Origin of the sequence: Halorubrum alkaliphilum, from assembly GCF_017873815.1 — an archaeon.
GTDB classification, from domain to species: domain Archaea; phylum Halobacteriota; class Halobacteria; order Halobacteriales; family Haloferacaceae; genus Halorubrum; species Halorubrum alkaliphilum.
This window is the reverse complement of sequence record NZ_JAGGKQ010000006.1, coordinates 1-55,886: the sequence shown is the minus strand read 5'-3', so window position 1 is coordinate 55,886 and position 55,886 is coordinate 1. Positions and strand designations below refer to the sequence as shown.

Genomic DNA, 55,886 nt, shown 5'->3' with positions numbered 1-55,886 from the left:
ACGACGTGTGGCGCGACCTCTCGGAACGATAGCGACTCGGCGGTCGGAGGTCGACGGTCGGAGGTCGACGGTCGACGCCATCCGATCGGTCTCCCGGCCGTCGGACGGGTTAAAACGACGGCTCGTCGGACTGACTCATCATCGAGAACCCGCCCGCGCGCTCGTGGACCGTGATCCCTCCCTCGCCGATGTCCATCGGGAAGATGTCGGTGTCGATGTCCTGTTTCCGCATCTTCGCCACCCATACGTAGCGGTTGACCCCCGAATCGGTCGGCGTCTGGATGAAGTAGATGTTCCCGTCGGTGAGGAAGTTCTCCAAGCCGACCTCCGTGTCCGGGAACACCGCACCCTGCTCGTTGATGAGCAGCGAGGTGAGCCCGTTCGATTTGAGGATGTCAGAGAACTTCAGCAGGTAGGTCCGCTCCTCCTGTTCGTCGCTGAAGAACAGCTGGAACATCGACAGCGAGTCGAGCACGAGTCGGTCGAACGACTCGCCTTCGAGCGTGTCGAGGAGCTTGTCGACCGCGGTGGAGAAGTCGGTCTCCCGGAGCATCTCCCGTTTGTCGAGGATCACGACCTCGCCGTCGTCGACGAGTTCGCCGAACTGGTTGAGGCCGACCGACTCCGCTGCCGCACGGATGTCCGCCTCGTCCTCCTCGAAGGAGACGTAGATTCCCCGTTCGCCGTGCTCGGTCGCGCCGTGATGGAGGTACTGGATCCCGAAGATGCTCTTTCCCGTTCCGGGGTTTCCGGAGACGAGGACCGTCGATCGCTCCGTGATGCCGCCGGTGAGGATCGAGTCGAGTCCCTCGACCCCGGTAGAGACGAGTTCTGACATTCGTCCCGTGCTTGGCGACGAACATATATAAAAGACGATCCGTTCGGTTGACGGCGGGACGCCGACAGGTTTATCTCTCGACACGCCGCCCGTTCGTGTATGCGCGGCGAATCGTCTCCCGAGATCCGCGGCGGTGGTCGCCAGTGAGCGACGCGTCAGTGCTCATCGTCGAGGACGAGCCGGACATCGCGGCGTTGTACGCTGGCTTCCTCGAGGAGCGATACGACGTCACCGTCGCCGAGACAGCCGCCGAGGCCATCGACCTCGTCGACGAGAGCGTCGACGCCGTTCTCCTCGATCGACGGCTCCCGGACGGCAGCGGCGACGAGGTGCTCGAACACATCCGTTCCGGCGGGCTCGACTGTCGCGTCGCGATGGTGACCGCGGTCGAACCCGACTTCGACATCATCGACATGGGGTTCGATCTGTATCTCACGAAGCCGGTCAGCCGGTCGAACCTCCTCACCGCCCTCGAGACGCTGTTGACTCGGACCGAGTACGACGACCTCCTCCAGGAGGCCGCGTCGTTGGCGAGTAAACGGGCCGTTCTGGAGGCGCAAAAACCGATCGCCCAGCTCGACAGGAACGAGCCGTACGGGGAACTCGTCGAGCGGCTGGAGGAGATCGACGCGGACATCGACGACATCGGCGAGTCCCTGTCGACCGACGACTACCGGGCGATGTTCCGCGACATCGGCGAAGCCTGACTCGGCGTTGAGCGCCGTTATGAGGACAGCTGTTCGCCCACCAGCGCGTCCGCCGCGTCGAGGAACGCGTCCCGTCCGTCCGCCGGGATCGTTGCCCCGGCGGCGACGTCGTGGCCGCCGCCGTCGCCGTCGACCGACCGGCTCGCCTCCCGCATCACGACCGAGAGGTCGAGCCCCTGGCGGACCAACCGTCCGGTCCCCCGCGAGGACACCTTCAGCTCCGTCGCGTTCTTCTCCGCGAAGGCGATCACGGGTTTCGAGCGGTCGACCGCCGGCGACCCGGCCGCCATGCCGGCGACGATACCGACGATCGTCTCCCGAATCCGCGAGCCCGCGTCGAACCACTGGAGGTGCTCCTCGTCGGTCACGCCCTCGTTTTTTACCCACTGAAGCCCCTTGGAGAGGTTGCGTCGGTGGGTCCGGAGCAGGGAGCGCGCCTCCGCGAGCGCCGCGTCGCGGTCGCCGAGACACACCGCCAGCCCGACGTCCGCACGCTCGTAGCGGGCGGTCGCGTTGAGCAGCGTCGAGAACTCGCTGACGTCGCGGAGCTCGGTGCCGGGCTCCTCCTCGACGAGCGTGTAGGAGGTGCCGACGAGCGTCTCGATCCGGTCGGACGGGACGCCGGAGGCGACCGCGCGCCGCATCAGCCCCGACGCGAGCGTCCGGCGCTCGTCGCCGTCGAGGTCGACCCAGCGCCGCCACTCCCCGTCGGATTTCACGTCGATGTCGAGCTCCCGGAGGAACGATATCGCTCCCGCCTCGTCGTTCGAGATGCCCGGGATCCGGACGTCCGAGGCGTACTCCAGTAGCTTCGGGAGCGGTCGCGTCTGTCGGCCGTACAGGTCGAGGTCGGTTCGCGTTTCGAGGACCCCGGCGTCGACGCCGTCCGCGACGATCCCCTCGTTCGCGCCGACGAGCTCGCCGCTTCCGTTCTGCATGTCGCCGACCGCGCCGACGACGGCGAGGGCGGCGAGGTCGCGGTTGTCGCCGTCGGGGCCCTCCAGCGCGCGGGCGAGGACGTAGCTCGCGCCCGCGCCGGAGAGCTCGCTCGCGCCGTCGATCCCCTCTAGCAAGGGATTGAGGTGGAACTCAGTGTCCGACTCGGCGGGCTGGTGGTGGTCCGCGATCACGGGGACGAAGTCGCCGCGGGCCTCGTGGTCGGCGATGATGTCGAGCTGGCCCGAGCCGAAGTCCGTAAAGAGTACCACGTCGAACTCGCGGGCGGCGATCCCCGCGACCGACTCAGCGTCGAGCTGTTTCTCGAAGACGACCTCGTGGTCGATGTCGGCCCGTTCGAGCGCCGTGGAGGCGATGGCCGCGCTGGTGAGTCCGTCGGCGTCGATGTGTGACGCGAGCAGGACCCGGTCGGCCGCGCGGAGGCGATCGGCGCAGTCGCGAGCGCGTCCCCCGAGGTCGGGAACGGGGTGGTCGGCTGCTGCCATTGTTCCCCGTTCGGTCGGCATCGGGGATAAACTCACGCTCCGGTCCGCGGACGGATCGGCGTCGATCCACTCGTGAGCCGGCGTGTCGCACGGAGCGGCAGCGCTTGCCGTAACTGGCAGTTATAGAAGTCTGGGGAGATATGCGTGTTATACATGACACGTGGGTTCAACACCCGGAGTCTCCACGCCGGCGCGGAGCCCGATCCGGAGACCGGATCGCGCGCGACCCCGATCCATCAGACGACCTCGTTCGTCTTCGACGACGCGGACACGGCGGCGGAGCTGTACGCGCTCCGGGCTGAGGGTCACATCTACTCCCGGCTCTCGAACCCGACCGTGACCGTTCTGGAGGACCGGATCGCCGACCTCTCCGGCGGCTCCGACGCGGTCGCGACCGGCTCCGGGATGGCCGCGTTCGACGCGATCACGACCGTGCTCGCGAGTGCGGGCGACAACGTCGTCGCCAGCTCGGAGATGTACGGCGGGACGGCCGCGTACCTCACGAGCATCGCGAACCGTCGCGGGATCGAGTCGCGGCTCGTCGACACCCTCGATTACGACGCGTACGCGGACGCCATCGACGAGGACACCGCGTTCGTCCACGTCGAAACGATCGCCAACCCCTCGCTCGTCACGCCCGACTTCGAGCGTCTCGCCGAGATCGCCCACGACAACGCGGTCCCGCTCGTCGTTGACAACACCTTTGCGACCCCGTATCTCTGCCGACCGTTCGAACACGGCGCGGACATCACGTGGGAGTCGACGACGAAGTGGATCACGGGCAACGGGACGACCGTCGGCGGCGTGGTCGTCGACGGCGGCCAGTTCCCGTGGGACCACCCGGACGCCGACTACGACGAGCTCGACGGCCAGTCGCCCGCCTACCCGATCGACTTCGTCGAGCGGTTCGGCGACGCCGCCTTCGCCAACGTCGCCCGCCAGCGCGGCGTCCGCCCGACCGGGGGCCAGCAGTCGCCCTTCGACGCGTGGCAGACGATCCAAGGGGTCAACACGCTCCCGCTGCGAATGGACCGCCACTGCGAGAACGCCCGTGCGGTCGCCGAGTTCCTCCGCGACGACGACCGCGTCGACTGGGTGACCTACCCCGGCTTCGAGGACCACCCGAGCCACGAGAACGCCGCCGAGTACCTCGACGGCTACGGCGGCATGGTCACCTTCGGCGTCGACGGCGGGTTCGAGGCCGCGAAGACGCTGTGTGAGTCCGTCGATCTGACGAGTTTCCTCGCGAATATCGGCGACGCGAAGACCCTCGTCATCCACCCCGCCTCCACGACGCACGCACAGATGGATCCCGAACAGCAGCGGCTCGCCGGCGTCTTCCCGGACATGCTCCGGCTCTCGGTGGGCATCGAGGACGTCTCGGACGTGATCGGCGACCTCGACGAGGGGCTGGCTGCGGGCGAACGCGCGGTCTCGGAGGCGGAGGGGGAATGAGTTCCGTTCCCTCCGACCGCGGCGTCGCCGGGCTCGGCGAGTTCGAGTTCGAGTGTGGACAGTCGGTTCCGAACTTGGAGGTCGCCTACGAGACGCACGGCGAGTTCGACGGCGACAACGTCGTGTTGATCTGTCACGCGCTCACCGGCAGCCAGAACGTCGCGCGCTCGCCGTCGCCGGGTCGGGAGGGAGGAAGCGGCGGTGCCGGACAGTCCGGGCAGGCTCGCGCGTGGTGGGACGACATCGTCGGCCCCGGAAAGGCGATCGACACGACGGAGTACTACGTCGTCTGCGCGAACGTCCCCGGCTCCTGTTACGGCACCACGGGACCGGCGAGCGAGCGCCCGGCGGGCGTCGACCTCCCCGACGGGGCTCCCCCGGACCACGACCGGTGGGGAACCGCGTTCCCGCCGGTTCAGGTCGAGGACTGGACGCGCGCACAGCGGCTCCTGCTCGACCGCCTCGGCGTCGGTCGGCTGCGGGCGGTCGTCGGCGGGAGCGTCGGCGGCATGAACGTCCTCGAATGGGCGAAGCGATACCCGGACGACGTCGACCGGATCGCCGCCATCGCGACCGCGGGGCGGCTGGACGCCCAGTGTCTCGCGCTCGACGCGGTCGCCCGGCGGGCGATCCGCGCCGACCCGGACTGGAACGGCGGTCACTACTACGGTGAGGATCGGCCCTCTCCGGACGAGGGGCTCGCGCTGGCCAGACAGATCGGCCACGTCATGTACCTCTCGAAGGCGTCGATGGAGCGGAAGTTCGGCCGGCGATCCGCGGGTCGTGACTCGCTGACTCGCGAGGACGGCGATCTCGGCCTGCCGCCGGAGCCGACGGCGGCCTTCTTCCCGTATCGCGAGGTGGAGTCGTATCTCGACTACCAGGCGGAGGGGTTCAGCGAGCGGTTCGACGCGAACAGCTATCTCTACCTTACGCGCGCGATGGACGAGTACGACCTCGCCGCGGGCCACGGCACCGACGCCGACGCGATCGCGGCCTTCGAGGGGGAGACGCTACTGATGAGTTTCACTGCCGACTGGCACTTCACGGTCGAGCAGTCGGCGTCGCTGGCGACCGCCTTCCGCGACCGCGACGTCCCCGTCGCGCACCACGTGATCGACTCCGACCACGGCCACGACGCGTTCCTCGTCGGGCCCGAACACGTCGGGCCGCCCCTGCGGGACTTCCTCGCCGACGGCGTCGCCGGACGCGCGGTCGACGACGACGCCCCCGAGTCCCCGCGCGAGGACACCGACCACGAGCCCGACCACGCGCCCGTCCACTCAAGCCTTTTTAGAGGGTGAGCGGGACGGGCGGGGCGACGTGACCGAGTATAAAAGGGACGATCGGTTCACCGGCGGCCGTTTATATCCGTCTTAGGCGCGCTCGCCGACGATCCACTTGTGCGAATAGCTCTCGCCGCAGGTACAGTGGGCGTACGCGTGGACCACGTCGCCCTCGGCATAGAGGCCGCCGACCTCCTCGTTTTGCCCCTCCGCGAACGCGAAGACGAACCGGACGCGATGCTCCGCGTCGGCGTCGTCCCCGTCCGCGAACGGGCACACCCCGTCGTCGAGCGACCGGGTTATCTCTCCCTCGGCTCCCATCGCCTCCTTCGCGAACTCCATCGCACCCATGCCCGTGCCGGCCTGAAACGCCGAGCGGCCGGTCTCACCGTCGAGGACGAGTCGGACCCCGTTGTCGGTTTCCGTTCCGACCTCTCGGAGTCGGGAGTCGTCGTCGAGGTAGTCGTCGCTCACGTAGAACACGGCGTCGTCGAGCCGGTCGCCGGCGAGGAACTCGTCGAGCTTGCTCATGCCGGCGACACGCGCGTGAACCCTAAAAGGGACGCGTGTCGGAGCCGCGGCCGACGCATGAACCCGGGATCTCCGCGACCGACCGACGCACGGACCGCCGACTGACGCACGGACCGCCGACTGACGCCCGACGGGAATCGGAGTAAAGACTATTAGGGATCCCGGAGATCGACCGTGTGATGAACGCACATACACCGTCCGGGGACCGACTCGTGGAGTGGGCCGAGTTGGTTGACGAGGACGTGCCGGACGATCTCGACGAGGACGGCCGCCGCCGACGGTAACCCCGCGGCGTTATCACGGTTCGTGATCGGTAGGGCCCGCCCGCGGTCGACGGTTGCGGTAGGGATGCCGCCCGCGGTCGTCGACGCCGAGTATCACTTTCACCCCGCATCGCGAAGCCTTTAGGCCGATGGCGGCGAATCCCCGTCGATGGCGACAGAGGCCACCGGGATCGACCACCCGTTGCTCGTCGACGACTTCCTCGAGTCCCGTCGCTACCAGCTACGGCTCGCGGACGCTGCGGTCGACGACCACACGCTCGTCTGTCTCCCGACCGGCCTCGGCAAGACGACGGTGAGCCTGCTCGTCACCGCGAGACGGCTCCACGAGGCGGGCGGCACGGCGCTGTTTTTAGCCCCGACCAAGCCGCTCGTCCAACAGCACGCCGACTTCTACCGGGAGGCGCTGACGATCCCCGACGACGAGATCGTCGTGTTCACCGGCGACGTGAAACCCGACGACCGCGCCGCGGTCTTCGAGGACGCTCGGATCGTGATCGCGACGCCGCAGGTCGTCGAGAACGATCTGGTCGGCAATCGGATCTCCCTGCGCGACGTGACACACCTCACCTTCGACGAGTGTCACCGCGCGACGGGCGACTACGCGTACGTCTACATCGCGGAGCGCTACCACGCCGACGCCGCCGACCCGCTCGTCACCGGGATGTCGGCCTCGCCCGGCGGCGACACCGAGGAGATCGAGACCGTGTGTGAGAACCTCGGGATCCGTAACGTGGAAGTGATGACCGAGGATGACGCCGACGTCGACGAGTACACCCACGACACGGACGTCCGCTGGGAGCAGGTCACCCTCCCCGACGAGGTGATCGCGATCCGCGACGCCCTCAACGAGGTGATCACCGACCGGCTGGAGAAGCTGAAGCAGTTGGGAGTCACGAACAAGACGAGCCCCGACCTCTCCCAGCGCGACCTCAACGAGATGCGCGGGAAGCTGAAGAAGATGATGGACAACGACCAGTCGGACGGATACAAAGGGATGAGCACCCACGCGGAGGTGATGAAGCTCCGCCGCGCGACCGAACTGGTCGAGACGCAGTCGGTCGAGTCGGTCCGTCGGTACTTCGAGCGCCAGCGCGAGGCGGCTCGGTCGTCGGGAGCGTCGAAAGCGAGCCAACGGATGATCGCGGATCCGAAGGTACGGGAAGCGATGCGGAAGGCGGAGGCGTTCGACGGGCTTCACCCGAAGTTCTCGCAGGCCCGGATCCTGCTCGCGGAGACGCTCGGTATCAACGAGGGCGAACGCGCGATCCTCTTCACGGAGTCGAGAGACACCGCCGAGGCGCTCGTCGAATTCCTCGAAGCCAGCTTCGACGTCCGGAAGTTCGTCGGGCAGGGCGACAAGGAGGGCTCCGACGGGATGACCCAGAAACAGCAACAGGAGACGCTCCAGCAGTTCAAGGACGGCGAGTTCGAGGTGCTCGTCTCGACGAGCGTCGCGGAGGAGGGACTCGACGTGCCCGAGGTCGACCTCGTCTGTTTTTATGAACCCGTCCCCACCGCGATCCGCTCGATCCAGCGCAAGGGCCGGACCGGCCGGCAGGCGAAGGGACAGGTGGTCGTGCTCATGGCCGAGGACACCCGCGACGAGGCGTTCTTCTGGATCTCGCGGCGGCGCGAAAAGAAGATGGCCAACCAGCTCGCAGAGCTGAAGGCGGCCACCGACGACATCGAGGAGACCGTCGGCGACGACGGACAGGCGGGTCTCGACGCGTTTAGCGGGGGGTCCGGAGAGGAAGACGCAGACGCCGGATCAGCAGTCACCGAGAACGGGAACAGCGCCGAGGTCGGAGACGCCAACAGCGCCGAGGTCGGAGACACCGACAGCAACGCTGACACCACGGGCGACGCCGGCCTCACCGACTTCGCCGAGGAGGCCCGAGACGGAGACGACATCGACGACGACGCCGACGGGAGCGACGACGCCGTCGTCGCCACTGCCGGCGTCGAGGACGGGGTCGAGGTCGTGATCGACCAGCGCGAGCTCGACTCCTCCATCGCCAAGTCGCTCTCGACTCATGACGAACTAGTCACTCGGCTCGAAACGCTGGCGGTCGGCGACTACGTGCTCTCCGACCGGGTCGCCGTCGAGCGGAAGTCGGCGGCCGACTTCGTCGACTCCATGCTCGACGCGGACCGGTCGATGTTCGAGCAGGTCGGCGAGCTCTCGCGGGCGTACGCCCGCCCCGTGCTGATCGTCGAGGGGACGAACCTGTACGGCCAGCGCGACATCGACCCGAACGCGATCCGGGGCGCGCTCGCGTCGCTCGCGGTCGATTTCGGCATCAGCGTCCTCCGCACGGAGAGCGAGACGGACACGACCGAGTTGCTGGCGACGATCGCCCGCCGCGAACAGGAGACCCGCGACCGCGAGGTGAGCGTCCACGGCGAGAAGACGACGAAGACCCGCGCGGAACAGCAGGAATACGTCGTCTCCTCCATCGCGGACATCGGTCCGATAACGGCTCGCGGGCTGTTGGAACACTTCGGGACCGTGGAGGCGGTGATGACCGCCCGAGAGGAGGACCTCCTGGAGGTCGACGGGGTCGGGCCGGTGACCGCCGAGCGGATCCGCGAGGTCGTCGGCAGCGAGTACGAGTGATGGCATCACCCAATTACAGTTCGTACACTTCTCCATCGACCGCCAGCGGCTCCGCGAACGCCTCCTCCGGCGGGTAAAAGTGTGCGAGGTGGACGAGTCGCGTCCGGTCGGCGTCGAGCTCGTCGGCGAGCGCCAGCGCGCCCTCCCGAGTCATGTGTTTCGACCCGAACGTGCGGGGGACCCCATTCGAGTCCTCGTGTCGTCCGCCGATCGGGTGATGCTCACACAGCGACGCGGGAACGATGGCGTCCGCTAACAGGAGGTCCGGATCAGCGAGCGCCTCGCGGGAGCGCTCCGGAACGTCGTAGCTCGTGTCGCCCGTTAGCGAAAGCTTCGCGCCCGTTTCGGGGTCCTCGACGACGAGCCCGAAACAGAGGAGCGGCGGGTGATCGACGGGGACGAACCGGACCTCGAACCCGCACGTCTCGAAGGGTTCGAACGGCTCGCGGGCGTGGACGCCGATCCGGTCTTCGAGGTAATCGTACTTGTCGCGGATCGTCTCCGCGACGCTCTCGTCGGTGGCCGGGTCGGTCTGATTTGGCGCGTGGACGGGGAGCCCGTCGACCAGCCGGTAGACGTTGCCAAGGCCGTCGAGATGGTCGAAGTGGATGTGTGTCACCACGCCGGCGTCCGGAAGCGGGACGTCGTTCGCGAGGAACTGGCTCCGAAAGTCGGGACTGAAATCGACGAGCAGGGAGTCGCCCGTCCGATCGTTGGTGACGTGGACGGAGAACCGCGAGCGCGACACGCCGCGATCGCGGGCCGCCTCGCAGGTGTCACAGCCGCACCCGACGGTTGGCGTCCCCGTCGTGTCGCCGGTTCCCAGCAGAGTGACCCGCATTCTCGTGTGGTCGTCGATCGCGCACCGACTTAGCGTCCGTGGTCGCCCCGGTCGAATTCGTCCGCTACCGTGCCGCCGTCGTCTCCGAACGGATACTCGCGTTCAACCCGTTCGGACTCGGCCTCGACGTATATCCGGTCCGCCTCGGAAACGGTCTCGCGGACGGCGCTCTCGACGGCGTCGATAGCGTCCTCCACGCCGGCCGTATCGAGGCCCGGATCGAAGGCGATCTCGGACGCAACGAGCACCGAGTCCGGGCCGAGATGCATCGTCCGGAGATCGAGTACCCGCTCTACGCCCGCAACGTCACCGATCGCCTCCAACAGCGCCTGCCGCTCGGTTCGAGTAACGCCTTCACCAACCATGAGCCCCCGATTCTCCCAGGCGAGCGCCAGCGCGAACCCCATGAGCAGAAGCCCGATAACAGCGCTCGCGGCCGCGTCGTAGACGGTGTTCCCCGTCACGTCGGTGAGAAACACGCCGAGGATCGCCGCGACGACGCCGACAATTGCGACGAGGTTCTCCGTCGCTGCCGTGATCAGCGGCCCGTCCTTCGTTCGGCGAAACGTGCCGTAGAGATCCTCGAACCCCTCTTCATCGGCTTCTTCCTGAACCGCCTGATAGGATTTATAGAAGGCGTACAGCTCGAAGACGAGCGCAACGCCGAGCACGACGTAGTTGATACGAACGTCGACCGCGCGGAAGGGCGTCCCGAGCGCGGCATACCCCTCGCGGACGGAGGCGTACCCCGCGACACCGAAGAGGAGAACGGTAACGACGAACGCGAAGACGTACTGCTCCTTGCCGCGGCCGAAGGGGTATCGGCGGCTAGGGCCGGCTTCGCTCAACCGGAACCCAACAAGCAGGAGGAGCTGATTGCCCACGTCGGACAGCGAGTAGTACGTCTGGCTCAGCATGCTCGCGTTGCCGGTCGCGAGGTACGCGAGGAACTTCGCGACCGCGATGGCCGCGCTGGCAACGAGCGAGACGTACACGACGAGACGCGTCGACGTCGACATCTGTCGGGAATCGACGGGGACACGGGTTGTAGGTTGTGGTCGCGGAGGCGTCCGGGGGCCTGACCCCTATTTATAACCCCCATCGGAACCGACACGGCGATATGTACGACAGCCACGAACTCGTCCTCGCGCGGCTTCCCTCGGGAGTCCCGATCCGAACGACCGTCCACGTCTATGGCGAAGGAAGGCTCGTCGAGGACGGATCCGGCCCTCGGCTGGAGACCCCGGACGACGGCGGCCCCGTGGTGTACGCGCAGGCCGCCCAACACGGCCGAGAGGTGAACGGTGCGGCGGTCCTCCGCCGGCTCCACGATCGACTCGTCGGTGACGGTGAGTCAGGAGACAGTGCTGGCGAGCTCGCCGGCACGCTGGTGGCGGTTCCGGTCGCCGATCCGCTCACCTTCGATCACGTCTCGTACACGACGCCGGAGGCGCTCGACTCGGTTCACTCGAACATGAATCGGTGTTGGCCCGGCGATCCCGAGGGGACGCTCCACGAGCGGATGGCCGCGAAGCTCTGGTCGTTCGCGAGCGCAGCCGACGCCGTCGTCGACTTACATACCGGGTCGCCGTCGATGCTCACGCACACGGTCTACATGCGCGGGGACACGGAGTGTCGGACGCTTGCGGAGGCGTTCGGGACGGACCTGCTGCTCGCCGAGTCCGCGGGCGATGACGCCGACACGGAGTGGTCCGAACGCGGGTTCGCCGGGAAACTCCGGGTCGCTGCCACCCGAGAGGGAATCGCGACGATCACGCCGGAGCTCGCACACAGTCGAGAGATCGTCGAGACGGCGGTCGAGACCGGTGTTGATGGGATGGTCGGGGTTCTACGTTCGGTGGGGCTCCTACCGGGCGATCCGCCGTCGTGGGACGGAACCGTTGCGCGCAACCACCTCGGGCGAGTGACGGCGGTGGAGTCGGGACTGTTCCGGCCCGACCCGGACCTCGAGATCGGCGACGACGTACGCGACGGCGACCGCCTCGGCGAGCTGTACGACCCGACGACGTTCGAGACGCTTCAGACCGCCAAGGCGGACCGCGACGGGATCGTCTACTCCGTCGCGCGCGAGTCGACGGTGACGGCGGGGTCGACGCTCGTCGGCGTCGCCGAACGCATCGACGACTGAGGCGGCGACCGATACCGTCGAGACGACACGAAACGTATTTGTTTCGAGTCCGACGAGCTGTGGGTGCGTGTTTTGGCCGGCCTAAATCGGAATCCTTATTACTTTTAGGTCGGCCTAAAACAAATATGGCAGACGACAACCGCCGTCCGCTCGCCTCGCTCGCTGACCGTCGATCGTTCCTTGGAACGGTCGGAGCTGCCGGAACGTTCGCACTCGCCGGCTGTGCCGGGTTCGGTGGTGGGGATGAAGACCCGTTCGACGACTACGGGCCGCAGGGCGCGGCGCTTGAACCCTCCGCCGTCTCGTGGGACGACCTCGGTGACCTCGAAGGTGAGCTTACGGTGTACTCCGGACGCACCCGCGACCAGATCGACCCGCTTTTTGACACTATCGAGCAGCGATACGACGACTTTACTATCGACAGCGACTTCGACGACAACTCCACACAGCTCAACAAGATCAATGAGGAGACGGCCGACACCCGCCCCGACTTGTTTTATACCCAGTCGTCAGGTGCGCTCGCCTCCCTCAAGCAGGACGACCTCGTCCGGACGCTCCCGGAGGACGTGATCGACGCGGTCGACGACAACTACAGTGACCCCGACGGAGAGTGGACCGGGGCCTCGGGGCGCGTGCGAGCGATCCAGTACAACACGAATCTGTGGGAGGGGGGTGCCGACGCGCTCCCGAACAATATCTTCGAGTACGCCGAGGACGAGCGGTTCCAAGGAATCATCTCTACGCGCCCGAACTCCGGCACATTCCGGTCGTTCATCGTCGCGATGATCGAAATGGAGGGCGAACAGGCCACTCGTGAGTGGGTCCGTGGAATGGTCGACGATCAGAACGCGGAACTGTATTCGAGCGGCTCCCAGCAGGCCGAGGAGGTGAACGCCGGCAACCAGACCGTCGGGCTCGGAAACCAGTACTACGCCGGCCGGATACTGGAGAACGATCCCGACGCACCCATCGACGTGGCGTTCACGGAGAACGATCCGGGCTGTCTGTTCAACGTCTCCGGTGTCGGGATCCTCGCCGACGCCGACAAGCCGAACCTCGCCGCGGAGTTCACCCGCCACGTTCTCGCCGCCGAAGGACAGGAGTTCTTCGTCGAGACGAACGGCGAGTACCCCGTTCTCGACGGTGTCGACTACGTCGGCGACCTCCCGACGCTCTCCGAGATCAACCCGCCCGAGTTCGATCTGAACGCCCTCGCGAACGTCGAGCAGGCCGTCGACCTGCTCCGCGAGGAGGGGATGACCGTTTAAAAGAGGGTCCTCCGATATAGTCGAGGACTGCCCCGGTTTCACTCGTCTCCGTAACGCACCCGCTTTCAGAAGCCGTATATCGCCGGAGACGAACCCCGATACGAGAAGTCGTGTTCGAGACACTTCACAACGGATCCACGAACGGGGGTGACGAGGATGACTACTCCTCGCTCGGCCTCCTCCTTTTGAGCGGCGCGATCGCCGCGCTCGTGACCTCGCCGTTGTTGTGGTTGCTTCTCCGCGCGTCGGAGGTCGCATCACCGGAGCGCGCCATCTCACTCGTGCTCTCGGCGCGAACCGCGGAAATCCTGTTCAACAGCGTCGGGCTAATGACGGCCGTCACCGCCCTCTCGGTCGTCATCGGTGTCCCGCTAGCGGTCGTCACAACGGGGACCGACCTCCCGTACGGCCGGTTCTGGACGATCGTCGCCGCGCTCCCCCTCGTGATACCGAGCTACATCGGCGCGTTCGCGTTCGTCCGAACGTTCGGTCGGGGCGGGGAAGTGAGCAGCGCGCTCGGGGTCCCGCTCCCCACCATCGACGGGTTCTGGGGGGCGGTGCTCGTCATCACGTTATACACCTATCCGTACGTGTTCCTCTCGACGCGTGCCGCCCTGCTCTCGCTGGACATGGCACTCGTTGAGGCGGCACGCAGCCTCAACGTCTCCCCCATCGCGGCGTATCGGCGCGTCGTCTTCCCACAGATCCGTCCCGCGATCGCCGCCGGGGCGCTGCTCGTCGCGCTGTACGCGATCTCCGATTTCGGCACCCCGGCGTTCATGCGCGTGAGCGTGTTCACCTACGAGATCTACGTCGAATCCGGCGCGTTCAACGTCGAGTACGCCGCGCTGCTCTCCTTACAGCTGTTGGCCGTCACCGCGGTCATCCTCCTGATCGAGGCCCGCGTGGGTCGCGACGAGGGGTCCTCGGGTGGCGGACGGACCGCCCGGATCCGACTCGGCCGCTGGAAGTGGCCCGCGATGGGGGTGATCGGGACGATCGGGGTCGTTACGCTGGTCGTTCCCGTCGCGATCTTCGGCGTCTGGGCGCTTCGCGGTCCGGCGGGCGGTGTCCCCTCCCTCTCCTTCGAGTTCGGGTTCGCGCTCAACTCCGTCTTCCTTGCGACGATGGCAGCAGCGGCCGCCTGCCTGCTCGCGATCCCCGTCGCGTACCACTCCGCCCGGTCCGACTCCCGGCTCTCCCGACTGTTCGAGCGCGCGACGTACGTCGGGTTCGCCGTCCCCGGCGTCGTCATCGGGCTCGCGTTGGTCTTCTTCGGCTCGAACTACGCGCCGTGGGCCTACCGGACGATCCCCCTCCTCGTGTTCGCGTACGTCGTCCGATTCCTCCCGCAGGTCGTCGGAACCACCCGTTCGGCGGTGTTACAGGTCGACGACCGTCTCGTCGAGGCGGCGCGCACGCTGAACGCGGGCCGGTTCGAGACGTTCCGGAAGGTGACGCTCCCGCTGATCCTCCCTGGCGTCGTCGCCGGCGGGGTCCTCGTCTTTCTGACGACGATGAAGGAACTGCCGGCGACGCTCATGCTACAGCCCAGCGGGATCGACACGCTCGTGACGATCGTCTGGGCCGCTCACGAGACGCTGTACTACCAGTACGCGGCGGTGCCGGCGCTCATCCTCGTGGTGGTTTCCGCGCTCTCGATGGTCGTACTTCTCAGACAGGAGTCCGGGCTGGGATGAGATGCTCGAACCGGTGAGAACGCGTCGAGGGACCCCGGTCAGGGTTGTCGAACCCGAATCGTCCCGTCCGCCGCAACCGTGACGAACAGCCGTTTCCGTACCTCCCGACCGTGGACCGCGTCGGCCGCGCGGTCGCCAATCGTCTTCATCAGGTCCGGAGCCGTCTGGTTCACCTTCACGCCCGCCTCGTCGCAGGCGTCGTACACCCGTTTCGGGGCGTCGTACAGGTCAGTTCCCTCGGGGATCTCCACACGAACTGGCGAGGAGAGCGCCTCGGCGAACGCGACGGTCTCCTTCGCGCGCTCAACGTTGTCGCGCGCGCTCGCCTCGACGCTGGAGACGTTCGCGCGGGAGGTGCCGAGTCGGTCCGCGATGTCGGCCTGTCGGAGCCCCCGCTCGCGCAGGGCGAGGACCTCCGCCTGTCTGTCGGTGAGCACGCTCGCGTCGGCGTCGAACCCGGCACGCTCCAGTAGCTCCGCGGCGTCGACGTCGTCCCCGGCGGCGCCGTCCGCGGTGACTCCCTCCGACCCGTCGTCGTTCACGACCATACGACACCGACGGGACGGCCGGTGAAAAAACGGCGGTTTCGTGGGGTCGTGTGTGGGGACGAAGTCCGGAGTCGGTCGATTTCGAAACGACGACCGATCGAACCCGATCCGGCGATTGATGGACAGATTGATTACTTTCTCTCCAGTCATATCCTGTATGACCGAAGACGGGGTCACGCCCAAAGCGGTCGGCCTGTTCGTCGGCTGTGGCGGGCTCGACGCCGGGTTCGCGGCCGCCGGATTCGACGTCGTGCTCGCGTGTGACCACTGGGACCCCGCCGCCGAGACCTACCGAGCGAACTTCCCGGAGACGAGGTTCATGAACCGGGACGTTCGGGAGCTGTCGGAGGCGGACGTGATCGACGAGCTCGCGGAGACGGGCCACACCCCTGACGACATCGACGTGGTCATCGGCGGCCCTCCGTGTCAAGGGTTCAGTCGGCTCAACAACGAGCAGATCGAGCTCGACGAGATGGAGAAGGACGGGCGGAACACGCTGTTCGAGGAGTTCCTGCGCGTCGTGGACTACCTCCAGCCCGACCTCGTGCTCATGGAGAACGTGCGTGACCTGATCAACCGGGAGACCAGCGACGGCCGGCTGGTCAAGGACCTGATCGTCGAGGAGTTCAACGAGCACGGCTACGCCTGCGAGTACGCGGTGTTGGAGGCACAGAACTACGGCGTGCCACAGAAGCGAAAGCGCATCTTCTTTTTGGGGACGAACAGGAACGTGCCGATCCGGTTTCCGACCCAGAGCCACGACGAGCCGAACTGGGCCACGGCCGGGGAGGCGCTGGACGGCGTGACCGACGACCTTCCTAACATGCGGTATCCGAACACGAGAGAGAAGACGCTCGAAAAGATACGCCACGTCCCGCCGGGCGGCTACTACCGGGATCTGCCGGACCGGCTGAAGACGAAGAAGTACACGTGCGAGTGTGAGGACACCGACGAGTGTCCACACGAACCGGAGATCGTCAAACGCTACGGGACGTATCTTCGGCGACTCGACCCCGATGAGCCGTCGCTGACCGTCAGCAACAACCCGTTCATCCACCCCGAGGAGGACCGGTACATCACGCCGAGAGAGAAGGCCCGTCTCCAGACGTTCCCGGACGAGTTCGAGTTCATGGGCACCAAAACGGACGTCGAACAGCAGATCGGAAACGCGGTCCCGGTGGAGTTAGCCCGAACGATCGCCGAACGACTGCTGGAGTACTACCCGGACATATCGGACGCCGACGAGCGGGAGGTCGAGACGTGGACGCAGTCCACGATCACTGAACTGAGCTGATCGAACCGAACCGATCACCCGAAGGTGACTCGATAGACGGTTTTAATACGCGGTTTTCGCGTGCTCCCGGCGTACTGCCCGTACATGTCGATACGGAAGGCGCTCTCACCGTCCACGTCGAAAAATATCGAGGTGTTGTTCGACTCCTTGGTGTATATTTCCAAGCTCCCCTCCCCGTCCTTGAACTTTCGAAGCGGGGCCCGGTCCATGGACGCGAACCCGTAGAAGTTCCCGGCCGCGGTGACTTTACACGCGACAGTGTTCGACTCGAGTCGAACGTCACGCAGCAGGTTCGCTCGGAGCGTCGCCTCGTCGCGGTCGCGGAACTCGGTGAACTTTTTCGCGAAGATGGGAATGATCTGACTCGCCATCTCAGAACTCGATATCGCTTCGTCGACGAACTGGGCGGTAACGGACCCATACGTGGCGTACTCTTCCTCGTCGAAGAGCTCGTCGAGGGGGCGTTCGAAGATGTCCTCGGCCATCTTCGAGGCGAGCGTGTTTCGAACGTTGATCGCCGTGTCGGAGGTGAGTTTCAGCGAGTACCCCTTCGACTCGCCGTTTGCGCCTTCGACCACGACGTCGACGTCGTCGTCGGGGTCCGGCTTCTTCGCGTCTCCTTCCTCAAACGCGGCGACGATCTCGAACGGGGTGTGCTCCCGGATGAACGAGACGGCCTTCTCGCTGCCGATCCGAACCCGCTCCCGCGAGTCGGCATCGAGATACTCCAGCTGTTCTCGCGTGTCCGGCTGCGCGTCGCGTCCGTTCAGGAGGTCACGAGTGAGTTTCTCGTGTGACTTGCCCAACCGCTCGGGATTCGATGGCACACCAGTACCCGAACGGCTTCGAGTATATGACTGTTGTCATACGAATAGTCTGGGAGGGCGTCGGGACGACCGTCCACGCGCGTCGACTATCGGATCGCCGATCGGCCCCTACTTGCCCCAGAAGTTCTCTCGACTGCCCAACCGCTCGCGGTCCGTCCGGCTCGGCCCGTCCGACTCCGCCTCGCGGTCGTCGTCGGAGTCGCCATCGGCCTCGCCGTCGGCGTCAGCGTCGGCGGATCCCTCGCCGTCGCCGTCCTCCTCGGAGTCCTCCGGGAGTCGTTCGACGACGTCTTGGGCGGTGGCATGGCTGGATTTCACGCGGTGGATTCGGACCTCGGCGCGGGCGGGCGGGAGCAACCCGTCGACGAGCACGATGAACCCGTCGTCGGTGCGGCCCACGCCGGCCCCGCTCTCGTGGATGTCGTCGACTTCAACGACCACCTCCTCGCCGGGCTGGACCGGCTGCTGTTTGAGTTCGTATATCGGCATGTCGTAGTGGTTACACCACTCGGCACCCCCCTTGTTGCCGTAGTGTTGACACCCCATCCCCTCGATCCGTTCGTCGAAACTGGGGCAATCGTCGGCGAGTGGACAGTCCGCCATACCGTAGGGAAACCGGCCGGCGTTGTAAACGTTTCCGACTCACCACGGCGAACCGGACGAAACGCCCGTTTCAGACGGGTGAACGACCGTAGTATCGGAACCGCATCGGTCTCGACGCGGGCGTCCGGCGGCCTCGCCCCCGCCTAGAGGAACTCGCGGACCTCCGAGTACCACATGTCGTGGTGATCGATCGCGCCGACCGCGTCGGCGACGTCGACCGCGATGGCGTGCCAGCACCGGTCGCTCGGGTCGTCGTCGTCGAGGTTGTACGTCGCGTCCGCGCAGTCACAGCCGCCGTCCTCGACGACGTACTCCTCGGCGTGGCCGACGACGACGGTGAAATCGCGGTAGCGCTTGACCCGACCCTCGCCCACGGCCTCGATCGCACGCTTCCCGCGGTCGCCGTGCTCGTCGACGATCCCGGCGGCGATCGGCCCGGTCAGCTCCCCCGTCTCGGAGAGTGCCCTACGCCAGTCGTCGACCGACTCCATAGCGCTCCGTTCTCGGGCAGCCGGTTAAACACCGTCGGTCGGCAGGGTCGGCCTGGCACAGCCGGGTCAGCGTCCCCCGTTGTCCCACTCGGATTCGAGCACGCCGTACCAGTGGACGTCCCAGTACTGCCCGTCGACGAACGCCGCCTCGCGGTTCGTCCCCTCGTGAACGTAGCCGAGCGACTCGAGCAGCGTCCGCGAGGCGTCATTGAACGCGAACACGCGGGCGGCAATCCGGTGGAGACCACGCTGCCGAAAGCCGTAGGTCGTCAGGAGTCCAGCGGCCTCCCGGCCGTGGCCCTGCTGCCGAAATTCTTCGGCTATCCAGTAGCCGAGCTCCATAGCGTCCGCCTCGTCCGGGTTCGGTGAGAGCCCGACCGTCCCTGCCGGGGCACCATCGACGGTGACAAGGAGATGGACGCCGTCGCCGTCACAGACGACATCCTCGAAGAACTCCTGCTCTTGTTGCTTGTTGACCGGGTCCGACGACCCGATGGCCCGCCAGACGGAAGGGTCGTTGATCTGCTCCTGGAGGAACTCGAGGTCCTCCTCCTCGATCGTTGTGAGCGCGATCTCGTCGCCGTCGAGGAACACTGGTCCGGGCATTGGCCGTGATCGGGTGGCAGTATATAAATAGATTCAGTCGGTGTGTAATGAATACACATACAGACCTGATAGCGTCTATCGAGAACACAATCGGCTGTAGACACCGCCGGACACAATTATAAGGCTCTGTTGAAATCCTATCTGTCAGACATATTCACGTCTGAAACAACTGGTCACTGAAAGCTGCCTGTTGAGTGATAGCGGGAATGGGTATGGCAGTACGGATGATCGGTTGTTTATAAGTTGGATTGGAGTGTTGCTGGCGGCTGTTTATAAATCGCAGATGACCCTGCGGTGAGGACTTCCAAAGCCCCAGCCGGGAGGGCGGCGCACGCTCGCTGCGCTCCTCACTCGGTCGCGACTGCTCCCTCGTTGCGGTGCTTACGTCGCCTGCGCCGCCCTCCCGGCTGCCCCTTTGAATCCCACCCGCACAGCAACCGCACCTCACGCCTCCCCAACCTCGCGGTTCGCGCTTCCAGCGCTCACCGCGTCCCTCGCGGACTCCTCACGGCCTCGCTGCGCTCGGCCGCTCGGAGGCACGCCACCGCATGAGTCCTTTATAAACGATCGTCGCCGCCGCTCACCCCGCTTTTAAATACGATCTCGTCGCCAGCGATCTGCTATACTCACTCCCGATATCGATCACTGGGCAATCTGTACTGACCGCACCGGGAGGATACATATCACTTTTTGAGGATTTCAACAGAGCCAGTTATAAATATTGCGGCAACCGTCGTGGCTCTGTATATAAACGGCGCGGCAACCGCCGCGTTTCAATTTGTAAAAAACGTCTAGTCGTGATCGACCGCGCTCACTCCAGGACGACGAGCACGTCACCCATGTCGACACTGTCGCTCTCGCCGACGTGGCCGACGACGACCGGACTGATCCGGTCTAACAGTTCCATCGCGTGGTTTCAAGCGTCTCGCTCGCGTGAATCAGGGCATGACCGACCAGTGTCCACATCTCGAGTATCGCGAGACCGGCGACGGCCACACGTTCGACGTTGCCCGCGCGTTCTGTACCGTGACCGGGTCGTTCGTCCAACCGATGCGTGCCGATGTCTGTAACGCCCGGTACGATCTCGACCCGGAGACGGACTGCGAGTTCTACGTCGATCCCGGGGCGAACGAATGACGTACGACGAGTATCTCGATGGAAAGCCGACGATCATCACCGCCGCGCTCACGGGCGGCGTCCACGGGAAGGAGGCCCATCCCGACTTGCCGGAGACGCCGTCGGAGATCGCGGACGCTGCGGCCGCCTGCGAGGCGGCGGGCGCGAGCGTGGTCCACCTCCACGCGCGCCGCGAGAACGGCGAACGAGCGTTCTCGACCGAGCGGTTTCAGGCGGTGACCGACGCCGTCCGCGCGGCCACCGACGGCGTCATCATCCAGCATTCGACCGGTGGAACCGCTGCCCCTGACGACCTGCGTCACGAACCGCTGCGGACCGATCCGGCTCCGGAGATGGCGTCGCTCGACATGGGACCGGTGAACCGCTACGATAGGCTCACGTCCGAGAACACCCGCGATCTGGTTTCCTCCCTCCACGCGGAGATGCGGGAGCGGTCGATCAAACCCGAACTGGAACTGTTTAACGACGGGCACCTCAACGAGGCGCTCGCCGTGATCGACGAGTTCGACGAGCCGCCGTACGTGAACCTCCTGTTCGGCGGCGGGACGACGTCGCCTCCGCATCCGCGAAACCTGATCAATCGAGTCGAGGGGCTCCCCGACGGCGTCGAGTTCAACGTGATCGGGTTCGGCCCGCACCAACTGCCGATGACGACGCAGTCGCTGCTGTTGGGCGGGCACGTTCGCGTCGGCCTGGAGGACAACCGGTATTACGAGCGGGGCGAACTGGCGACGAACGAGCAGTTAGTGGCGCGAGCGGCGCGACTCTCGAAGGAGTTGGGTCGGCCGGTCGCGACGCCCGCGGAGACGCGGGAGACGTTGGGGTTGCGTGGCCGATAACGGGCCTTGGCGGAGTTCACCGTCGGCCTGATACCGACTGTTTATAAACGAGCGGCTGGGTTTTTGGAGGTCGTCACTGACGATCCGTCGCCAACCACGTATAAACGAATCAACCGGGATCTGGACGCATTCCGTACCCGATCGATTACTTATAAACCGCCGCCAGTAACCTCGCTCGTCCACTTATAAAATCACTCCACCGTGTTGCGAGACCTACTCCCGCTATCGATCACGGCTCACTCGAGGACGACGAGCGCGTCGCCCATGTCGACGCTGTCGCCCTCGGCGACGTGGACGCTCGCCACGGTGCCGCCGCGCTCGGCGACCACGTCGTTCTCCATCTTCATCGCTTCGAGGACACAGACCACGTCGCCGGCAGCGACCTCGTCGCCCTCGCTCACGTCGACCGAGAGGATCGTCCCCTGCATCTCCGCTTCGATGGCTTCCCCGCCCTCGGCGACGTCGACGCCCGCGGACCCGCCGTCGTCTCCACTTTCCGTGGCCTGCGGCGGTCGCTGCTGGCGGCCGCCGGAACCGCCCTCGGGGGTCGGAACCGCGGGTGCGCCGCGCTCCTCCAAGTCGACCTCGAACCGCTTGCCGTTCACCTCGACGGTGAACTCGCGTTCGGTGACTTCCTCGTCGGCGTCCGCCGCCGTGGACGACTCGGTTCCCCAGCGCTCCTGCGCGTCGGCGATCCGGTCGGGGTCGACCTCTTCGTCGAGGTATTTGGTCGTATGCGTCCCGTCGACGAACCGCTCGTCGTCGAGCATGAGCCGGTGGAAGGGAACGATGGTGACGACGCCCTCCAGGTCGTACTCCGCGAGCGCGCGTTTCGAGCGCGCGAGACACTCCTCGCGATCCGACCCCCACACGATCAGCTTCGCGATCATCGAGTCGTAGTCGGTGACGAGCGTGTCGCCCTGTCGGAGCGCGTCGTCGACGCGGACGCCGATCCCGCCCGGCGGGTCGTACGTCTCCAGACTCCCCTCGTTGGCGGGCTGGAACTCCTCGGCGGCGTTCTCGGCGTTGATCCGGAACTCGATCGCGTGACCCTCCAGCTTGATGTCCGACTGGTCGATCGAGAGTCCCTCGCCGCTCGCGACCCGGAGCTGTTCCTTGACGATGTCGATGCCGGTCAGCTCCTCCGTGACGGTGTGTTCGACTTGGATCCGCGTGTTGACTTCGAGGAAGTAGAAGGGCGTGTCGGGGCCGAGCGGCTCCGACGGATCGCGGTCGGGGTCCTCCTCGACGAGGAACTCGACGGTCCCCGCGTTGGTGTAGTCGGCGGCGGCGACGCCCCGGCGGGCCGCCTCACCGATCCGCTCCCGTAGCTCGTCGGAGAGCGCCGGCGACGGCCCCTCCTCGATCACTTTCTGGTGGCGGCGCTGGAGCGAGCAGTCGCGCTCGCCGAGGTGGATCACGTCGCTCTCGCCGTCCGGGCCAACGCCCTCCTCGCCCTCGTCGGCGACGATCTGGATCTCGACGTGACGCGGGGTTTCGAGGTACCGTTCGAGATAGACCGAGTCGTTCGAGAAGTACGCCTCTCCCTCGCGTTTAGCGGATTCGAGTTGGGCCGCCGCCTCCTCGGCCGACTCGACGATCTTCATCCCGCGGCCGCCGCCGCCGCCCTCGGCTTTGATCGCGACGGGGTAGCCGTGCTCCTCGCCGAACTCGTGGACGGCCTCGACGTCGGCAACCGGCTCCGTCGTTCCCGGAACGATGGGGACGTCGGCGGCGTCCATCGCGCGGCGAGCGTGGGTCTTCTCACCGAGTCGTTCCATCGCGTCGCTCGTCGGGCCGATCCACGTGATCCCGTCGGCGGACTCGACCCGGGCGGCGAACGCCGCGTTCTCCGCGAGGAAGCCGTATCCCGGATGGATCGCGTCGGCGTCGGCCGCGCGCGCGGCGTCGACGACCGCCTCGCCGTCGAGGTACGAGTCGGCCGCGCGGGCCGGGCCGACGTTGTACGCCTCGTCTGCGTATCGAACGTGACCGCCGTGTTTGTCCGCATCGCTGTAGACGGCGACCGTGTCGATCCCCAGTTCCTCGCAGGCGCGCATCACCCGCACCGCGATCTCGCCCCGGTTGGCGACTAGGACCTTGTCGAACATTCCTGTACGTTCCTTCTAACAAAGGCTACCTGATTCTGTCGGTCCGGGACGGCGTCGACCGGTACGTCCCGGGACGATTAAGTCGATTCCGAGCACCACGAACGCGTATGCTCTACGCAGGGAACCCGTACGTGTTGCCGTCGACGATCGCCGGGGCGATCGCCTACCTCGGCGCAACGATACTGACGGAGGCCTCGCTGCTCGTCCGCCTCGGCGTCCTCGTCGGTATCGTCGGTGTCGTCCCGATCGTGTTGAACCGGGTTCGTGGCGTCCTCGTCGAGTCGACCGCGTCCGACGGCGCGGAGGCGGTGGAGGAGGCGGAAACGGATGCGGAGGCAATGGAGAGGGCGGAAACGGGTGAGACGGAGACAATGGAGAGGGCGGAAACGGGTGAGACGGAGACAATGGAGAGGTCGGAAACGGGTGAGACAGAGACAATGGAGAGGTCGGAAACGGGTGAGACGGAGACAATGGAGGACGTGGACGCGAAACCGGACCGTTCGGGCTCGTAGTGGGTACTGCGAGTCCGAACCGCCACAACGGGTAGCAACCCTCAAAAGGCCTCCCGACTATCCACGGCCGTGAAACGGATACAGCTCGGAAACACCGTCTTCGAGGGCGAGAACGACGTCTATCTGATCGAGACCGACGCCACCGTGCTCGTCGACACTGGGGTCGCCATTCCCGAGACGCGCGAGGAACTCCGGGAGGGACTCGCGGCCCACGGCGTCGCGTTTGCCGACGTCGACGCGATCTTTCTCACTCACTGGCACCCCGATCACGCCGGACTCGCCGGCGAGATACAGGCCGCGGGCGACGCGGACGTGTTCGTCCACGAGGCTGACGCGTCGCTGGTCGACGGGAGCGAGCCGCACTTCGCCGAGGACCCGGACGCACAGCGGCGGGTCTTCGACCGATGGGGAATGCCCGAGCCGGCTCGCGACCGCCTCCGGGAGTTCTACGGGACGGTCGGGACCGGGCTCCGCGGGCGGGACGCGACGGTCACGACGTTCGGAGACGGCGAGACGTTCGAGGCCGGCGGACTGTCGCTGGAGGCGGTTCACCTCCCCGGGCACACCGCCGGGCTCTCCGCGTTCGCGTTCGACCCCGGGACGCTTCCGGGCCACGACCCGGTCGACCGAAGGGAACGGGGCGAAAGCGCGGAACCGACCGCGAGTCCGGGCCGGGGGACGAACCCGGAGGCGTTCACCGGAGACGCCCTGCTACCGCGCTACACCCCGAACGTGGGCGGGGCGGACGTGCGTGTCGAGGACCCGCTCGGGAAGTACGCCGACAGCCTCGCGCGGATCGTCGAACGCGACTGGGGCGCGGCCCATCCGGGCCACCGCGAGCGGATCGACGAGCCGAGCCGGCGCGCGGCGGAGATCCTCGCCCACCACCGCCACCGAACCCGTCGCGTGCTCGACGTGCTCGCGGACGGGCCGGCCACCGCATGGGAGGTCTCGGCGGCGCTGTTCGGGGATCTGGAGGCGATCCACGTCCTCCACGGGCCGGGCGAGGCTTCAGCACACCTCGACCATCTGGTGGCGGCCGGCGTCGTCGAACGCGACGGAACCGCCTATCGACTCGTCGAACCGCTCGACGACGCGGCGGTCGGGGTCGACGCGCTGTTCCCGACGACTCCCTTGGACGACGAGGTCGCCGCTTCCGCGGAGGACTGACCACCCGGCCGGGAGCCAGAGGACCGGGGTGCGTGCCGGTCCGCTCGCCGAAAAGTATACCCACCGGAGCCCGTATCTACCGGCGTGAAACGGGAGACCCTCGTCGCAGTCCTCCTCGCCCTCCTCGCGGTCGTCGCCCTCGGCGTCGCGGCGGCGACGCTCGACACCGCGGTCACCGTCGACGGCGGCGGGTTCGGCGGCGGCGAGGCCGGGAGCGCGGGACCGGGCGAGACCGCCGACACCCCGTCACCCACGGCGAGTCCCGGCGGTGAGACCGAACTCGACATTCCGGAGCTGTGTTACGAGTTCTTGTGGGAGCCGCCCGCCCTGTTGGTCTTCGGACTCGCTCTCCTCGGAGTCGGCTCGCTGGCGTATCGTGACACCGGATCCCTCGTCGCTGGGACGGCCGTCGCCGCCCTCGTCGGCTTCCCGATCGGGCTCCTCATGTATCTGTTGTCGCTGTGTGAGCCGCTAGAGCTCGGTGAACGGACCGATGTCGGGCTCGGCGGCGAGGGGAACGGCACCCTTCCCGGGAGCGGGGGTGGAGACGGCGGGCTCGGCTCCGGCTCCGGCACCGTCTCGACGCCGGAGGCACTGTTCGTCGCGATCGTTGTCGTCGCGATACTCGCCAGCCTCCTCGTGTTGCTTGCGGCGTCCGGCGACGACGAGACCACGGTGGGGGACGATGAGAGCACCCCCGACGAGCCGGAGTCCGCGGAGCCCGATCTCGCCGCGGTCGCGCGGACGGCTGGGGAGGCGGCCGACCGGATCGAGTCGGAGAGCGCCGAAAACGAGGTGTATCGGGCGTGGCGGGAGATGACGGAGGTACTCGACGTCGACCGTCCGGCGTCGTCGACGCCGGCGGAGTTTGCGGCGGCCGCCGTCGACGCCGGCGTCGACGAGGAGTCGGTCACGCAGCTCACGGCCGTCTTCGAACGGGTGCGGTACGGCGGCGAGGACCCGACCGACGACCGGGAGCGGCGCGCGGTCGAGGCGCTCCGCCGGATCGAGGAGGCACATGGGGGTGACCGGTAGTGCGGCCGCTCGCCGGTATCGGCGTCGTCGCCGTCGTCGCGGGGTTCCTCGTCGCCGTCGAGACGACCCTCGCGAGCACGCTGAGTCTCTCCGCGTTCGTCATCACGCTCGTCGGGGTGTTGGGCGTTCTGCAGGGCCTCCGATACGCGAACGAGAGACGGGGCCGCGACCGAAAGACGATGAACACGGGCGAGCCTGAGCGGCGCGAACCGGCGACGGTCCCCGGCGTGGAACTCGACGACGACATCGTGCGTGCCGCGAACCGCCAGTACCGCAGCCGCGGACGGGCCGGGAGGAACACGCAGGAACGGGTCCGGGAACGCGTACAGGAGGTAGTCGTCCGCGCGGTCGCTCGGGAGCGGAACGGATCGGTCGACCGGGCGGCGGAACTCGTCGAGCGTGGCGAGTGGACCGACGATCCGGCCGCCGCGGCGTTCCTCTCGCCGACGACCGCCTATCCGCTCGCCGATCGACTTCGTGGGGGAACGTTCGGACGACCCACCTACCTCACGGGCGTGAGAGCTGCCGTCGAGGAGGCTACTGCGCTCGACGAGTCGAACGGCACCGCTACCGAGGGAACGACGACCGTCGACGGCGCGGATGGAACCCCGATCACGGAGGGGATCGACCGGTGACCACGGCCGTCGGATCCGGAGGGGGGGACACGGTCGACGGCGACGGTGACGACACGGCCGAGGGCGGCGCTGGCGACACGGCCGAGGGCGGCGCTGACGACGCGGGGACCGAACGGGATCCGCTGCGTGCGTTCGACACGGGTCGCTGGGTGGGCGTCACCGGGCTCGCAATCGCGCTCGTCGGGATCGGCGTCGTCCTCAGACAGCCCGGGACGGTGCTCGTCGGTGCGGCGGGCGTCGGGTACAGCGTGTACGCTCGCATCGGCGAGGCCGAGGAGGCGACGCTCGCCGTCTCGCGGGCGGTGAGCGACCGGACGCCGGAGCCGGGCGACGAACTGACCGTCACGGTGCGCGCACGGAACACCGGGGACGAGCCGTGTCTCGACCTCCGGCTGGTCGACGGCGTGCCGCCGGGTCTCGAGGTGATCGACGGACCCGCCCGCGTCGCGACCGCGCTCCGGCCGGGCACGGACGTGCGTCTGGAGTACACGGTTCGGGCGAGTCGCGGCGAGCACGAGTGGGAGACGATGACCGCGATAACCCGGAACCCGTCCGGCTCGCGGGAGCGGACGACCGATATAACGACGCCGACGCGGATCGCGTGTACGCCGGAGCTCTCTGCCGGCAGCGACCTCCCGCTTCGGGACTTGACGACGATGTCGAACGGCCGCGTGGCGACGGACGTTGGGGGATCCGGCGTCGAGTTCTACGCCACCCGCGAGTATCGACGCGGCGATCCGCTCAAACGAGTGGACTGGAACCGGCGGGCTCGGACGGGGGAGTTGGCGACGCTCGACCTCCGCGAGGAGCGCGCGGCAACGGTGATCCTGTTGATCGACGCCCGAACGGAGGCGTACGTCGCGCCCACGCGGGACGCCGACACGGCGGTCGAGGCGAGCGTCGAGGCGGCCGGGCAGGCGTTCACCGCGCTGCTCGCCGCCGGCGACCGCGTGGGGATCGCGGTCGTCGGCCCGCGTGACTGCTGGTTACCGCCCGGAACCGGGACCGAACACACGGTTCGCGGACGGGAGACGCTGGCGACGGACCCCGCGCTCGCGCCGACGCCACCGGAGGACAGCTTCTACCGGTCGCTGTGGTTTCGACGGTTCCAGCGTCGGATACCGGGTAACGCGCAGGTGTTGCTGTTCAGCCCGCTGGCGGATGAGTATCCCGCAGCGCTCGCGCGACGACTGGACGCGTACGGCCACCTCGTCACGGTGCTCTCTCCGGACGCCACCGTCGCGACCGGGGGGCGCGGAGCCGGTTCGGGATCGGGGACGAGCGGACCCGGATCGGAGACGACCGAGCCGAGCGCGGAGACGACCGAACCGGGCCGACTGCTCGTCGCGCTCGAACGGCGGGAGCGGCTGCGTGACCTCCGAAAGGCGGGGATACGCGTGATGGAGTGGGACGACAGATCGTTCCCGGTCGCCGTCGCGAACGCGAACACACGGTGGTCACGATGAGCACGGTCGGCGATCAGGGGGCGGACGCGGGCGGGTCCGAACGAGACACGCGACCGCCGGTGTCCGCGGTCGTGACGAGCCTCGGGGCCGCAGCCCTCGCAGCGTTGGCGGGGACCCTCGCCGCGCCGATCGGCGGGGGCGTCGTCGCGCTCTCGCTCGTCGCCTTCGCTGCGGGGTCGCTGACCGGCTCCGCCCGCGTCCTCTCGTGGGGCGCGGGCATCGGCGTCGTCGGCATCGCGGTCGCCGCGGGACTTGGTGGGGCCGTGGAACCACTCCTCGTCGCGGCCATCGCGCTGGCGGTCGCGTGGGACGTCGGAGACCACGGTCTCTCCGTCGGCGAGCACGTCGGACGCGAGGCCCGGACCCGGCAAAACGTCGCTGTCCACGCCGGCTCCTCCCTCCTCGTCGGCACGCTCTCTGCCGCCGTCGTGTACGGATCGTACCTCGCTGCGGCCGGCGGCCAGCCGGTCACCGCGGTCGCGCTGCTCCTGTTTGGAGCCGTCGTGTTGGCGTCGGCGTTCCGGTGATCACCTCGGACGCGTCACCGAAGTTGCCCTCGTCCGTCCGTCACTCGGTTCTATCGTTCCCGCCCTCGTCGGTCGCCTCCGCATCGGCCCTCCCGCTCCTCTCGGCACGTTTCGCGTAGAGCGCGGTCCCGACCGCGGTGAGAAACCAGATGGGTGCGCCGACGCGGATCGCGAAGGCCGCGCGCGCCCCCCACGTGTCGAGCGTGACGAACGTCGAGAGCACTGCAACGACGGGGGCTCCGACGAGGATGGTGACGACGAACGTCGTCTGCATTACCCAGCCGTAGTCGACACCCTCGATCTCGGCCGACTCGACGGGTTGCACGCCCGACTCTCCGTGACGAACGAACAAATCGGTGGCGGTCCGTGGTCGAACCCCGTGTCGGGAGTCGATTCCACCGGCCTCCGGAGCGGTTCGGCGTCGGATCCCGCTTCCGGGTCCCGGCGATTTTAACCGGTCGGGCGACCAGTTCGGATCGATGACCACGACGCGGGGACTCCGGGACCGCGAGGAACCGATCACGATGCTCACCGCTTACGACGCGCCCACCGCCGAGGTCGTCGACGAGGCCGGGATCGACGTCGTCCTCGTCGGCGACAGCATGGGCAACGCCGCGCTCGGCTACGACTCGACGCTCCCGGTGACGATGGCGGATGTCCGCTCCCGGACCGCAGCCGTCGCCCGCGGCGTCGACGACGCCCTCGTCGTCGCCGACATGCCGTTCCTCTCGTTCGGGGTCGAGGAGGCGGAGTCCGTCCGGAACGCCGGCGAGTTCTTAAAAGAGGCCGACGCCGACGCCGTCAAGATCGAGAGCGGTCCGCACACAATAGAAACCACCCGCCGGATGACGGACGTCGGCATCCCGGTGATGGCCCACCTCGGACTCACGCCACAACACGTCAACCGCCTCGGCGGCTACTCCCGTCAGGGGACCGATCAGGACGCCGCCGAGGAGATCCTCGAATTGGCCCGAGACCACGAGGAGGCGGGCGCGTTCTCGCTCGTGTTAGAGCACGTCCCGGCGAACCTCGCGGCGGCGGTCACCGACGCCCTCTCGATCCCCACCATCGGGATCGGTGCGGGCCCCGACACCGACGGACAGGTGCTCGTGATCAACGACGTTGTGGGACTGGGAGAGTGGTCGCCACCGTTCTCGAAGCGATTCGGGGACGTCCGCGGTGAGATGCAGCGTGCGGTTGGGGAGTATAAAGAAGCCGTCGAGGACGGGACGTTCCCCGCCGAGGAGCATTCTCACGTCGAAGACGATCTGGAAGAGCTCTACTGAGTACGCGTTCCCCGCCTTCGTCGCAAGCCCCGCGCGTCTTGCTCACCCGCCGAGATGGGTGATGTCCCGTCTGAGCGAGTAGCCCTTCGGGACGCCGACCGCGCCCAGACAGTCCTCACACAACACCCGTTCGTAATCCCGGTTCGTCTCCTTTTCGAGCAGTGATACCGACTCCAGCGGGAACACCGATTCACACCGGGCACACTCAGCCTTGTCGCCGTCGACGATCTTCATCTATCGATCGACGCTTCCGCGGTGACGTATAAAAACTCGCGGACGGAGTTATCACTGACCGAGAAACGGCGGTCATAAAAACACGGACCGTGTGGGGCGGTTCGCCCCGTCGCCGTCCCGGTTCCGGGACGTCGTGTGAGTCGGACGGGAGCCAGCGGGCGTCTCAGCCGAAGAGTTCGCCGAGACCCTCGCCGCCGTCGTCGTCGTCTTCCTCCTCTTCGGCCGCCTCGGCCTCGTCCGCCTCGTCATCGTCGTCGCCGTCGTCGGCGTCAGCGTCGCTGCCGCCGTCGTCGGCGCTACCGGCGGCCGCGCCCGCGCCCGCAGCGGGCGCAGCAGCGGCCGTATCGATGGCTTCCTCGATGTCGACGTCCTCCAGCGCGGCGACGAGCGCCTTGACGCGGGATTCCTCGACGTCGACGCCGGCGGCTTCCAGCACGCCGGTGATGTTCTCTTCGTTGATCTCTTCGCCAGTCTCGTTCAGGATGAGCGCAGCGTAAACGTATTCCATTGGTGTGTCCTCGTAGTGTTATCCGAACATCGCGCCGAGACCGTCGCCGCCGTCGTCGCCGTCGTCATCGTCGGCGTCGTCGTCGGCCGCCCCAGCGTCGTCCGTGTCCGCAGTATCTTCGTCGGTCTGTTCGTCCTCGTCGGCGTCGTCCGTCTCCGGAGCCGGAGCGGCTTCGACGCCCTGTAGCTCCTCGGGAAGCGCCTCCTCGTCGTCGATCTGTGCCGCGAGCGAGCGGAGCTGGGCGTCGGCCTTCCCGATGAGGTCGGGCACGACGTCCGGGCTCTCGATCTCGGCGAACAGCCCGACCGACTTCGCCTCGCCGGACGCCTTCGCGAGAAGGGTGCCGGCGGTGGCGGCCGTCGGGTAGGCGGCGTTGACCGAGAGGTTGCGCGCGGCGGCCGCGGCGGACTGGACGTCCGCGCGGTACTCGTCGACGTCGATCGCGAGCTCGTCCGGCTCGAACAGGACGCCGTCGGAGTAGACGCCCTTCAGGTCGAGCCCGACTTCCTTCGGCTCGATGCCGAGCTCGGCCAGGACGTTCGCGAGGTCCTCGTCGACGACCTCGCCCTCGTCGAGGACGGCCGAGTCCTCGGTGACTTTGATCGAGCCGTCCATGATGCGCGCGGCCGCGCCGACCGTCTGGAGCTCGCCGACGAACGGACCCGGGTCGACGCCGGTGTCACCCTCGGGGATGACGACGTCGTTCGGGGCCACCTCGCCCGCGTTGATCGGGGCGGGGGTTTTCGAGGCTTCCAGCTGCTTGAAGAGGCCGAAGGGGTTGTCGTTGGTGCCGATGAGCGCCACCTGCCCCTCGACGTACTGGGTCAGCTCTTCGACGCCCTCGTTCACCGCTTCGAGCGCGCGGACGGTGAGCGTGTTGCGGCTCATCCGGACGTCCGCGGAGCCGTGTAGCTCGCGGCGCATGGCCTGGAGCTGTCGGCTCGGAATGCCCGCGACGCCGACGATCCCGACGGAGTTGAACGACTCGACGAACTCCACGAGTTCGTCGACTTCGTCCTGCTTCCACTGCGGGATCGTCTCGGTCTTTCGAACGGAGCTCATACGGGCACCTCCTTCGCGGGACCCATCGTGGTCTTCACGTAGATCCCGTCGATGTTGAGCGGGCCCTTCTCGAGGTCGGCCTCGAGACGGCGGATGATGACGTCGATGTTGTCCGAGATGTCGTCGGCACCCATGTCCTCCGCGCCGACGCGCGTGTGGAAGGTACGCCGATCACGAGATCGGAGCTGCACCGTGTTCTTCATCCGATTAACTGTCTCGACGATGTCATCGTCCGGCTGTAGTGGGGTCGGCATCTTCCCGCGCGGACCGAGGACGGTACCGAGGTACCGACCGATGTCCTGCATCAGATTGGCTTCGGCGACGAAGAAGTCGGTGTCGTCGGCCAAATCCTTTGCGCGGTCGTCGTCGTCTCCGAGGTCCTCGAGGTCGTCGCTGTCGAGAACGTCGTCCGCCACTTCGGCGGCGCGGACGGCGGTTTCGCCCTCCGCGAAGACGACGATGCGTGTCTCCTGTCCGGTTCCAGCCGGCAGCACGATAGACTCGTCGACTCGATTCGACGGATCGTTGAGGTCGAGGTCTCGCAGGTTGATCGCGATGTCCACCGTCTCGCGGAAGTTCCGCTCGGGGGCGTCATCGAGTGCGAGGGTTACGGCCTCTTGTATTGTGTCTGCCATTTTCACCTCCGTAGTACGCAGGTCGCTCCTACGGGTCAGTGAAACAGGCGAAGCCTGTCTCATCGGAGAGTGGTCCATCAGCCGTTTAAAAGCGTCGAACCCACCTTGTCCGTGTCAACCGGGGACAGGGGCTCTACGGGTAACGGACGGGGATCGAGTGTGACGGAGCGCGGCACGCAGCGGTACCGGCGGAGTTCGACGATCGTCGAATCCAGTAACGTCGTATAGGGGAACCCTTTTGACCGCGCTTTCCGATCCACCGAACAATGATTCAGGGTGGTCCGGCGTGACGATGGAGGACCGCATCGAGGACCTTCGGGAACGCCGCGAACGGGCCGCGAAGGGCGGTGGCGAGGACCGGATCGAGTCCCAACACGAGAAGGGGAAGATGACCGCGCGCGAGCGCATCGATTACTTCCTCGACGACGGGACGTTCCACGAGTTCGACCGGTTCCGCACCCATCGGAACCACACGTTCGGGATGGAGGAACAGCAGATCCCGGGCGACGGCGTCGTCACCGGCTACGGCGAGGTGAACGGCCGCAAGACGTTCGTCTTCGCCCACGACTTCACCGTTTTCGGCGGCTCGCTGGGCGAGGTGTTCGCCGAGAAGGTGTGTAAGGTGATGGATAAGGCGATGGACGTGGGCGCGCCCGTCGTCGGCCTCAACGACTCCGCCGGCGCACGCATTCAGGAGGGCGTCGGGGCCCTCGGCGGCTTCGCGGAGATCTTCCGGCGCAACACGGAGGCCTCCGGCGTGATCCCACAGATCTCGGCGATCATGGGCCCCTGTGCTGGCGGCGCGGTGTACTCCCCGGCGATCACGGACTTCACGTTCATGGTCAAGGACACCTCGCACATGTTCATCACCGGGCCGGACGTCATCGAGACGGTCACCGGCGAGGAGGTGAGCTTCGAGGAACTCGGCGGTGCGGTTACCCACACGTCGACCTCCGGCGTCGCGCACTTCGCCGAGGAGAGCGAGGAGGCGGCGCTGGATAACATCGCCCGCTTACTCTCGTATCTCCCCGCGAACAACGTGGAGGATCCCCCGCGCGTCGAACCGTGGGACGACCCCGACCGGGAGGACGACGATCTCGCCGACATCGTCCCGAACGCGCCCCGCAAGCCGTACGACATGCACGCGGTGATCGAGGGCGTCGTCGACGAGGGGTCCTTCTTCGAGGTGCAAGAGAACTTCGCGAAGAACGTCGTCGTCGGCTTCGGACGGCTCGACGGCCACTCGATCGGTGTCGTCGCCAACAACCCCCGGGTGAACGCGGGCACGCTCGACATCGAGTCGAGCCAGAAGGGCGCGCGGTTCGTCCGCTTCTGTGACGCCTTTAATATCCCCATTCTCACCTTCGAGGACGTGCCCGGCTTCATGCCCGGCACGGACCAAGAGCACGGCGGGATCATCCGCCACGGCGCGAAGCTGCTGTACGCGTTCTCGGAGGCGACCGTCCCGCTCCTCACCGTCATCACCCGAAAGGCGTACGGCGGTGCCTACTGCGTGATGTCGTCGAAACACATCGGCGGCGACGTGAACTACGCGTGGCCGACCGCCGAGATCGCTGTGATGGGGCCGAAAGGGGCGGTGAACGTCCTCTACCGCGAGGAGTTGGCCGAGGCCGCCGATCCCGACGCCCGCCGACAGGAGCTCATCGACGAGTACCGCGACGAGTTCGCGAACCCCTACACCGCCGCGGACCGCGGGTTCATCGACGACGTCATCGAGCCGGCCGAGACCCGGGCTCGCCTCATCGACGACCTGACGATGCTGAAGGGGAAACGTTCGGACAAACCCGATAAGAAACACGGTAACATCCCGATCTGAGATGGGAGCGGATACACCGGAACCGGAGGCGACGGAGCCCGAAGCGGTGGACTCGTCCCCGGCCGCATCCGGGATCGATCCTCCCGATCTCGATCCCACCGACCTCGACCTCCCGGACGACGCGGCCGACGACGAGGCGGCCGCCATCGTCGTCGCCGTCGCCGCCCACCTCCGTGACCGGGAGGCGGCCGCGGCCGCCGCGGCGGCGTCGGAGGACGAGCCCGAATGGACCGGCACGCGGTGGGCGTTCGCCGGCCGGCTGGAGTCGGTTCGGGGGCGTCGCGGGCGGGTCCCGGAGGGAGCCCCGACCGATCCGTGGGCTGCTGCCGGGCGAAGCGATCGGTTCTGAGCCCCCGCGATCGGCGGCCGATCCTTACTCTCCCGCTCGACGGCGGAGCCCGAACGCCGCCAACAGAACGCCGAGAACGACCGCGCCGAGCGGCGCGGGCACGTCGTCATCGGCTTCGTCTCCGGCCGCCTCCGCTGCGGTCGGGTCGTCCGTCGCTCCGTTGGCGTCGCCCGATCCGCCGTCCGCCTCGTCGGTCGCGCTCGCCCCCTCGTTGCTATCGGATCCCTCATCTACCCCCTCGTTCGCTTCCTCCTCGTCGACGTCGGCGAAGGGGTCGTCCACGAACGCCGGTTCGACGACGTCGCCGCCGCCGTCGACGTGGAACTCGGCGGGCAGCACAGCGATCTCCTGTGATTCCCGGCTGCGGGTCGGGTATACGCCTGCTCGTTCGGCCGTGAGCTGCGCGCTCGCCGCGTCGGCGTCCTCGCTCACCTCGACGGTCACCCGAGCGACGGTCGCCGCCCCGATGACGCCGAACTCGGGGGTGGCGAGTGACTGTTCGAACAGCGCCGCACCGTTCTCGTCGGCGTACACGATCCGCTCGCGGACCTCCGTGTCCGACTGTCCCTCGCCGATCCGATCGCCGTCCGGCGCGTTCTCGAACCAGCTACCGGGCTCGATACGAGTCACGGAGAGGTACTCGGTCGGATAGTCGAGGTGGAGCTCGACGTCCGCGATCCCGCTACCGAAGGGATCCCCGTGGCTTCGGAGCGTCACGTCCACGTCGACGGTGTCGCCGGGTTCGACCGACGCCTCGTCGGGCTCGAACCCGACCACGGCGGTGTTGTCGCCGGCCGACGCGCCGCCCGCACCCAGCGCGATCCCGAAGACGGCGGCGAGCAGCGCGAACAGGGCGAGAGCCGACGCGAGCCGAACTCGCCGCCCCTCCTCGGCGGACCCGCTCTCACGACTGCCTCCGCCCCGGTCGGTCATGGGAGTTCGATCGTGTACGAGACCGTGCCTGGCTCGTTGAACGCCGTCTCGTAGCCGGCGTGTCTGGAGACGTTTGGGATCGTCTCGACGGTCACCGACAGCTCGTCGCCCGTTTCGAGCTCGTCAAGAGCCGTTCCGTAGTGATAGCCGACCTCGTGATCGAGGGTGTCCCGGAGCGACCCCTCGGCGACGACCTCGCCGTCGCGTTCGACGGCGTAGTCGAGCGCCATCATCGGGAGCATCAGGCGGTTGTACGGCGTCCGCGGCGACACCGCAAGATAGAACGCGTCGTCGTCGACGAACCGGGATCCGCGGTCGAGTACCGTTGCGGGATACACCGCATCCGCGAGGGCCGGCTCCCCGAGGAGGCTCCCCGGCAGGTCGTCCGGGAGCGGGACCTCGCCCTCGTCAGGTCCCCGGCGGTACGTGCCGAACCGGTGGTGTCCCTCGCCGACCGACCACCGCTCCTCCCCGCGGTGATCGTGGGCGTCCCCGTGGCCGTGGTCGTCATCGCCGTGACCTCCGTGGTCGTCGTCGCCGTGACCTCCGTGGTCGTCGTCGCCGTGACCTCCGTGGTCGTCGTCGCCGTGACCTCCGTGGTCGTCGTCGCCGTGTTCGCCGTGTTCGCCATCCCCGTGGTCGCCGTGGCTTCCGGCCATGTGGTTCGCGAGCGCGCCGTGTCTCCCCCAGTGTTCCTCGTCCAGGTAGTGGATCCCGCCGACGACCTCGTCGCGGAACTCCCCGTCGAACTCGAACGTGAACGATCCGCGGCCGGCCTCGTCGAACCGACCGGCGAACTCTCCCGTGAGGCGGGCGTCGATGCTCCCGACCCGGACCTCGATCTCGTAGGTTCCGTCCTCGCCGAGCGGGACGTTGTCGCCGACGTGAAACCCCATCTCCTGAGAGATCATCGGCCACGGGGCGTGTGGCGTCTTCGACTCGCCCTCCAGTCCGACGTTCAGCTCCAGCCCCGTTTCGGCCGGCAGGACCGCTCCCGTTTCCGGATCGCGGACGGCCACCATGAGGTGGACGTCGTCGCTCCCGCTCGGTTCCGCCGCCTCGACCTCGCGGCCCGTCACGTTCCAGAACCGATGGGGGTACGTCACCATCGGCTCCACCTCGAACTCGCCCGCCTCGATCGGGTCGAGGTGACGCATCGCCTCGAAGTGGGTCGGAATATACGTCGCGTCCGGCGGATCGTCGACCGAGGGAAGCGCAGGGGCCCCGCCCTCGTCGGACTCGTCCTCTCCGGTGGCGTCGTCATCGCCGTCGTCGTCAGCGTCGCCGCCGTCGTCCTCCGGATCACCGTCCTCGTCCGCACAGCCGGCGAGGGCAGCGGTTCCGAGAGCGACGCCGCCGAGGATCGTCCGCCGGCTCATGGGTCCGCCTTCGACCATCCCGCGTGGATCGGCATCGGTTCGGTTGTTTGGGGACGTATCGGTTCGGTCGTTCGGGGACGTATCGGTTCCGTCGTCGTCGGTGCGTTGATTCGTCATGAGTGGTGTCGTCGTTCTCAGGGATCCGGTTCGGGAAGCGATCGATGCGTCCGCGGCGGGACAAGGTAGTTCCCCCGCCGTCGGACGAACACGTACTGGAGGATCCCGTTGTTCAGTCGGGACCCGACGCCGCTCTCGTCGGCGAGATCGCTCCCGGTCATCGCTTCGCGGACGCGAACGAAGTCGGCTATCGATTCCTGTAGGGTGAGAAAATGGAGTCCGGTATGGTCGCCGTCCGTCGTCGGGAAGTCGCGACGGAGGAGCGGCGGCGTCCCGTCCTCGTCGCGCGCTCGCGCAGCCTTCTGTGCGTGGCCGACGACGCCCTCCTCGCGGGCGAACTCGATCGCGTCCTCCGGCAGGTCGGCCACGGCCGGGTTCGAGCCGAGTTTCTCACCCCACTCGCCGACCCGCTCCTCCGCCGCATGGGTCGGGCTGAACAGCTTCGCGACGCGCTGGTGGTGGTTCTCTTGGTTCCACCACGCGTTCAGCTGCGTTTGTAGCTTCGAGACGTGCTCGGTCGTCCCGCCGGCGAACGGTCCGTCCGTTATCGTCACCCGGTCCTCCGTCGCCTGCGACCCGGCGAAGCCGTTTTTGAACCCCATGAACAGCGGAGCCTCCTCCGGGATCGGCGCGTCGTCCGGAACGCCCTGTGCGTCCCGGTGTTCCCGTGGAAGCCCCGGCCCGAGAAAGCCGGTCCGGCGGTCGACCGGGTCGAACAGGTCCGTCACGTCGGTCACCGGCTCGCCGTTCGCGGCGTCCGCCCCGCCGAACAGTGCCTCCTCGGCCGCGAGCACCGCTTCGGGAGTGTCGCTCGCGAGATGGACGAGCACGTCCGCGGTGTCGAACCCCGGGTCTTCCATCGACGTGAGCGCCGTCGGCTCGGGGAGGTCTACCCCCGCCGGCCCCTCGCTTCTCCCGTCGAACCGCTCGAAGTACGCCGGTGCGTAGCCGACCGTGAACAACAGCCCCTCGTTGGACCACTCGAAGCCACGCTCGATATCGCTCAGCGCGTCCGCGAACCGCTCCCGGGCGTCGTCGACCGCCCCCGCGTCGCCGTCGTCGATGGCGGCCGCGAGGTCGTCCGAGACCGAGCAGTACCGGAGGACGTGGTGTGTCGGTGCGACGACGTTCCCGCTCTCGTCGCGTTCGAGCACGTCGTTCCACGCGTGCTGGCGCTCCGGAACCGACTCCGGATCGCCGGCGGGGACGCCGCTCAGGGCTGCGGTTTCGCCGGGATTGTCGCGGTCGTCGCCGACGCCGAGGCAGGCGCTCAGGCCGGCGGTACCGCCGAGCGCGACGGCGGCCTTGCAGAACTCGCGGCGCGGGACGGAGTCGGGATCCGGGAGGTTCATTCGTGTCGTGGTCGTCAGTTGGCGTCTCACACTAAAGAGCGCGTCGGCGGGACATGGCGCGGGCCCGTCGACGGTGCTCGATCGTGGCCGGTTGCGTGCTGGCCGATCCCGGATCGCTCGCCGTTTGAGCCCGTATTAGCCGTCAACCGGCTCATCACCGTCGTCAGCGCCGTACTTGCTGTAGAGATACGCCGCGCCGGTGACGCCAGCAGCCCCGGCTGCGGGACCGAACCCGGGGACGTCGTCCTCGACGTCTCCCGTCTCGCCGTCAGCGTCGCCGTCGTCAGCGTCGCCGTCGTCGTCAGCGTCGCCGTCGTCAGCGTCGCCGTCGTCCTCGTCGCCGTCGTCATCAGCGTCGCCGTCATCGTCAGCGTCGCCGTCATCATCAGCGTCGCCGTCGTCCTCGTCGTCGAGCGCGGCGATGACGGCGTCAAGTTCCTCGTCCGAGACGGACGTCTTCAGCTTGTGGAACTCGTAGCTCGGATTCGCCGGGAGGTCGATCAGCTCGCCGCCGTCCTCGTAGCCGTAATAGGTCTCGTCGGGATCGAAGTGGCCGTACAGACGGACGTGCGGGTCGTCGACCTCCGCGAGCGCGAGCAGTTCGTCGGCGTCGAACGTGACGGCGACCTCGTCACCGTCGACCTCGACGCTCGTCGCCTCGGCGACCGCCTGCGTCCGCGAGACGGCACGGAAGCCGTCGTCGACGACTTCCGCCGCACCCTCCGGAACCGGGAACGTCGCCGTGACGCTGCCGTCGGCGGCGAGGTCCGCCTCGCCTACGTCCTCGTCCACGCGGACGATCCGGTGGCCCACCTCGGGCGCGACCGTGTCCACCTCCTCCTCGAGGTAGTCCATCGTGAAGGGCCCCTGGAACTGTCCGGACTCGACGACGAGTTCGCCCTCCTCCGCGATGGGACTGCGATCCGCCTCGAAGTCGTTGGTTGCGAGCAGATACGTCTCGTCCTCGTCAAGCGGTTCGTCCCCGACAAAGACCTCGTACACGTCGCCCTCAGGGTAGCCGTCGTCCCCTTCCTCCCAGCCGTCGTCGTGGCCGTTCCACTCGTAGGAGAGTCCCGATACTTGGATCGCGGGCTGGGCACCGAAGTCGTCCGGCATCGCTCGGGTCGCCCACAGCAGGTAGTTCCGGATGGTCGACCCGTCGACCTCCCACACCTCGATCTCGTTGGGGAACGGGAGGATGTCCATCACGTCGCTACCGGTGATCTCGCCGGGGCCGTAGGTGGCGTCTGACCGAATGCCGCCCGCGTTCTGGACCGCCACCTCGATCTCACGGTCCACGTCGACGATCCGGTCGACCTCGCGCATGACATCGGTCATCAGGTTGCCCCAACTCGTCTCGGCCTCGTAGTTGGCGAAGGTAGCGTCCAGTTCGATCTCGCTGTCGACTATCGACTCCCCCAGTCGCTCCTCCAGCTCGTCGAGATACTCGTCGGCGATCGCCGCGAGTTCGTCGTCGCGCTCGACATCCCGTACGTCGACCGGAGTGTGGTGATCGGTCTCTTCGGGGAACTCGTCCTCGTCGAGGGCCTCCGAGTCGTACAGGTCCAGTCGCTCCCAGTCGGTCAGCGCCGCGTCGTCGACCTCGAAGGTCAGCCGGCCGAGGTGGTCGAACTCGTCGCCGAACTCCGAGACGACGCCGTTCTCGCTCTCGTCCGGCTCGTCGAAGACGATCCCGGAGTGGGAGCCGACGACCGCGTCGACGCCGTCGACAGCGGCGATCGTCGAATGCGCGCTGGAGGGGGCGTGTGAGGCACAGACGATGAAGTCCGTGTCCTCCTCTAACGCCTCCACCGCGTCCCGTGCGGCCTCCTCGTAGCCGAGGACCTGCCAGTCGTCCGGATAGTCGGTGATGTCGTGGAACCCGCTCGTTCCCATCCCGAACACGCCGACGGTGTGGTCCTCGGTTTCGACGGTCGTCCAGCGCTCCGCGCCCGGAACCGGTTCGTCGTCGGGCGTGAGCAGGTTGGCAATCACCCACGGGAACGCCGACTCCTCGAAGCGCTCCTCGGCGGTCTCGACGCCGAAGTCGAACTCGTGGTTACCGGCGCCGACGACGTCGATGTCCATCTCGTTCATCGCCTCGATCATGTGTGCACCCTCGAACTCCAGTCCGAGAACCGAAGGCGCGAGGTCGTCACCGTTGCCGAGATAGAGCGCGTTGGGGTACTCCTCACGGATCTCGTCGACGAGCGTCTGGTACCGTGCGACCTCCTTTTCGGGGTCGTCGGCGTCCTCGAACCGCCCGTGGAAGTGCGTGTCGTGGACGATAGTCAGCGTGTCCTCGTCGGTGGCGGCCGCGCTTCCGGCCCCGCCGAGCCCGAGCGCGCCGACGGTCAGCCCACCCGCCGCCCCCGTGAGCAGACGCCGTCGCCGTTCGTTGATAGTCTCCGCCGACCGCTGATCGTTTGGCATACGAACGAGTTCGAAACGAGATATTTAAGCTTTCATTTCTCGACCACGTTGTGATATATACGTATACACAACACGCTGTCCGTCTATAGACGGGTGAGTGTGGATCGGTGATGAACACGTCCGGAGCCCCGGCTGTGCTCACTGCGAACGGGTTCGTGGACGGTGTGTAAGCGACGAGCTACTGTTTCCCGTCGTCGATACGGTGGTTGCGGCGGTATGGACTCGCAGTACCTCGCTACGAGTCGCACGTCTCGACGCCGGTGAACTCGAAGCGTGCGCCGGTGGCGTTGCTGTCGCGGTCGCCGTCGGTCACGTTCACTGCCCAGCCGTGACCGTCGGCGATCCGCTCGACGATGCGCAATCCGAACCCCGTTCCGTCGGTCGTCGTGGAGTAGCCGCTCTCGAACACCGCCTCGCGTTCGTCCGCGGGAATTCCCGGCCCGTCGTCGCCGACGAAAAACCCCTCGCGGTTCGGGAGCCATCCGACGGTGACGGCAACGTCCTCGCCGGCGTGTTCGATCGCGTTCCGGAACAGGTTCTCCAGAAGCCGCTCCAGTCGACCGCGGTCCGCACGAACGCTCCGATCGGTCGCGACCCGTAGCGACGCCTCGGCCGTCGCCACGTTTCGCCACGCGTCCTCGGCGAGCGCGCCGATGTCGACCGACTCGGTCTCCTCGACCACGTCGCCCGTCCGCGCCAGCGTGAGAAGGTCCTCGATGAGCACCCGCATCCGTTCGTGGGCGTGTTCGATCTCCGCGACGTGCTCCGAGAGCGCCGGAGGGACGTCCGCGTCGGCGAGGTCGTCCTGGAGGAGATCGAGTCGACCCTCGGCGACGTTCAGCGGGTTCCGGAGGTCGTGAGACACGATGCTCGCGAACTCGTCGAGGCGCTCGTTCTTTCGGCGGAGGGCGTCCTCACGCTGCTGCCGCTCGGTGACGTCTCGGATGACGCCGACGCGGTCGAGCGTGTCGCCGTTCGCCGACACCTGCGCGAACCGCATTTCGACCGGGAACGTCTCCCCGTCCGCAGTGAGGAAGTCGTACTCGACGGTTCCCACGTCACGGTCGTCGTTCGCGAGCGCCTCGCGAGCCCGCGTCGCTTTCGCCGCCGTCTCGTCGGTAACCCAGTCGTAGATGTCCGTGCCGACCAGCGTTTCGCGATCGACACCCTTCATTTCGGCGTATCGCTCGTTGACGTAGGCGATCCGGCCGTCGGGATCGATGGCGTACACGGCGTCCTCGAGGGAGTCAAGGATCGTCTCGTACCGCCGTAGCTCCCTCTCGCGGCGCGATCGTTCGGTCATATGGCTGCTCGTTTGATACGTTCGACGCGCTGTGGTATAAGTAGGTCGGCAGTCCCCATCTCTGCCGAGATGTTCCCGGACGCGGTGTTCGTCGTTCGTGGTGACGTGCCCGCCGTCGAGGTCACTGCCAACGACATGCTCTCGTCGGTGTTTCGGAACCTCCTGAACAACGCGGTACAGCACAACGACAAGCGGGAGCCGCGCGTGACCGTCTCCGTCGTCGTCGACGAACCGGACGTCGTCGTCACGATCGCGGACAACGGGCCGGAGATTCCGGAGAGTCACGAGGAGTCGATCTTCGGGGATCACCACAAGGGCATCGCCAGCTCCGGAACCGGAATGGGGCTGTATCTCACGCGAACGCTGGTCACCAACTTCGGCGGTGAGATCAGCGTTTCGGGCAACGACCCCACCGGATCGGTGTTCGAGATCCGACTACCGAAGGCGGACTCGACGCCGATCCGTACTTAAACGAGATATGAGGCCCAAGAGACCAACCTAGATTTCGTGCCACAGCGCACGTTCCGTTGACTGGTCCGTGTAGATACAGAGTCAGGGGAGTACAGCCCGGGTGCCGCTGGAAAACGCAAACCGTGACGAACTCACGGAGCTTCCTCCGTCCGTATCCGTTCAGCTCCTCCAGTTTGAGCTCGACTGTCTTCGTGGGCTCGGTCACGAGCCATCCTTCTTGTGCTGTTGGCTGTAGCTCTCGACAGTCTCGCTCGAAACGTGGCCAGCGGTCCCGGCATAGAACGGTGGAAACCCCAGCCGTGGCGTCGTCGGTGGTGATGTAGGCCATGTCCGCTTGACCTCCCAAAAACGGGGATATGCGCTCGTGTCTTTATGACTCGATTCCACGCAACTGAATGGCAAATTTTCATTTTATACGAATAGCCGAAAGAAACATACGACATATACGGAAATAATTCGGTATGCTTTCAGGAAAGACTGCAATCGTTACCGGTGGTTCAGCGGGAATCGGGAAAGCCATTGCCGCAGAGTTTCTCGAACAAGGCGCGTCAGTTGTCATCGCAAACAGAAGTGAAGAAACGGGTAAGGAGACTGCCGAGGAACTCGGTTGTTCGTTTATTCAGTGTGACGTGTCGTCGTATGAATCCGTTGAGTCGCTGGTTGAACAAACCGTCGAAGAGTACGGCGAACTAGATATTCTCGTGAACAATGCCGGTATTGGAATGACTGGTACCGTTGAAACCACACCGCTTGAGGACTGGCATAAACTCATGGAGATTAACCTCAACGGCGTGGTATATGGGACTCGTGCGGCGATGCCATATCTTCAGGAGTCATCGGGAACGGTGCTCAACGTTGCGTCTGTCTTTGGACTCGTCGGTGGGCCACAGACGGCAGCGTATGCGACTGCGAAAGGTGCAGTCGTCAATTTCACTCGGACGACGGCTGTTGACTACGCCGAGGAAGGCGTGCGAGTCAACAGCATCTGTCCCGGCTTTGTTGAAACCGAAATGACGGAATCGGAACTCGAAGCGGATTCGTTCTATGAGTTCGTGCTCAGTCAGACGCCAATCAATCGCATTGCCCGAGTAGAAGAGATCGCTGAGCCCGCAGCATTCCTCGTCTCTGAGAAGGCTTCCTATATCACCGGCACCAATCTATCAATTGACGGTGGCTGGACAACTCACTGAAGCTCTTGGGCGAGATTGTGTATCGCCTCTTTCGACCTTTAAACGGAATCAGGCGCTACGTCTCCTCTCACGGAGCGAACCGCGTCAGCGGTGAGCGAGTAGGGTGGAGTCGTTCACTGTCTACAAACAGCAGCTTTGAGTTGGGCTCGCATCGATCAGGTTGGTACCCATGATCACCGACCCCTCTCTATCTTTCACACGACGATTCTCAACGTGACAACTGATACGCATCACACGCCTAGTCACACAGTGAATCGCTCCGCATTACAGCCGTTCAACACAGCCGTTTGAGGCGATCCGTCCGATCTTCGGATTAGGGTTCGCCGATGTCGCCCACGACGGTGCGGGTCTGCTGGCGCATGAACTGCTGGAGGTACCAGGGGCCGCCGGCGAACTTGCCGGTCGTTCCCGAGTACTTCCAGCCGCCGAACGGTTGGGCCTCGACGAGCGCGCCCGTCGTCGCGCTCTGCTCGCGGTTTACGTAGCACATTCCGGCCTCGATCCGGTCGAACCAGGTGTCGACCTCCGCGTCATCCTCGGTGAAGAGTCCGGCACACAGTGCGTAGTCGCTGTCGTTGGACTTGGTGATCGCCTCGTCAAGGTCCGAGACTGGGTGGACGGTGACGAACGGGAGGAAGTGTTCGTCGGTCGCGAGCGCGTGGTCGTGTGAGAGGCCCGTGACGACGGTGGGCTCCACGTAGCGGCCTTCGGGCAGGTCCGAGCGCTCGACGTGGCTGCCGCCACATTCGACCGTCCCGTCGGCAGCCGCCGACTCACAGATGTCGTCGTACCGCTCGATGGCACCCTCGTCGATCAGCGGCGAGACGACGGTCTCCTGCGTTTCGGGCTGGCCGACAGCGAGACCCTTGGTCTCCTCGATCAGCTGCTCGGTGAACTCCTCGGCGACGTCCTCGTGGACGTACACCCGGGACGTTGCGGAGCACTTCTGTCCGCTGAACGAGAACGCGCCGTATTTCACGCCGGAGACGGCCTTCGAGATGTCCGCCTCATCGGAGACGATGACGGGGTTTTTTCCGCCGAGCTCGGCGATGACGGGGCCTCGTTTGTCCAGTTCGTCGAACGTCTCCTGGATCTTGAGACCGACCCGGCGCGATCCGGTGAACGCGAAGCCGGCGACGTTCTCGTGTTCGATCATCGGTTGGCCGACATCGCGACCGCCGCCAGTGACTAGGTTCGCGACGCCATCCGGAAGACCGGCCTCCTGAAGGATGTCGAAGAACGTGTGCGCCACCAGCGGAGTGGTGCTCGCCGGTTTGACCACCGCCGTGTTGCCGGTGATCAGCGCGCCGGTGGTCATCCCGACGAGAATCGCGAACGGGAAGTTGAAGGGAGCAACGATGCCGAACACGCCGTATGGCTGGAGGTCGCTCACACAGCGCTGTCCGGGCGTCGGCTCCCGCACGTCGCCGCCGTAACCGTCGCTTTTCTCGAGTTCGTGACTGTAGTACCGGAGGAAGTCGATCGCCTCGTCGACCTCTGCCATCGCCTCGTTGCGGTTCTTGCCGTTCTCGAACGCCATCATCGCCGCGATCTCGTACTTCCGGTCGGCGATACGGTCGGCCGCATCGCGGAAGATAGTGGTTCGTTCCTCGATCGAGGTCGCTTTCCACTCGTCGAACGCCGTGCTTGCCGCCGCGACGGCGGCGTCCACGTTCGTTTCGTCACCGGCGGCGAACTCCCCGACGACTTGGTCGGCGTCGCCGGGATTTCTGACGGTGAACGTCTCGTCGGTCTCGACCGCTTCGCCGTCGATCCACAGTGGATGGGTGTCGCCGAGCTCGGCGCGAACGTCCTCGACGGCGGCCTCATAGGCCGCGTGGAACTCGTTCATCGTTCCTGCCTCTGTATGTGTCTGAACCGTGAGTTCGTTCTCGAACTGAGATGGTACCATTATTTGCCACTCAGTTCAGCCCGAGGCATGAATGTGCCGAACAGGTCCGATCCACCGGCACCCCGTCGGTGGCGAGCGCGGTTTGGTACACGAACGTGCGTATAGAAAAGCATTAGACCGGGAACGATGACCACGTAAGTGAATGAGCCTGTCCGAGACGGACCACGAGCTCGTGATCGCGGAGCTCGGTCGCGAGCCGACCCCGGCGGAGGTCGCGCTGTTCGAGAACCTGTGGAGCGAACACTGCGCATACCGCTCCTCGCGGCCGTTGCTGTCGGCGTTCGACGGCGAGGGCGAGCAGGTCATCGTCGGTCCCGGCGACGACGCGGCCGTCCTCGCGCTCCCTGACGCCGACGCGGCCGACACCCCGCCCGCCGAGCGCGATGCGGACGACTACGGCGATCAGTACGTCACCTTCGGGGTCGAGAGCCACAACCACCCCTCCTTCGTCGACCCGTTCGACGGCGCGGCGACGGGCGTCGGCGGCATCGTCCGCGACACGATGTCGATGGGCGCGTACCCCATCGCCCTCCTCGACTCGTTATACTTCGGCGGCTTCGACCGCGAGGGGTCCCGATACCTCTTCGAGGGCGTCGTCGAGGGGATCTCCCATTACGGGAACTGTATCGGCGTCCCCACCGTTGGCGGCAGCGTCGCTTTCCACGGTGGCTACGAAGGGAACCCTCTCGTCAACGTCGCCTGCGTGGGCGTCACGAACGAAGAGCGGCTGGTCACCGCGACCGCCCGGGAGCCCGGAAACCGCCTGCTGCTCGTCGGCAACGCGACCGGCCGCGACGGACTCGGCGGCGCGTCGTTCGCGAGCGAGGACCTCGCCGAGGACGCAGAGACGGAGGACCGCCCCGCGGTGCAGGTGGGCGACCCCTACGCCGAGAAGCGGCTGATCGAGTGTAACGAGGCGCTCGTTGACGAGGACCTCGTCCTGTCGGCACGCGACCTCGGTGCGGCCGGACTGGGCGGGGCCTCCTCGGAGCTCGTCGCGAAGGGTGGGCTCGGCGCACGCATCGAACTCGACCGCGTCCACCAGCGCGAGCCGAACATGAACGCGCTGGAGATCCTGCTCGCAGAGAGTCAGGAACGGATGTGTTACGAGGTCGCACCCGAGAACGTCGAGCGCGTTCGCGAGCTCGCGGACCGGTTCGACCTCGGCTGCTCGGACATCGGAGAGGTGACCGACGGCAACTACGTCTGTACGTTCGCGGCGGACGAGTCGGCCGACCGCGAAATCGTCGTCGACGCCGATGCCGAGTTCCTCGCCGACGGCGCGCCGATGAACGACCTTGCGGCCGACGCGCCGACCGATCCCGACCGCGACCACCCAGAGCCGGCCCTCGAAGACGCCTTCGAGGCGGTCGTCTCGGATCCGAACACGGCGAGCAAACGGTGGGTGTATCGGCAGTACGACCACGAAGTCGGTACCCGAACGGCGATGAAACCCGGAGACGACGCCGCGATCATCGCGATGCGGGAGACGAGCGAGAGCGGCGAATCCGTAGACGGCGGCACGACCGGCGGATCCGCCGCCGACCTTGGGGCCGCTGACCCCGAGGGCGTCGGCCTCGCGCTCTCCTCGGGCGCGAACCCGCGCTGGACGAGCGTCGCGCCCTACGACGGGTCCCGCGCGGTCGCGCTGGAGAACGCGACGAACCTCGCGGCGAAGGGGGCGGTCCCGCTCGCTGCGGTCGACTGCCTCAACGGCGGCAACCCGGAGAAGCCCGGCGTGTACGGCGGGTTCAAAGCCATCGTCGACGGGCTCGCGGACGGCTGCCGCGCGCTCGACACCCCCGTCGTCGGCGGCAACGTCTCGCTGTACAACGACAGCGTCGAGGGGCCGATACCGCCCACGCCGACGCTCGCACTGCTCGGCACTCGTGCCGGCTACGACGCCCCGCCCGCCGAACTCGACCCCGATGCGGCGGCCGACTCCGAACTCCTCCTCGTCGGTCACCCGAGCGACGGCCTCGGAGGATCCGCGTACCTCGCTGCCGCCGGCGGCTCCGACCGGTTCCCGTCGCTTCCCGACGCTCCCGGCGCGACCGTTTCGTCGCTCGCGGCGGTCGCGCGCCACGACGCCACGCTCGCCACCCACGACGTGAGCGATGGGGGACTCGCGGTCGCGCTCGCGGAGCTGGTCTCAGAGGAGGCGGGCGCTGACGTCGCCCTTCCGGACCACGTCGCGGCGTTCGAGGAGACTCCCGGGCGACTCGTCGTACAGACCACTGACCCCGACGCAGTCGCAGAGATCGCGGACGACCTCCCCGTCTTCCGGCTCGGCGACGTGACGACCGACGGGACGCTCTCGCTTGCCGTCGGCGACGAGTCGCTCGCCGTCGACGCCGACGCGATCCGGGAGCTTCGCGGTGTGATCGACCGCGAACTCGCCTGATCCCGCTCTCCGGATCGCCTTCCCCGGACCGCGCGATCGAACGACACGCTTTTAGGCCCTCCTAAAATAAGGTCGGGCAACGACGAGACGCCGGATCGCCCGGCGCTCGACTATCGACATCATGGCTCACACTCAGCGAACGGATTCGAGACGATCGACCGAGAGCGCGGCCGAGTCATCGATCGGTTCCGACGAGGGCGGGTCAAATCGAAGTCTCTCGAAAGGGGTGGCCGCAACCGACGGCACGATGGATCCCGTCCTCACGCTGGCTGACGTCACCAAAGAGTTCGGCCCCGAGTGTGCCGTCGACGACCTCTCACTTGAAGTACAACCGGGTGAGCTGCTCACGTTCCTCGGGCCGTCCGGGTGCGGGAAGACGACGATGCTCCGGATGATCGCGGGACTGGAAGAACCGTCGTCCGGCTCGATCACGCTCGCGGACGAGCGGGTCGCCGACGCGAACTCGTTCGTGCCGCCCGAGCGCCGGGACGTCGGCATCGTCTTCCAGAACTTCGCGCTGTTCCCACATCTCACTGTCCGCGAGAACATCGCGTTCGGGCTCGACGACGAGGACGCCACCGCGACCGAAGCTCGAGTCGACGAACTGCTCGATCTGGTCGATATGCCGACCCACGGCGAGAAGACGCCCGACCAGCTTTCCGGCGGACAGAAACAGCGGGTCGCGCTTGCCCGCTCGCTCGCACCCGAACCCGACGTGCTCCTCCTCGACGAGCCGTTCTCGAACCTTGACGTTCGGCTCCGCGTCGAGATGCGAGAGGAGGTCCGTCGAATCCTGAAGGCCGCGGGCGTCACCGCAGTCTCCGTGACCCACGACCAGGAGGAGGCGCTGTCCATCTCCGACCGCGTCGCCGTGATGAACGAGGGATCGATAGAGCAAGTCGGTCGTCCGGAGGGCGTCTTCGAGCGCCCCGAGTCGAAGTTCGTTGCCTCCTTCCTCGGTCGGGCCTCCTTCCTCGAGGGCTGTCTGTGTGACGGACAGGTCGAGACCGGCGTCGGCACGTTCAACGCCGCCGCGCTGGAGGGATACGACACGACGTACGACGGCGCACCCGTGGACGTGCTCGTCCGTCCGGACGACCTGCGCGCGACGCCCGCGAACCCCGATGTCGCCGACGGCGTCGTCGTCGCCAGACAGTACGTCGGTCCCTCGTTCATCTACCGGGTCGAACTCGACTCCGGCGAGTCGGTCCACTGCCTCCACAACCACGTCGAGGAGTTCGGACTCGACGAGCCCGTCACTATCGACCTCATTGCCGACCACCCGTTGGCGTGGTACCCCCGCGGGTCGGCCGACGGGGCGGACGAGACCGACTTCACCATGATCGACGTTGGCGACGACTGTCGGTCCCGATAGCCGCCGCCTCGACGGCGACTCGATAGCGAGCCGGGGTTGTGAGCGCGGGTGCTCGCGGGAAACAGTCGGACTGAAACGAACCGTTCTGGCTTGATGTGAAGGAATCAGACGAGGAGCGCCGGCAGGACGTACGCCAACAGGACCCCGATCAGGGTGACGGCCGCACCGATAGCGACCTCACGGGTGCCGAACTCCTGCATCGGGGCGGTCACGCGTGCGTCCGGGTCGGGCTCGTGGGAGTGATCGGCCATACCCGCGGATCCGTCCGGGGAGTATATAAGGCCACCTGAACTGGTCGACCGGGGCGGTGAGCGCGGTCCGCCGCCGATCGATCCCGGCGGATCGTCCCCCCGGGAGAGTTTATAAGTCATCGCACGGACGGACACGTATGTCCGGCGTCGAACTCACCGATCGCGGGCTCGTCGTCGACCGTGAGCCGAACCGGCTCGACGAACTCGCGATCGGCTTCTCCGAAACGCTGTCCGGGCTCGATATCGACCACGCCTTCGTCGCCGGCTACGTCGCGATCCTCGCCGGGCGGTCACGATCGACCGAGGACATCGACGTGTTCATCGAGCGCTGTTCGGCCGAACGCATCGACGAGCTCGTCGCCGAACTGAAAAAAGAGGGATACTGGGGTCCCGAGATGCCGCTCTCCGAGACGTACGGAAACCTCTCTACCGGGACGAACATCTGGGTCGCGCCCGACGGCGAGATGACGCCACACCTCGAAGTGAAGTTCCCGAGCGACGAGTTCGATGACGCCTCTCTCGCGAACACGGTGGACGCACACGTCGGTGGCCACACGATCCCTATCGGCCCCCTAGAGCTACAGATCGCTTATAAACTCTCGCTCGGCAGCCGGACCGATCTCGAGGACGCCGCGCACCTCTATACCCTCTTTGGAGAAACGCTTTCCCGCCCCCGGCTCGAAGTATGGGTCGAACGACTCGACGTCGAGGATCGCTATGAGCGACTCACGAACGCCTGAGGACGGCTCGGCCGAAGCCGACGGCGATCCCGAGCGACCGCCCCGCTACGATCAGGTGATCCGATGGGCTGAGTATATAAAGGACAACCCGCCAGAGGTGTGGGGCCCACAACAGAACGCGGTCGTGAACGGGCAGATCGAGAGCGCGCGAGCGGTCGAGATGAGCGCGGAGGACCGAGCGCGGATCCAGGCGTTTGCGGACGCGGAGCTGCGTCGAGACGGCGAGGAGAACGCGGAGGCGGAAGACGGCGAAGCGAACCGAGATGTCGAACGGAGCTGAGCGAGGAGCCGGATGAAGCGGGTTCTACTCGAACGACTCCAGTTTTCGAACGAGTTTCGTATATAAGTCGGGTGCGACGTACCAGCCGGCGTCGATCATCGCGTCGATCGTCTCGCGTCCCCGTTCGGGAGTCATCGCTCCCCGTTTGACTGCCGAGAGAACGAGGTACGCGGTCCCCCGCGTCTCGATGCCCTCGACCTCGGCGGCAGACCGCCCGGCGGACTCGTCCATCACGGCGACCGCGTCGCGGGCGTCCGCACAGGCGAGGACTGCCACGTCGGCGTCGCTGAGCCCGGGGTGGCGCTGGAGCCGATCCGCGACCGCCGATTCGTCGAGATCGACAGTAACGATGTCGAGAAGGTCGGCTTCCACGGCGCGTTCGATCCGGCGGGCGTCGTCGTAGCCGCGTTCGACGCCGGCCGTCACGACCTCGTGGTGGACCGCCTTCGGAACGACCCGCGGCTCGTCCAGCGTCTCGATGATGTCGAGTTGCTCCGCCTTCGCGAGGTATATAAGCGGAGTCGCGTCGAGGACCCAGCTCACAGCTCCTCGAGGTCGGCTTCGAGGTGGTCGGCTGAGACCCACGCGGTGTCCGCGTCGTCGACGAGCCGCGCGAACTCCCAGACCGACAGGTCTGCGAGCTCGGCGGCCCGTATGAGTGAGACCTCGCCGTCGACGAAGCGTTCGAGCGCGCGGTCCCGTTGCCACGCCTCGAGTCCCTCCGAGAGGAGCTTTCTGACCGCCGTGCTCCGGTCGAGGCGCTCCTCGTCGAGGTAGGCTTCGAGTTCCGCTTCGAGGTCCTCGGGAACCCGCGTGGAGATAGTCGGCATAGTGTTTGCTATGTATACGTTCTATACAAGGGTTTCGACGAACGCGGCGATCGATACATCATCTGGACCACTGATGACTGGACGTAGGAGTTCCGGCCGCCTGCTGCACGAGCCTTTCAAGCCCTTGACGCGACGATCCTGAAAAACGCCCGCGTCATATCGGTTCGAGCAAGGCCCTACGTGGTCCGATTTCCGCGCTGTGCCAACCGTTTATCAATACTGGCCGCATACGCTCATCTATGGGAGAGATCGTATCGACGGACGGCGTGATGGGTGGACAGCCCCGGATCGAAGGCCACCGGATCAGCGTCCTACAGATCGCCGAATGGGTCCACGAGGAGGGGATGGATCCCGAGACGGTCGCCGCGGAGTTCGACCTCGATATGGCCGACATCCACCGTGCGCTCGCCTACTACTACGAGCACATCGAATCGATGGACGTCTGGCGTGACCGCCGTGAACGGCGACTCCGAGAGAGCCGGGAAGGGCACCACCATCCCGACTCCGTCTCCGAGCACGCATGAGGCTCTGTTGTGACGAGAACATCAAACGATCCATCACGAATCTGTTAGCACAGGAGGGGTACGACGCGGTCCGCGTACAGGACGAGCTCGAACTGGGATTCGAGGACGAAGCCATCAGGCTTTGTTTTTGCTCGTGATGCAGTATTCATCACGTCGCCACGCCCAGTCACTCGTCCGGTTTGCACAGGCGAGGAACTGATCTTTCGTCTGATGGAGAGCCTCAGCGTCATCACTCGACACATCGAGTTTGATGATGACGGTGCGGCGTGGCGGGTTCTCCATCGGTATTTCACATTACTCGGGTTTGTCTTATAAATATACCTGAACGTGTAGCGCTCATGTCGGCTTCCTCCACGGGGTCAAGCCCCGTGGCATCCGCCTTGTATTTCTGTGAACTGCTTGGGGATCAAGCCCCGAAGCACTGGGGCAAATCCTGTAGAAAAGCTAATATTAAATAGGAAAATAGTATACGGTAATATAATGAGAGCACCTAGCTCAGACGATGCCGGAAGCACTCCCTCAAGTCCAACCCGTCGGCGAGTTATCCGGAGTGCCGTGGGAGCTAGTATCGTCTCCATTGCCGGCATCCAGAGCAGTACTAATGTACGAGCAGAATCCGGACAGGAGATTTGGAATCTCCCGGTAGGGAGTTCAGTGTCAGGTTCACCGGTGGTGGTTGATGATTCTATGTTTATTGGAAATCGGGATGGCGAAGTCTACGCAGTGAATACAGCAACGGGCGATGAACAATGGCAATTTGAAACCGCGGGTTCGATTAGAACCTCATTGATAGTGGTTGACGGGGTTGTCATCGTTCCCAGTCAAGGTGACAGCGTTTACGCGCTGGACGCGGACTCCGGTGACATTTTGGGCGAGACAGATGGAGGGCTTAGAGCCACCGTGGACGATTCAACATTGTTCAGCGTGCTCGACAACCGTCTTCAGGCGGTCGACATCGAAACCAACGAGGATTTGTGGCACTTCGAGATCGAGGATGACAAGTTCATCGAACGAGCACCGACGGTGAGCGATGGGACGATCATTTTCGGAACTAACTCTGGAGAATCCAGTCATCATCTTTACGCTTTAGATACTGAAACTGGAGAGGAAATGTGGCGTTTTACCCCCACTTCGGGAGACGGATTCTCCTCATCACCAACGGTACATGAGGGTCTCGTCTTTGTGGGGAATTTCGACAGTAATATATACACAATCGAGGCGGATTCTGGTGAGGAGGTGTGGTCAACCTCGGTTCCACACTGGCCCCGCTCGACCCCGACCGTTAGTGAGGGGGTCGTTTATATAGGGAATCAAACTGAACAGGGCTCGAACGTTCATGCCCTAGACACACGAGATGGCAGCGTAATATGGACCACCGGTGTTGAGGATGTAGTTAGTTGGTCTTCACCAACCATAGTCGATGGAGTTGTGTTCGTTGGAAGCGAGCGAATGCAGGGTGGCGAGAATGGATTTCTGTACGCGTTGGATGCAGAAACAGGAGAAACACAGTGGCGCTACGAGGTCGGTGAATCAATCAGATCATCACCAATTGTCGCTGATGGGACCGTATTCTTTGGCACTCTCGATGATCGAGTCCATGCTGTTGATGGGGGCGTAACTGGATCGAGTGAGGGCTCCAGAGCATGGCTTGGATCTCAAGGACATCATGATGACTCGAGACACGCAGATACGACAATTGACGGAATTGAGATGGAATACTCCCGTCTCGAAGTGACCAATGTGGATGTTAACGACCACCCACCAATCGGGGAGCCGCTTGAAGTGACTGTCAGCGTAGCGAATACGGGTACCGCAAGTGTCACCGATACTATCGAGATTACGACTGAGGAAATAGGAGAACTGTCGTTTGAGGTCTCCCTTGATGGAGGTGAAAGCGCAACTGAATCGATGTCATTCACTACCGAATCCAATGAGGAAGGTGAAGAAACGATAACGATTACGAGCAATAATGATCGTGTCGAGGAAACCGTATACTTTTCAGAAATAACTCAACCGGAACCGTCATTCGTTGAGGATCATACAGGCGCTCTTTGGATTATTGGTACTCTCGGGACAATATTTGGGAGCGGTTACGTCGCTTTGCGTGCATCGGGGTCGAAAGACAAAGAAAACTCAACAGTAGATACGGGTGAGTCGAACCCATCTGTTCCATCTTACAATCAGCTTCTCAAAGATGGAAACGAGGCTGCTAATAAAGCTAAAGCCGCCCGAGAAGACGGCGCTTTTGAGACCGCGTTTGACCAGTATGAGGTTGCGCTTAACCGCTATGGTGAAGTGCTAGAACAAAAACTGGAGGATGAGGATGATAGCGAGATTGAGACCAAAATCGACAACGTACGATCCGAGCGGGCCGCTCTTCAAGATCTTCAAGAAACCCGTTCAGATATTGAAACGGATCTAACGGCCGCAGAACGCGCATTCGGAGAGGCGATCATCGGGCAGGTACAGGGCAAACAGACGCTCCCACAGATTCGCTATCGGCAGGCTCAGGAGAGTTTCAAATCCGCACTTTCAAAGTTGAATGAACCGGAAGAACGGAAGTACGACCCGTTTGAGACGGAGTTGGAGGTGACAGTCCAGATCAACACTGACTCGCTACCGAACACGCTATCGCATCTCGATATTTTGGACGAGGAGAGTGCCGAAGCACTCGCGGAAGCTGGTTTCGAGACTATTGGTGATCTTGCGGAAAGCGATTCCTTCCAGAATACCAGTACGCTCACTGATGACACCGAGTTGTGCCTTCTCGCTCTATCAAGGTGGGTTGGTGAAGAGACAGTCACGTTCTCCGAACCGCGTGACATCGAACACCGTATCCAACAGGCGAAGCGTGGCTACAGCGCGGTTAAGTGAATGTACCCCATCCTTTTTAGCTACGCTCTTCTGTAGGAGATTGTTGATACGGAATAGTCGTCGCGGTCGGAAACTGAAACCGGCACGTAGACACGTTCTCCAACCGAGTTTCAGTACCTCACAAAGCCGGTTAGTTAGAACGTCTGCTTGCTGTGAATGTGACCAAACACCAGCAGCAAGCAGACAGTGAACTCCACGAAGACCAACTCCTTAATTTCCTCGTCAACCAGCTTGACGAGGAAGTTACTCTGAACCTCGCCAACAACGCTGAAATCGATACAGAGGACATCCACGAGGTCCTCGTCGGCGCAACCGCCGACGGGACCTCGATCTCGACGCTCTGCAACTCCAGTCAAGACTCGCCATCGGCGAACACGATCCTCTATCACCTCAGGACGAAGTTCGAGCCGGAACGGCTCGAACGAGTCGCTAACACGCTCCTTCGTCGAGATATCGTCGAACTGCTCCCTGAGCAGGTGGAGGTCTGTGCAGACCTCCACCTGCGGCCCTACTACGGTGATGAAGACGACACGGAGAACCTCTATCACTCGGAAGCCAAGCGTGGAACCACCGCGTTCCACGCCTACGCCACACTCTACGCGCGTGTGAAGAACAAACGCTACACGCTGGCGGTGCGCCGTCTCGAAGACGGCGACACCGCCAGCAGCGTCCTCGCTGAGTTCTTCGG

At 65.7% G+C, this 55,886-nt stretch carries 53 protein-coding genes and 4 pseudogenes (1 of these 57 running past the window's edge); 30 read left to right on the top strand and 27 right to left on the bottom strand.

Going from position 1 to position 55,886, the window contains the following annotated elements; all coding sequences use genetic code 11:
* Positions 1-32, top strand: partial view of a helix-turn-helix domain-containing protein gene (locus J2751_RS05965; protein ID WP_209484136.1) — the end only. It extends 304 nt beyond the left edge of the window; 32 of the gene's 336 nt are visible here — the last part of the coding sequence; its start codon lies beyond the left edge, outside the window; it ends in the stop codon at positions 30-32.
* 77 nt (positions 33-109) lie between these two features.
* Here the strand turns inward: J2751_RS05965 and J2751_RS05960 are convergent, their stop codons facing one another.
* Positions 110-838: an RAD55 family ATPase gene (locus J2751_RS05960; protein ID WP_209484134.1), complete on the bottom strand. Its 729-nt coding sequence runs from the start codon at positions 836-838 to the stop codon at positions 110-112.
* A gap of 143 nt (positions 839-981) precedes the next feature.
* Between J2751_RS05960 and J2751_RS05955 the strand changes: the two genes are divergently transcribed.
* Positions 982-1,545 (top strand): HalX domain-containing protein, encoded by a 564-nt coding sequence (locus J2751_RS05955; RefSeq protein ID WP_209484132.1) that lies wholly within the window; start codon positions 982-984, stop codon positions 1,543-1,545.
* Positions 1,546-1,562: 17 nt separating this feature from the next.
* Here J2751_RS05955 and J2751_RS05950 read toward each other — a convergent pair whose 3' ends face one another.
* Complete coding sequence (locus J2751_RS05950; protein WP_209484130.1) at positions 1,563-2,987, bottom strand: single-stranded-DNA-specific exonuclease RecJ; 1,425 nt, start codon at positions 2,985-2,987, stop codon at positions 1,563-1,565.
* Positions 2,988-3,140: 153 nt separating this feature from the next.
* Between J2751_RS05950 and J2751_RS05945 the strand changes: the two genes are divergently transcribed.
* Together J2751_RS05945 and metX are read left to right on the top strand one after the other, a co-directional pair.
* Entirely contained in the window at positions 3,141-4,442 is a 1,302-nt protein-coding gene (locus tag J2751_RS05945; protein ID WP_209484128.1) for an O-acetylhomoserine aminocarboxypropyltransferase/cysteine synthase family protein, read from the top strand.
* The gene (gene metX, locus J2751_RS05940) at positions 4,439-5,746 is read left to right on the top strand and encodes a homoserine O-acetyltransferase MetX (RefSeq protein WP_209484126.1); all 1,308 of its coding nucleotides are present in this window, start codon (positions 4,439-4,441) and stop codon (positions 5,744-5,746) included. The genes J2751_RS05945 and metX overlap by 4 nt, the downstream gene beginning before the upstream one ends.
* Positions 5,747-5,818: 72 nt before the next feature.
* Here metX and J2751_RS05935 read toward each other — a convergent pair whose 3' ends face one another.
* Entirely contained in the window at positions 5,819-6,259 is a 441-nt protein-coding gene (locus tag J2751_RS05935; protein ID WP_209484124.1) for a DUF5807 family protein, read from the bottom strand.
* Between the two features lie 432 nt (positions 6,260-6,691).
* On the opposite strand from J2751_RS05935, the gene J2751_RS05930 reads away from it, so the two are divergent.
* A complete protein-coding gene (locus tag J2751_RS05930) occupies positions 6,692-9,160 on the top strand; it encodes a DEAD/DEAH box helicase (RefSeq protein WP_209484122.1) in 2,469 nt (822 codons plus the stop codon).
* A 13-nt stretch (positions 9,161-9,173) separates the two neighbouring features.
* Here the strand turns inward: J2751_RS05930 and J2751_RS05925 are convergent, their stop codons facing one another.
* On the bottom strand, positions 9,174-10,001 hold the full coding sequence (locus J2751_RS05925; protein WP_209484120.1) for an MBL fold metallo-hydrolase: 828 nt from the start codon (positions 9,999-10,001) through the stop codon (positions 9,174-9,176).
* A 29-nt stretch (positions 10,002-10,030) separates the two neighbouring features.
* Positions 10,031-11,020, bottom strand: coding sequence for a cation diffusion facilitator family transporter (locus J2751_RS05920; protein WP_209484118.1), 990 nt, complete (start codon positions 11,018-11,020; stop codon positions 10,031-10,033).
* Positions 11,021-11,121: 101 nt separating this feature from the next.
* Here J2751_RS05920 and J2751_RS05915 point away from each other — a divergent pair, with 101 nt between their 5' ends.
* The 3 genes from J2751_RS05915 (at position 11,122) to J2751_RS05905 (ending at position 15,118) form a co-directional block, all read left to right on the top strand.
* Positions 11,122-12,150, top strand: a complete 1,029-nt coding sequence (locus tag J2751_RS05915) for a succinylglutamate desuccinylase/aspartoacylase family protein (protein WP_209484116.1) — start codon at positions 11,122-11,124, stop codon at positions 12,148-12,150.
* Between the two features lie 125 nt (positions 12,151-12,275).
* Positions 12,276-13,418, top strand: a complete 1,143-nt coding sequence (locus J2751_RS05910; protein ID WP_209484114.1) for an extracellular solute-binding protein — start codon at positions 12,276-12,278, stop codon at positions 13,416-13,418.
* A 110-nt stretch (positions 13,419-13,528) separates the two neighbouring features.
* Positions 13,529-15,118: an ABC transporter permease gene (locus J2751_RS05905; protein ID WP_209484112.1), complete on the top strand. Its 1,590-nt coding sequence runs from the start codon at positions 13,529-13,531 to the stop codon at positions 15,116-15,118.
* A gap of 38 nt (positions 15,119-15,156) precedes the next feature.
* Here J2751_RS05905 and J2751_RS05900 read toward each other — a convergent pair whose 3' ends face one another.
* Positions 15,157-15,666, bottom strand: a complete 510-nt coding sequence (locus J2751_RS05900; protein ID WP_209484110.1) for a Tfx family DNA-binding protein — start codon at positions 15,664-15,666, stop codon at positions 15,157-15,159.
* A gap of 157 nt (positions 15,667-15,823) precedes the next feature.
* Here J2751_RS05900 and J2751_RS05895 point away from each other — a divergent pair, with 157 nt between their 5' ends.
* Complete coding sequence (locus J2751_RS05895; protein ID WP_245202645.1) at positions 15,824-16,960, top strand: DNA cytosine methyltransferase; 1,137 nt, start codon at positions 15,824-15,826, stop codon at positions 16,958-16,960.
* A gap of 14 nt (positions 16,961-16,974) precedes the next feature.
* Here the strand turns inward: J2751_RS05895 and J2751_RS05890 are convergent, their stop codons facing one another.
* The 4 genes from J2751_RS05890 to J2751_RS05875 all read right to left on the bottom strand — a co-directional run bounded on the left by J2751_RS05890 (position 16,975) and on the right by J2751_RS05875 (position 19,487).
* The gene (locus J2751_RS05890; RefSeq protein ID WP_209484106.1) at positions 16,975-17,787 is read right to left on the bottom strand and encodes a hypothetical protein; all 813 of its coding nucleotides are present in this window, start codon (positions 17,785-17,787) and stop codon (positions 16,975-16,977) included.
* Positions 17,788-17,895: 108 nt separating this feature from the next.
* Positions 17,896-18,390 (bottom strand): TRAM domain-containing protein, encoded by a 495-nt coding sequence (locus tag J2751_RS05885; protein WP_209484104.1) that lies wholly within the window; start codon positions 18,388-18,390, stop codon positions 17,896-17,898.
* A gap of 143 nt (positions 18,391-18,533) precedes the next feature.
* Positions 18,534-18,881 carry a hypothetical protein gene (locus J2751_RS05880; protein ID WP_209484102.1) on the bottom strand — a complete coding sequence of 116 codons (348 nt, stop codon included), beginning with the start codon at positions 18,879-18,881 and terminating at the stop codon, positions 18,534-18,536.
* 66 nt (positions 18,882-18,947) lie between these two features.
* Positions 18,948-19,487, bottom strand: coding sequence for a GNAT family N-acetyltransferase (locus tag J2751_RS05875; protein ID WP_209484100.1), 540 nt, complete (start codon positions 19,485-19,487; stop codon positions 18,948-18,950).
* 945 nt (positions 19,488-20,432) lie between these two features.
* Here J2751_RS05875 and J2751_RS05870 point away from each other — a divergent pair.
* On the top strand, positions 20,433-20,624 hold the full coding sequence (locus tag J2751_RS05870; RefSeq protein WP_209484098.1) for a hypothetical protein: 192 nt from the start codon (positions 20,433-20,435) through the stop codon (positions 20,622-20,624).
* The gene (locus tag J2751_RS05865; RefSeq protein WP_209484097.1) at positions 20,621-21,463 is read left to right on the top strand and encodes a BKACE family enzyme; all 843 of its coding nucleotides are present in this window, start codon (positions 20,621-20,623) and stop codon (positions 21,461-21,463) included. Before J2751_RS05870 ends, J2751_RS05865 begins: the two co-directional genes overlap by 4 nt.
* A 236-nt stretch (positions 21,464-21,699) precedes the next feature.
* On the opposite strand, the gene J2751_RS05860 is transcribed toward J2751_RS05865, so the two are convergent.
* Positions 21,700-23,574: an acetyl-CoA carboxylase biotin carboxylase subunit gene (locus tag J2751_RS05860; protein WP_209484095.1), complete on the bottom strand. Its 1,875-nt coding sequence runs from the start codon at positions 23,572-23,574 to the stop codon at positions 21,700-21,702.
* A 107-nt stretch (positions 23,575-23,681) separates the two neighbouring features.
* On the opposite strand from J2751_RS05860, the gene J2751_RS05855 reads away from it, so the two are divergent.
* From J2751_RS05855 to J2751_RS05830, 6 genes are all read left to right on the top strand, one after another.
* Positions 23,682-24,086, top strand: a complete 405-nt coding sequence (locus J2751_RS05855; protein WP_209484093.1) for a hypothetical protein — start codon at positions 23,682-23,684, stop codon at positions 24,084-24,086.
* A gap of 69 nt (positions 24,087-24,155) precedes the next feature.
* Entirely contained in the window at positions 24,156-25,256 is a 1,101-nt protein-coding gene (locus tag J2751_RS05850) for an MBL fold metallo-hydrolase (RefSeq protein WP_209484091.1), read from the top strand.
* 84 nt (positions 25,257-25,340) lie between these two features.
* Positions 25,341-26,291, top strand: a complete 951-nt coding sequence (locus J2751_RS05845; protein ID WP_209484089.1) for a DUF4129 domain-containing protein — start codon at positions 25,341-25,343, stop codon at positions 26,289-26,291.
* Entirely contained in the window at positions 26,291-26,926 is a 636-nt protein-coding gene (locus tag J2751_RS05840) for a DUF7269 family protein (protein ID WP_209484087.1), read from the top strand. The genes J2751_RS05845 and J2751_RS05840 overlap by 1 nt, the downstream gene beginning before the upstream one ends.
* The gene (locus J2751_RS05835; RefSeq protein WP_209484085.1) at positions 26,923-28,392 is read left to right on the top strand and encodes a DUF58 domain-containing protein; all 1,470 of its coding nucleotides are present in this window, start codon (positions 26,923-26,925) and stop codon (positions 28,390-28,392) included. Before J2751_RS05840 ends, J2751_RS05835 begins: the two co-directional genes overlap by 4 nt.
* Positions 28,389-28,919: a DUF7519 family protein gene (locus J2751_RS05830; RefSeq protein WP_245202644.1), complete on the top strand. Its 531-nt coding sequence runs from the start codon at positions 28,389-28,391 to the stop codon at positions 28,917-28,919. The genes J2751_RS05835 and J2751_RS05830 overlap by 4 nt, the downstream gene beginning before the upstream one ends.
* A 43-nt stretch (positions 28,920-28,962) precedes the next feature.
* Here the strand turns inward: J2751_RS05830 and J2751_RS05825 are convergent.
* A pseudogene (locus J2751_RS05825) lies at positions 28,963-29,244 on the bottom strand (DUF5822 domain-containing protein); the annotation flags it as partial.
* Positions 29,245-29,398: 154 nt separating this feature from the next.
* Between J2751_RS05825 and panB the strand changes: the two are divergent.
* Complete coding sequence (gene panB, locus J2751_RS05820) at positions 29,399-30,205, top strand: 3-methyl-2-oxobutanoate hydroxymethyltransferase (protein WP_209484079.1); 807 nt, start codon at positions 29,399-29,401, stop codon at positions 30,203-30,205.
* Positions 30,206-30,247: 42 nt separating this feature from the next.
* Here the strand turns inward: panB and J2751_RS05815 are convergent, their stop codons facing one another.
* The 4 genes from J2751_RS05815 to J2751_RS05800 all read right to left on the bottom strand — a co-directional run bounded on the left by J2751_RS05815 (position 30,248) and on the right by J2751_RS05800 (position 32,644).
* Complete coding sequence (locus tag J2751_RS05815; protein ID WP_209484077.1) at positions 30,248-30,439, bottom strand: hypothetical protein; 192 nt, start codon at positions 30,437-30,439, stop codon at positions 30,248-30,250.
* 163 nt (positions 30,440-30,602) lie between these two features.
* Positions 30,603-30,947, bottom strand: a complete 345-nt coding sequence (gene rpl12p, locus J2751_RS05810; RefSeq protein ID WP_209484075.1) for a 50S ribosomal protein P1 — start codon at positions 30,945-30,947, stop codon at positions 30,603-30,605.
* An 18-nt stretch (positions 30,948-30,965) separates the two neighbouring features.
* Positions 30,966-32,009 carry a 50S ribosomal protein L10 gene (locus J2751_RS05805; protein WP_209484073.1) on the bottom strand — a complete coding sequence of 348 codons (1,044 nt, stop codon included), beginning with the start codon at positions 32,007-32,009 and terminating at the stop codon, positions 30,966-30,968.
* Positions 32,006-32,644 (bottom strand): 50S ribosomal protein L1, encoded by a 639-nt coding sequence (locus tag J2751_RS05800; protein ID WP_209484071.1) that lies wholly within the window; start codon positions 32,642-32,644, stop codon positions 32,006-32,008. Before J2751_RS05800 ends, J2751_RS05805 begins: the two co-directional genes overlap by 4 nt.
* 292 nt (positions 32,645-32,936) lie before the next feature.
* Between J2751_RS05800 and J2751_RS05795 the strand changes: the two genes are divergently transcribed.
* On the top strand, positions 32,937-34,481 hold the full coding sequence (locus tag J2751_RS05795; protein WP_209484069.1) for an acyl-CoA carboxylase subunit beta: 1,545 nt from the start codon (positions 32,937-32,939) through the stop codon (positions 34,479-34,481).
* Between the two features lies 1 nt (position 34,482).
* Positions 34,483-34,830 carry a hypothetical protein gene (locus tag J2751_RS05790; RefSeq protein ID WP_245202643.1) on the top strand — a complete coding sequence of 116 codons (348 nt, stop codon included), beginning with the start codon at positions 34,483-34,485 and terminating at the stop codon, positions 34,828-34,830.
* A 24-nt stretch (positions 34,831-34,854) separates the two neighbouring features.
* On the opposite strand, the gene J2751_RS05785 is transcribed toward J2751_RS05790, so the two are convergent.
* The 5 genes from J2751_RS05785 to J2751_RS05765 all read right to left on the bottom strand — a co-directional run bounded on the left by J2751_RS05785 (position 34,855) and on the right by J2751_RS05765 (position 42,347).
* Entirely contained in the window at positions 34,855-35,763 is a 909-nt protein-coding gene (locus tag J2751_RS05785) for a cellulosome anchor protein (RefSeq protein WP_209484067.1), read from the bottom strand.
* The gene (locus J2751_RS05780; RefSeq protein ID WP_209484066.1) at positions 35,760-37,259 is read right to left on the bottom strand and encodes a DUF7350 domain-containing protein; all 1,500 of its coding nucleotides are present in this window, start codon (positions 37,257-37,259) and stop codon (positions 35,760-35,762) included. The genes J2751_RS05785 and J2751_RS05780 overlap by 4 nt, the downstream gene beginning before the upstream one ends.
* Positions 37,260-37,276: 17 nt before the next feature.
* Positions 37,277-38,611 carry a DUF7405 family protein gene (locus tag J2751_RS05775; protein ID WP_209484064.1) on the bottom strand — a complete coding sequence of 445 codons (1,335 nt, stop codon included), beginning with the start codon at positions 38,609-38,611 and terminating at the stop codon, positions 37,277-37,279.
* 135 nt (positions 38,612-38,746) lie between these two features.
* The gene (locus J2751_RS05770) at positions 38,747-41,044 is read right to left on the bottom strand and encodes a bifunctional metallophosphatase/5'-nucleotidase (protein WP_209484062.1); all 2,298 of its coding nucleotides are present in this window, start codon (positions 41,042-41,044) and stop codon (positions 38,747-38,749) included.
* A 235-nt stretch (positions 41,045-41,279) separates the two neighbouring features.
* Positions 41,280-42,347: a PAS domain S-box protein gene (locus tag J2751_RS05765; protein WP_209484060.1), complete on the bottom strand. Its 1,068-nt coding sequence runs from the start codon at positions 42,345-42,347 to the stop codon at positions 41,280-41,282.
* 69 nt (positions 42,348-42,416) lie between these two features.
* On the opposite strand from J2751_RS05765, the gene J2751_RS05760 reads away from it, so the two are divergent.
* Complete coding sequence (locus tag J2751_RS05760) at positions 42,417-42,818, top strand: sensor histidine kinase (RefSeq protein ID WP_209484058.1); 402 nt, start codon at positions 42,417-42,419, stop codon at positions 42,816-42,818.
* Between the two features lie 201 nt (positions 42,819-43,019).
* Here J2751_RS05760 and J2751_RS05755 read toward each other — a convergent pair.
* Positions 43,020-43,100 (bottom strand): annotated as a pseudogene (locus tag J2751_RS05755) (IS200/IS605 family transposase); the annotation flags it as partial.
* 179 nt (positions 43,101-43,279) lie between these two features.
* On the opposite strand from J2751_RS05755, the gene J2751_RS05750 reads away from it, so the two are divergent.
* A complete protein-coding gene (locus J2751_RS05750) occupies positions 43,280-44,008 on the top strand; it encodes an SDR family NAD(P)-dependent oxidoreductase (protein ID WP_209484056.1) in 729 nt (242 codons plus the stop codon).
* A gap of 313 nt (positions 44,009-44,321) precedes the next feature.
* Here J2751_RS05750 and J2751_RS05745 read toward each other — a convergent pair whose 3' ends face one another.
* Positions 44,322-45,920, bottom strand: a complete 1,599-nt coding sequence (locus tag J2751_RS05745) for an aldehyde dehydrogenase family protein (protein ID WP_209484054.1) — start codon at positions 45,918-45,920, stop codon at positions 44,322-44,324.
* A gap of 142 nt (positions 45,921-46,062) precedes the next feature.
* Here J2751_RS05745 and purL point away from each other — a divergent pair, with 142 nt between their 5' ends.
* Positions 46,063-48,324 carry a phosphoribosylformylglycinamidine synthase subunit PurL gene (purL, locus tag J2751_RS05740; protein ID WP_209484052.1) on the top strand — a complete coding sequence of 754 codons (2,262 nt, stop codon included), beginning with the start codon at positions 46,063-46,065 and terminating at the stop codon, positions 48,322-48,324.
* Between the two features lie 121 nt (positions 48,325-48,445).
* Positions 48,446-49,699, top strand: a complete 1,254-nt coding sequence (locus J2751_RS05735; RefSeq protein ID WP_209484050.1) for an ABC transporter ATP-binding protein — start codon at positions 48,446-48,448, stop codon at positions 49,697-49,699.
* Between the two features lie 104 nt (positions 49,700-49,803).
* On the opposite strand, the gene J2751_RS05730 is transcribed toward J2751_RS05735, so the two are convergent.
* Positions 49,804-49,950 carry a DUF7550 family protein gene (locus J2751_RS05730; RefSeq protein WP_209484048.1) on the bottom strand — a complete coding sequence of 49 codons (147 nt, stop codon included), beginning with the start codon at positions 49,948-49,950 and terminating at the stop codon, positions 49,804-49,806.
* Between the two features lie 137 nt (positions 49,951-50,087).
* Between J2751_RS05730 and J2751_RS05725 the strand changes: the two genes are divergently transcribed.
* Both J2751_RS05725 and J2751_RS05720 read left to right on the top strand, forming a co-directional pair.
* Positions 50,088-50,690, top strand: a complete 603-nt coding sequence (locus J2751_RS05725; RefSeq protein ID WP_209484046.1) for a hypothetical protein — start codon at positions 50,088-50,090, stop codon at positions 50,688-50,690.
* On the top strand, positions 50,668-50,970 hold the full coding sequence (locus tag J2751_RS05720; RefSeq protein ID WP_209484044.1) for a hypothetical protein: 303 nt from the start codon (positions 50,668-50,670) through the stop codon (positions 50,968-50,970). The genes J2751_RS05725 and J2751_RS05720 overlap by 23 nt, the downstream gene beginning before the upstream one ends.
* A gap of 24 nt (positions 50,971-50,994) precedes the next feature.
* Here the strand turns inward: J2751_RS05720 and J2751_RS05715 are convergent, their stop codons facing one another.
* Together J2751_RS05715 and J2751_RS05710 are read right to left on the bottom strand one after the other, a co-directional pair.
* Positions 50,995-51,513 (bottom strand): DUF3368 domain-containing protein, encoded by a 519-nt coding sequence (locus tag J2751_RS05715; protein WP_209484042.1) that lies wholly within the window; start codon positions 51,511-51,513, stop codon positions 50,995-50,997.
* Positions 51,510-51,800: a UPF0175 family protein gene (locus J2751_RS05710; protein WP_209484040.1), complete on the bottom strand. Its 291-nt coding sequence runs from the start codon at positions 51,798-51,800 to the stop codon at positions 51,510-51,512. Before J2751_RS05710 ends, J2751_RS05715 begins: the two co-directional genes overlap by 4 nt.
* Before the next feature lie 239 nt (positions 51,801-52,039).
* On the opposite strand from J2751_RS05710, the gene J2751_RS05705 reads away from it, so the two are divergent.
* On the top strand, positions 52,040-52,324 hold the full coding sequence (locus tag J2751_RS05705) for a DUF433 domain-containing protein (protein ID WP_209484039.1): 285 nt from the start codon (positions 52,040-52,042) through the stop codon (positions 52,322-52,324).
* Positions 52,321-52,461 (top strand): DUF5615 family PIN-like protein, encoded by a 141-nt coding sequence (locus J2751_RS05700; protein ID WP_209484037.1) that lies wholly within the window; start codon positions 52,321-52,323, stop codon positions 52,459-52,461. Before J2751_RS05705 ends, J2751_RS05700 begins: the two co-directional genes overlap by 4 nt.
* Here the strand turns inward: J2751_RS05700 and J2751_RS15505 are convergent.
* A pseudogene (locus J2751_RS15505) lies at positions 52,442-52,606 on the bottom strand (RNA-guided endonuclease InsQ/TnpB family protein); the annotation flags it as partial. The gene J2751_RS05700 and the pseudogene J2751_RS15505 overlap by 20 nt on opposite strands.
* Before the next feature lie 273 nt (positions 52,607-52,879).
* On the opposite strand from J2751_RS15505, the gene J2751_RS05695 reads away from it, so the two are divergent.
* Complete coding sequence (locus tag J2751_RS05695; protein ID WP_209484035.1) at positions 52,880-55,198, top strand: outer membrane protein assembly factor BamB family protein; 2,319 nt, start codon at positions 52,880-52,882, stop codon at positions 55,196-55,198.
* A 158-nt stretch (positions 55,199-55,356) separates the two neighbouring features.
* Positions 55,357-55,886: pseudogene (locus J2751_RS05690) on the top strand (ISH3 family transposase); the annotation flags it as partial.

What these genes read in the sequence shown, in the direction of transcription:
- J2751_RS05805 (WP_209484073.1), bottom strand. Translation starts at nt 32,009, where the DNA reads ATGAGCTCCGTTCGAAAGACCGAGACGATCCCGCAGTGGAAGCAGGAC.
- J2751_RS05725 (WP_209484046.1), top strand. Translation starts at nt 50,088, where the DNA reads ATGTCCGGCGTCGAACTCACCGATCGCGGGCTCGTCGTCGACCGTGAG.
- J2751_RS05765 (WP_209484060.1), bottom strand. Translation starts at nt 42,347, where the DNA reads ATGACCGAACGATCGCGCCGCGAGAGGGAGCTACGGCGGTACGAGACG.
- J2751_RS05815 (WP_209484077.1), bottom strand. Translation starts at nt 30,439, where the DNA reads ATGAAGATCGTCGACGGCGACAAGGCTGAGTGTGCCCGGTGTGAATCG.
- J2751_RS05770 (WP_209484062.1), bottom strand. Translation starts at nt 41,044, where the DNA reads ATGCCAAACGATCAGCGGTCGGCGGAGACTATCAACGAACGGCGACGG.
- J2751_RS05865 (WP_209484097.1), top strand. Translation starts at nt 20,621, where the DNA reads ATGACGTACGACGAGTATCTCGATGGAAAGCCGACGATCATCACCGCC.
- J2751_RS05860 (WP_209484095.1), bottom strand. Translation starts at nt 23,574, where the DNA reads ATGTTCGACAAGGTCCTAGTCGCCAACCGGGGCGAGATCGCGGTGCGG.
- J2751_RS05750 (WP_209484056.1), top strand. Translation starts at nt 43,280, where the DNA reads ATGCTTTCAGGAAAGACTGCAATCGTTACCGGTGGTTCAGCGGGAATC.
- J2751_RS05710 (WP_209484040.1), bottom strand. Translation starts at nt 51,800, where the DNA reads ATGCCGACTATCTCCACGCGGGTTCCCGAGGACCTCGAAGCGGAACTC.
- J2751_RS05720 (WP_209484044.1), top strand. Translation starts at nt 50,668, where the DNA reads ATGAGCGACTCACGAACGCCTGAGGACGGCTCGGCCGAAGCCGACGGC.
- J2751_RS05910 (WP_209484114.1), top strand. Translation starts at nt 12,276, where the DNA reads ATGGCAGACGACAACCGCCGTCCGCTCGCCTCGCTCGCTGACCGTCGA.
- J2751_RS05920 (WP_209484118.1), bottom strand. Translation starts at nt 11,020, where the DNA reads ATGTCGACGTCGACGCGTCTCGTCGTGTACGTCTCGCTCGTTGCCAGC.
- J2751_RS05705 (WP_209484039.1), top strand. Translation starts at nt 52,040, where the DNA reads ATGGGAGAGATCGTATCGACGGACGGCGTGATGGGTGGACAGCCCCGG.
- J2751_RS05780 (WP_209484066.1), bottom strand. Translation starts at nt 37,259, where the DNA reads ATGACGAATCAACGCACCGACGACGACGGAACCGATACGTCCCCGAAC.
- J2751_RS05885 (WP_209484104.1), bottom strand. Translation starts at nt 18,390, where the DNA reads ATGGCGGACTGTCCACTCGCCGACGATTGCCCCAGTTTCGACGAACGG.
- J2751_RS05900 (WP_209484110.1), bottom strand. Translation starts at nt 15,666, where the DNA reads ATGGTCGTGAACGACGACGGGTCGGAGGGAGTCACCGCGGACGGCGCC.
- J2751_RS05795 (WP_209484069.1), top strand. Translation starts at nt 32,937, where the DNA reads ATGGAGGACCGCATCGAGGACCTTCGGGAACGCCGCGAACGGGCCGCG.
- J2751_RS05895 (WP_245202645.1), top strand. Translation starts at nt 15,824, where the DNA reads ATGACCGAAGACGGGGTCACGCCCAAAGCGGTCGGCCTGTTCGTCGGC.
- J2751_RS05945 (WP_209484128.1), top strand. Translation starts at nt 3,141, where the DNA reads ATGACACGTGGGTTCAACACCCGGAGTCTCCACGCCGGCGCGGAGCCC.
- J2751_RS05930 (WP_209484122.1), top strand. Translation starts at nt 6,692, where the DNA reads ATGGCGACAGAGGCCACCGGGATCGACCACCCGTTGCTCGTCGACGAC.
- J2751_RS05870 (WP_209484098.1), top strand. Translation starts at nt 20,433, where the DNA reads ATGACCGACCAGTGTCCACATCTCGAGTATCGCGAGACCGGCGACGGC.
- J2751_RS05785 (WP_209484067.1), bottom strand. Translation starts at nt 35,763, where the DNA reads ATGACCGACCGGGGCGGAGGCAGTCGTGAGAGCGGGTCCGCCGAGGAG.
- J2751_RS05830 (WP_245202644.1), top strand. Translation starts at nt 28,389, where the DNA reads ATGAGCACGGTCGGCGATCAGGGGGCGGACGCGGGCGGGTCCGAACGA.
- rpl12p (WP_209484075.1), bottom strand. Translation starts at nt 30,947, where the DNA reads ATGGAATACGTTTACGCTGCGCTCATCCTGAACGAGACTGGCGAAGAG.
- panB (WP_209484079.1), top strand. Translation starts at nt 29,399, where the DNA reads ATGACCACGACGCGGGGACTCCGGGACCGCGAGGAACCGATCACGATG.
- J2751_RS05745 (WP_209484054.1), bottom strand. Translation starts at nt 45,920, where the DNA reads ATGGTACCATCTCAGTTCGAGAACGAACTCACGGTTCAGACACATACA.
- J2751_RS05960 (WP_209484134.1), bottom strand. Translation starts at nt 838, where the DNA reads ATGTCAGAACTCGTCTCTACCGGGGTCGAGGGACTCGACTCGATCCTC.
- J2751_RS05950 (WP_209484130.1), bottom strand. Translation starts at nt 2,987, where the DNA reads ATGGCAGCAGCCGACCACCCCGTTCCCGACCTCGGGGGACGCGCTCGC.
- purL (WP_209484052.1), top strand. Translation starts at nt 46,063, where the DNA reads ATGAGCCTGTCCGAGACGGACCACGAGCTCGTGATCGCGGAGCTCGGT.
- J2751_RS05875 (WP_209484100.1), bottom strand. Translation starts at nt 19,487, where the DNA reads ATGCCCGGACCAGTGTTCCTCGACGGCGACGAGATCGCGCTCACAACG.
- J2751_RS05775 (WP_209484064.1), bottom strand. Translation starts at nt 38,611, where the DNA reads ATGAACCTCCCGGATCCCGACTCCGTCCCGCGCCGCGAGTTCTGCAAG.
- J2751_RS05855 (WP_209484093.1), top strand. Translation starts at nt 23,682, where the DNA reads ATGCTCTACGCAGGGAACCCGTACGTGTTGCCGTCGACGATCGCCGGG.
- J2751_RS05935 (WP_209484124.1), bottom strand. Translation starts at nt 6,259, where the DNA reads ATGAGCAAGCTCGACGAGTTCCTCGCCGGCGACCGGCTCGACGACGCC.
- J2751_RS05730 (WP_209484048.1), bottom strand. Translation starts at nt 49,950, where the DNA reads ATGGCCGATCACTCCCACGAGCCCGACCCGGACGCACGCGTGACCGCC.
- metX (WP_209484126.1), top strand. Translation starts at nt 4,439, where the DNA reads ATGAGTTCCGTTCCCTCCGACCGCGGCGTCGCCGGGCTCGGCGAGTTC.
- J2751_RS05760 (WP_209484058.1), top strand. Translation starts at nt 42,417, where the DNA reads ATGTTCCCGGACGCGGTGTTCGTCGTTCGTGGTGACGTGCCCGCCGTC.
- J2751_RS05700 (WP_209484037.1), top strand. Translation starts at nt 52,321, where the DNA reads ATGAGGCTCTGTTGTGACGAGAACATCAAACGATCCATCACGAATCTG.
- J2751_RS05880 (WP_209484102.1), bottom strand. Translation starts at nt 18,881, where the DNA reads ATGGAGTCGGTCGACGACTGGCGTAGGGCACTCTCCGAGACGGGGGAG.
- J2751_RS05925 (WP_209484120.1), bottom strand. Translation starts at nt 10,001, where the DNA reads ATGCGGGTCACTCTGCTGGGAACCGGCGACACGACGGGGACGCCAACC.
- J2751_RS05800 (WP_209484071.1), bottom strand. Translation starts at nt 32,644, where the DNA reads ATGGCAGACACAATACAAGAGGCCGTAACCCTCGCACTCGATGACGCC.
- J2751_RS05915 (WP_209484116.1), top strand. Translation starts at nt 11,122, where the DNA reads ATGTACGACAGCCACGAACTCGTCCTCGCGCGGCTTCCCTCGGGAGTC.
- J2751_RS05735 (WP_209484050.1), top strand. Translation starts at nt 48,446, where the DNA reads ATGGCTCACACTCAGCGAACGGATTCGAGACGATCGACCGAGAGCGCG.
- J2751_RS05790 (WP_245202643.1), top strand. Translation starts at nt 34,483, where the DNA reads ATGGGAGCGGATACACCGGAACCGGAGGCGACGGAGCCCGAAGCGGTG.